The 57,671-nt window shown below is 33.5% G+C and carries 47 protein-coding genes (1 of these 47 running past the window's edge); 15 read left to right on the top strand and 32 right to left on the bottom strand.

The window, feature by feature from the left end; translation table 11 throughout:
- Positions 1 to 777: 777 nt before the first annotated feature.
- Positions 778 to 1,320, bottom strand: coding sequence for a hypothetical protein (locus RT228_RS08330; protein WP_006257173.1), 543 nt, complete (start codon positions 1,318 to 1,320; stop codon positions 778 to 780).
- A 49-nt stretch (positions 1,321 to 1,369) separates the two neighbouring features.
- Entirely contained in the window at positions 1,370 to 2,365 is a 996-nt protein-coding gene (locus RT228_RS08335; RefSeq protein WP_006257174.1) for an LLM class flavin-dependent oxidoreductase, read from the bottom strand.
- Positions 2,366 to 2,542: 177 nt separating this feature from the next.
- Here RT228_RS08335 and RT228_RS08340 point away from each other — a divergent pair, with 177 nt between their 5' ends.
- Positions 2,543 to 2,884 (top strand): cupin domain-containing protein, encoded by a 342-nt coding sequence (locus tag RT228_RS08340; protein ID WP_006257175.1) that lies wholly within the window; start codon positions 2,543 to 2,545, stop codon positions 2,882 to 2,884.
- A gap of 111 nt (positions 2,885 to 2,995) precedes the next feature.
- Positions 2,996 to 3,937, top strand: coding sequence for an MBL fold metallo-hydrolase (locus RT228_RS08345; protein ID WP_006257176.1), 942 nt, complete (start codon positions 2,996 to 2,998; stop codon positions 3,935 to 3,937).
- 55 nt (positions 3,938 to 3,992) lie between these two features.
- Here the strand turns inward: RT228_RS08345 and brnQ are convergent, their stop codons facing one another.
- Positions 3,993 to 5,318, bottom strand: coding sequence for a branched-chain amino acid transport system II carrier protein (gene brnQ, locus RT228_RS08350; protein WP_313138586.1), 1,326 nt, complete (start codon positions 5,316 to 5,318; stop codon positions 3,993 to 3,995).
- Positions 5,319 to 5,582: 264 nt separating this feature from the next.
- Between brnQ and RT228_RS08355 the strand changes: the two genes are divergently transcribed.
- Positions 5,583 to 6,110, top strand: a complete 528-nt coding sequence (locus RT228_RS08355; protein WP_006257178.1) for a GNAT family N-acetyltransferase — start codon at positions 5,583 to 5,585, stop codon at positions 6,108 to 6,110.
- Here the strand turns inward: RT228_RS08355 and RT228_RS08360 are convergent.
- Positions 6,096 to 6,410, bottom strand: a complete 315-nt coding sequence (locus tag RT228_RS08360; protein ID WP_006257179.1) for a winged helix-turn-helix transcriptional regulator — start codon at positions 6,408 to 6,410, stop codon at positions 6,096 to 6,098. The genes RT228_RS08355 and RT228_RS08360 overlap by 15 nt on opposite strands.
- Before the next feature lie 525 nt (positions 6,411 to 6,935).
- On the opposite strand from RT228_RS08360, the gene RT228_RS08365 reads away from it, so the two are divergent.
- A complete protein-coding gene (locus RT228_RS08365) occupies positions 6,936 to 7,811 on the top strand; it encodes a helix-turn-helix domain-containing protein (protein WP_006257180.1) in 876 nt (291 codons plus the stop codon).
- A 223-nt stretch (positions 7,812 to 8,034) separates the two neighbouring features.
- Here the strand turns inward: RT228_RS08365 and RT228_RS08370 are convergent, their stop codons facing one another.
- The 10 genes from RT228_RS08370 to RT228_RS08415 all read right to left on the bottom strand — a co-directional run bounded on the left by RT228_RS08370 (position 8,035) and on the right by RT228_RS08415 (position 24,245).
- A complete protein-coding gene (locus tag RT228_RS08370) occupies positions 8,035 to 8,469 on the bottom strand; it encodes an FKBP-type peptidyl-prolyl cis-trans isomerase (protein WP_006257181.1) in 435 nt (144 codons plus the stop codon).
- 47 nt (positions 8,470 to 8,516) lie between these two features.
- Positions 8,517 to 10,262 (bottom strand): nuclease-related domain-containing DEAD/DEAH box helicase, encoded by a 1,746-nt coding sequence (locus RT228_RS08375; RefSeq protein WP_006257182.1) that lies wholly within the window; start codon positions 10,260 to 10,262, stop codon positions 8,517 to 8,519.
- Positions 10,263 to 10,505: 243 nt separating this feature from the next.
- Positions 10,506 to 11,651, bottom strand: coding sequence for a cytochrome-c peroxidase (locus tag RT228_RS08380; RefSeq protein ID WP_006257183.1), 1,146 nt, complete (start codon positions 11,649 to 11,651; stop codon positions 10,506 to 10,508).
- A gap of 28 nt (positions 11,652 to 11,679) precedes the next feature.
- Positions 11,680 to 13,209: a DUF6850 family outer membrane beta-barrel protein gene (locus RT228_RS08385; protein ID WP_006257184.1), complete on the bottom strand. Its 1,530-nt coding sequence runs from the start codon at positions 13,207 to 13,209 to the stop codon at positions 11,680 to 11,682.
- A 12-nt stretch (positions 13,210 to 13,221) separates the two neighbouring features.
- Positions 13,222 to 14,454, bottom strand: a complete 1,233-nt coding sequence (locus tag RT228_RS08390; protein ID WP_006257185.1) for a DUF4876 domain-containing protein — start codon at positions 14,452 to 14,454, stop codon at positions 13,222 to 13,224.
- A gap of 4 nt (positions 14,455 to 14,458) precedes the next feature.
- Positions 14,459 to 17,200, bottom strand: a complete 2,742-nt coding sequence (locus RT228_RS08395) for a TonB-dependent receptor plug domain-containing protein (protein ID WP_058699315.1) — start codon at positions 17,198 to 17,200, stop codon at positions 14,459 to 14,461.
- A gap of 305 nt (positions 17,201 to 17,505) precedes the next feature.
- Complete coding sequence (locus RT228_RS08400; protein ID WP_006257187.1) at positions 17,506 to 18,636, bottom strand: cytochrome-c peroxidase; 1,131 nt, start codon at positions 18,634 to 18,636, stop codon at positions 17,506 to 17,508.
- Positions 18,637 to 18,652: 16 nt separating this feature from the next.
- Positions 18,653 to 20,170 carry a DUF6850 family outer membrane beta-barrel protein gene (locus RT228_RS08405; protein WP_006257188.1) on the bottom strand — a complete coding sequence of 506 codons (1,518 nt, stop codon included), beginning with the start codon at positions 20,168 to 20,170 and terminating at the stop codon, positions 18,653 to 18,655.
- Positions 20,171 to 20,180: 10 nt separating this feature from the next.
- The gene (locus tag RT228_RS08410; RefSeq protein ID WP_006257189.1) at positions 20,181 to 21,404 is read right to left on the bottom strand and encodes a DUF4876 domain-containing protein; all 1,224 of its coding nucleotides are present in this window, start codon (positions 21,402 to 21,404) and stop codon (positions 20,181 to 20,183) included.
- Positions 21,405 to 21,416: 12 nt separating this feature from the next.
- Positions 21,417 to 24,245 carry a TonB-dependent receptor plug domain-containing protein gene (locus RT228_RS08415; protein ID WP_006257190.1) on the bottom strand — a complete coding sequence of 943 codons (2,829 nt, stop codon included), beginning with the start codon at positions 24,243 to 24,245 and terminating at the stop codon, positions 21,417 to 21,419.
- 270 nt (positions 24,246 to 24,515) lie between these two features.
- Between RT228_RS08415 and RT228_RS08420 the strand changes: the two genes are divergently transcribed.
- Both RT228_RS08420 and RT228_RS08425 read left to right on the top strand, forming a co-directional pair.
- Entirely contained in the window at positions 24,516 to 25,520 is a 1,005-nt protein-coding gene (locus RT228_RS08420) for a GlxA family transcriptional regulator (RefSeq protein ID WP_006257191.1), read from the top strand.
- 102 nt (positions 25,521 to 25,622) lie between these two features.
- Positions 25,623 to 26,234 (top strand): DJ-1/PfpI family protein, encoded by a 612-nt coding sequence (locus RT228_RS08425; RefSeq protein WP_006257192.1) that lies wholly within the window; start codon positions 25,623 to 25,625, stop codon positions 26,232 to 26,234.
- 233 nt (positions 26,235 to 26,467) lie between these two features.
- Here RT228_RS08425 and RT228_RS08430 read toward each other — a convergent pair whose 3' ends face one another.
- Positions 26,468 to 26,959 carry a hypothetical protein gene (locus RT228_RS08430; RefSeq protein ID WP_006257193.1) on the bottom strand — a complete coding sequence of 164 codons (492 nt, stop codon included), beginning with the start codon at positions 26,957 to 26,959 and terminating at the stop codon, positions 26,468 to 26,470.
- A 450-nt stretch (positions 26,960 to 27,409) separates the two neighbouring features.
- The gene (locus tag RT228_RS08435) at positions 27,410 to 28,645 is read right to left on the bottom strand and encodes an ABC transporter permease (protein WP_006257194.1); all 1,236 of its coding nucleotides are present in this window, start codon (positions 28,643 to 28,645) and stop codon (positions 27,410 to 27,412) included.
- A gap of 7 nt (positions 28,646 to 28,652) precedes the next feature.
- Here RT228_RS08435 and RT228_RS08440 point away from each other — a divergent pair, with 7 nt between their 5' ends.
- From RT228_RS08440 to RT228_RS08470, 7 genes are all read left to right on the top strand, one after another.
- Complete coding sequence (locus RT228_RS08440; protein WP_006257195.1) at positions 28,653 to 29,870, top strand: exo-beta-N-acetylmuramidase NamZ domain-containing protein; 1,218 nt, start codon at positions 28,653 to 28,655, stop codon at positions 29,868 to 29,870.
- 22 nt (positions 29,871 to 29,892) lie between these two features.
- On the top strand, positions 29,893 to 31,440 hold the full coding sequence (locus tag RT228_RS08445) for a histidine kinase (RefSeq protein ID WP_230486137.1): 1,548 nt from the start codon (positions 29,893 to 29,895) through the stop codon (positions 31,438 to 31,440).
- Between the two features lie 105 nt (positions 31,441 to 31,545).
- Positions 31,546 to 34,137 carry a zinc-dependent metalloprotease gene (locus tag RT228_RS08450; protein ID WP_006257197.1) on the top strand — a complete coding sequence of 864 codons (2,592 nt, stop codon included), beginning with the start codon at positions 31,546 to 31,548 and terminating at the stop codon, positions 34,135 to 34,137.
- 33 nt (positions 34,138 to 34,170) lie between these two features.
- Positions 34,171 to 37,533, top strand: coding sequence for a SusC/RagA family TonB-linked outer membrane protein (locus tag RT228_RS08455; protein ID WP_006257198.1), 3,363 nt, complete (start codon positions 34,171 to 34,173; stop codon positions 37,531 to 37,533).
- Positions 37,534 to 37,545: 12 nt separating this feature from the next.
- Positions 37,546 to 38,874, top strand: a complete 1,329-nt coding sequence (locus RT228_RS08460; RefSeq protein ID WP_006257199.1) for a RagB/SusD family nutrient uptake outer membrane protein — start codon at positions 37,546 to 37,548, stop codon at positions 38,872 to 38,874.
- A 138-nt stretch (positions 38,875 to 39,012) separates the two neighbouring features.
- Positions 39,013 to 39,774 (top strand): LytR/AlgR family response regulator transcription factor, encoded by a 762-nt coding sequence (locus tag RT228_RS08465; protein ID WP_006257201.1) that lies wholly within the window; start codon positions 39,013 to 39,015, stop codon positions 39,772 to 39,774.
- Positions 39,775 to 39,884: 110 nt separating this feature from the next.
- Entirely contained in the window at positions 39,885 to 40,091 is a 207-nt protein-coding gene (locus tag RT228_RS08470) for a hypothetical protein (RefSeq protein WP_006257202.1), read from the top strand.
- A gap of 3 nt (positions 40,092 to 40,094) precedes the next feature.
- Here RT228_RS08470 and RT228_RS08475 read toward each other — a convergent pair whose 3' ends face one another.
- Positions 40,095 to 40,592, bottom strand: a complete 498-nt coding sequence (locus RT228_RS08475; protein ID WP_006257203.1) for a YkgJ family cysteine cluster protein — start codon at positions 40,590 to 40,592, stop codon at positions 40,095 to 40,097.
- Between the two features lie 63 nt (positions 40,593 to 40,655).
- Here RT228_RS08475 and RT228_RS08480 point away from each other — a divergent pair, with 63 nt between their 5' ends.
- Entirely contained in the window at positions 40,656 to 41,366 is a 711-nt protein-coding gene (locus RT228_RS08480; protein ID WP_006257204.1) for a class I SAM-dependent methyltransferase, read from the top strand.
- A gap of 47 nt (positions 41,367 to 41,413) precedes the next feature.
- Here RT228_RS08480 and RT228_RS08485 read toward each other — a convergent pair whose 3' ends face one another.
- The 8 genes from RT228_RS08485 to RT228_RS08520 all read right to left on the bottom strand — a co-directional run bounded on the left by RT228_RS08485 (position 41,414) and on the right by RT228_RS08520 (position 48,574).
- Positions 41,414 to 41,818, bottom strand: a complete 405-nt coding sequence (locus RT228_RS08485) for a DUF2059 domain-containing protein (RefSeq protein WP_006257205.1) — start codon at positions 41,816 to 41,818, stop codon at positions 41,414 to 41,416.
- Positions 41,819 to 41,857: 39 nt separating this feature from the next.
- Positions 41,858 to 42,490 carry a 7-carboxy-7-deazaguanine synthase QueE gene (locus tag RT228_RS08490; RefSeq protein ID WP_006257206.1) on the bottom strand — a complete coding sequence of 211 codons (633 nt, stop codon included), beginning with the start codon at positions 42,488 to 42,490 and terminating at the stop codon, positions 41,858 to 41,860.
- Positions 42,491 to 42,606: 116 nt separating this feature from the next.
- Positions 42,607 to 44,262 carry a tetratricopeptide repeat protein gene (locus RT228_RS08495; RefSeq protein ID WP_313138587.1) on the bottom strand — a complete coding sequence of 552 codons (1,656 nt, stop codon included), beginning with the start codon at positions 44,260 to 44,262 and terminating at the stop codon, positions 42,607 to 42,609.
- A gap of 34 nt (positions 44,263 to 44,296) precedes the next feature.
- The gene (locus tag RT228_RS08500; protein ID WP_006260571.1) at positions 44,297 to 45,253 is read right to left on the bottom strand and encodes a PstS family phosphate ABC transporter substrate-binding protein; all 957 of its coding nucleotides are present in this window, start codon (positions 45,251 to 45,253) and stop codon (positions 44,297 to 44,299) included.
- A gap of 334 nt (positions 45,254 to 45,587) precedes the next feature.
- Positions 45,588 to 46,442 carry an energy transducer TonB gene (locus RT228_RS08505; protein ID WP_006257209.1) on the bottom strand — a complete coding sequence of 285 codons (855 nt, stop codon included), beginning with the start codon at positions 46,440 to 46,442 and terminating at the stop codon, positions 45,588 to 45,590.
- A gap of 23 nt (positions 46,443 to 46,465) precedes the next feature.
- Entirely contained in the window at positions 46,466 to 47,005 is a 540-nt protein-coding gene (locus tag RT228_RS08510; protein WP_006257210.1) for an ExbD/TolR family protein, read from the bottom strand.
- 18 nt (positions 47,006 to 47,023) lie between these two features.
- A complete protein-coding gene (locus RT228_RS08515; RefSeq protein WP_006257211.1) occupies positions 47,024 to 47,653 on the bottom strand; it encodes an ExbD/TolR family protein in 630 nt (209 codons plus the stop codon).
- A gap of 81 nt (positions 47,654 to 47,734) precedes the next feature.
- Entirely contained in the window at positions 47,735 to 48,574 is an 840-nt protein-coding gene (locus RT228_RS08520) for a MotA/TolQ/ExbB proton channel family protein (RefSeq protein ID WP_006257212.1), read from the bottom strand.
- Between the two features lie 339 nt (positions 48,575 to 48,913).
- Here RT228_RS08520 and RT228_RS08525 point away from each other — a divergent pair, with 339 nt between their 5' ends.
- Positions 48,914 to 50,446, top strand: a complete 1,533-nt coding sequence (locus RT228_RS08525) for a helicase HerA-like domain-containing protein (RefSeq protein WP_006257213.1) — start codon at positions 48,914 to 48,916, stop codon at positions 50,444 to 50,446.
- Between the two features lie 44 nt (positions 50,447 to 50,490).
- Here the strand turns inward: RT228_RS08525 and RT228_RS08530 are convergent, their stop codons facing one another.
- The 7 genes from RT228_RS08530 to RT228_RS08560 form a co-directional block, all read right to left on the bottom strand.
- Positions 50,491 to 51,825: an FAD-dependent oxidoreductase gene (locus RT228_RS08530; RefSeq protein WP_006257214.1), complete on the bottom strand. Its 1,335-nt coding sequence runs from the start codon at positions 51,823 to 51,825 to the stop codon at positions 50,491 to 50,493.
- A 305-nt stretch (positions 51,826 to 52,130) separates the two neighbouring features.
- Positions 52,131 to 53,216 (bottom strand): agmatinase family protein, encoded by a 1,086-nt coding sequence (locus RT228_RS08535; RefSeq protein WP_006257215.1) that lies wholly within the window; start codon positions 53,214 to 53,216, stop codon positions 52,131 to 52,133.
- A gap of 129 nt (positions 53,217 to 53,345) precedes the next feature.
- Positions 53,346 to 54,623 (bottom strand): kynureninase, encoded by a 1,278-nt coding sequence (kynU, locus tag RT228_RS08540; RefSeq protein ID WP_006257216.1) that lies wholly within the window; start codon positions 54,621 to 54,623, stop codon positions 53,346 to 53,348.
- Positions 54,624 to 54,776: 153 nt separating this feature from the next.
- Positions 54,777 to 55,826, bottom strand: coding sequence for a tRNA preQ1(34) S-adenosylmethionine ribosyltransferase-isomerase QueA (gene queA / locus RT228_RS08545; RefSeq protein WP_006257217.1), 1,050 nt, complete (start codon positions 55,824 to 55,826; stop codon positions 54,777 to 54,779).
- A gap of 134 nt (positions 55,827 to 55,960) precedes the next feature.
- Positions 55,961 to 57,187, bottom strand: coding sequence for a 3-phosphoshikimate 1-carboxyvinyltransferase (locus RT228_RS08550; RefSeq protein WP_006257218.1), 1,227 nt, complete (start codon positions 57,185 to 57,187; stop codon positions 55,961 to 55,963).
- Between the two features lie 7 nt (positions 57,188 to 57,194).
- Positions 57,195 to 57,521 (bottom strand): nucleotide pyrophosphohydrolase, encoded by a 327-nt coding sequence (locus tag RT228_RS08555; RefSeq protein ID WP_006257219.1) that lies wholly within the window; start codon positions 57,519 to 57,521, stop codon positions 57,195 to 57,197.
- Positions 57,522 to 57,523: 2 nt separating this feature from the next.
- Positions 57,524 to 57,671 carry the 3' portion of a hypothetical protein gene (locus RT228_RS08560; protein ID WP_006257220.1) on the bottom strand. 56 nt of this gene lie beyond the right edge of the window, so only the last 148 of its 204 coding nucleotides appear in the window; the start codon falls outside the window, past its right edge; its stop codon occupies positions 57,524 to 57,526.

Below are 57,671 nucleotides of genomic sequence, written 5' to 3' on the forward strand. Positions count from 1 at the left end.
GTTTATGATCGTCTGCCTCTAGAGTCGTTATTACTTCTCTAATGCGGATGCAAAAATAGTATCTTTTCCCTTACTTCCAAACTTATCTTTGTCTTTTTTTAAAGGTTTTTAAAAAGTATTTCATAACTCATTATTATACCACCTTTTACGATCGAAAGTTTTTTTATCTTTTTTTAAAGGTTATAGCGTTATGGCGTCTCTATACTATATATACGTAAAGAGCAGTACTTAATATTGTACTCTATTATATATATGTAATAATTGAGAATATGCCTTCTTATGCCCTTTCTGTCTACTTCTAAATGTTACTTTATCCTATATAAAGGTGTTTTATCTACTTTTTTGTAGTTGATCTACTTATATAGGTATGCTTTTTTAGAAGAAAAGTCCCTTATTATATGGCTATTATCTTGTTTCGAAGAAAAACAGATGTACTTTTTTTATTCTCACATTGAGTAATTATCATCGTAAACAATTGTCTATCAAAAAGTAAAGTAAATTACCAGTATTATCTTTCTAAAGCCAAAACACTTCTGTATCCCAGTAATAGCAAGCCTTTATGCCTACTTCTTCAACACCGCTTCAACATTTCTCCAAGATTGCTCTATCTGAGCACCTCTTTCTTGAAGCAATATTGAAGAGGTCTTGTCGCACTCTTGAAGAGGGGGCTTAAAATATAGTAACAAAAAAGCCCTAGACTATATGATCTAGGGCTGCGGGTAATACATTCTTTAATGAAAAAAGCTCTTACCTACTGACAAGAGCCTTACTCTATAATTATTTCTTTTCTTTAAAGGATTCAAGCATTGAAGTCATCACGCTCTCATATTTCTTCTTTTTAACCATAGTAGTCCAGCTCACTATTTGATAGTATCTATCTTTTCCTTCTATACAAGCTAGTTTATAATGAACGAGAGTCCCATTTAAATCTCCATCATAACTAGTCAAATAAGCAGGTAGTCCATTCACACTAGTCTGTTCTAGTTCTGTATCTTGTTTTAAATTCAAACTAGAAGCGATAGAAGAATTCGCTAATTCAGCATAAACTTTAAAGTTAGGAGCTGGATTGCCATAAACCTCTTCAACAATCTCTTTAAACTCTACCTTATTATCTTCCACTATCACTACATAGAAATCATCCTTTTTGTTTTCCATTTGAAGGACGGCATCTTTATTCAGATTTTTAGCAAGAGAGAGTTCACTAGGAACCTCAATCGTCCCCAAATCACCAATATTTACTTCTTTTGGCACTGTAGACTCACTACAAGAAATCAAAAAGAAAGTAAATAAGCTCATCATTATAACAATACTTCTTATCATCGTTATTCTGTTATTTTAAATATTATAGGATTGTAAAGGAACAAAACTTTTATTTGTTTTTCATAATCTCTGAAAACAATTCAACACTTCTTATGCGTTCCTCTACTCCATAGATCGGAGTAGTGATCATAATCTCATCAACCTCAATCGTATTAAAGAAATCTGTTAAACCGCTTTTTATTCCTTCTTTGTCTCCTATAAAAGAGAAAAATGTTTTTTGCTTTACAATGAACTCTTCATAGTCTGTCCAATTGCCCTCCATAGATTCACAAGGTCTCTGAAGAGGTTTTCTATCATTTCTAATAATTCCTAAAAACATTTTATAAAATGATGTAGCTAGTTGTTCAGCTTTTTCATTCGTATCTGCAACTATTGCATTCACACAAGGCATAAAATAGGGTTTATCTAATTGTGCAGATGGTACAAAATTCTTTCTATAAATATTAGCTGCTTGTAATAAATGATCTGGAGCAAAATGACTTGCAAATGCATACGGCAAACCTAACTCAGCTGCTAAATATGCACTATCTGTACTAGATCCTAGTATCCACATCGGTATATCACATCCTTCTCCAGGAAATGCTCTTACCTTAGCTCCTTCATTTACTTTAAAAAAACGCTTTAGCTCCTCTATCTGTTGTGGGAAAAAATTAGCTGCATGTACGTCATTACGTCTCAAAGCAAGGGCTGTAGCCTGATCGGTACCTGGTGCCCTACCTAATCCAAGATCTATTCTACCTGGATATAACGCCTCCAAGGTTCCAAACTGTTCAGCAATAACTAAAGATGGATGGTTTGGTAACATCACCCCTCCTGAACCTATTCTCAATGTAGATGTCCCTCCTGCCAAATATCCAATCAAAACAGATGTGGCGGAAGAAGCTATATGTGGCATATTATGATGTTCTGCCAACCATAGTCTATTAAAGCCAACTTTTTCAATATGTTGTGCTACTTTTAAAACATTCTGTAAAGTTTCAGTCGTTGTTTTATCCTCACCTATAATCGCAAGATCTAAGAATGAGAATGGTATATTATGATTCATATAAAAATTCAATTAAAATGATATGACACAAGATAACATTAATAAACAGAATGCTATTCGCTGTTATAAAAAATTAACACCATGAGTTATATTAACTTATTAATAAGCTTATAAACAATAATTTATACCAATAAAAAATCGTAAATTTATAACACTAATCATTACTTAAATAATATGATGCACATACAGAACTTATTAGAGCAGATAGAGTATGGTGAGAAGAAACCAGCTATCAAAATACTAGTGGATAACGACTTTTCTAAAGAAATCAGAATTGTATTCAAAAAAGGACAAGAGATGAAAGAACATAAGACATCCTTCCCTATAGTCGTGGAAATCGTAAAAGGAGCGATAACATTCGGGGTGGAAGGAAAGCCTTATGACTTAAAAGAGGGACACTTAATCGCGCTAGAACCTAATATCCCACATGACCTAACAGCTCTAGAGGATAGCATAGTACGACTAACCTTACATAAATCTGATCAGGTCACAAGAGTGATGAATGTCATCAAGGACTAAGTATAGTTATCTTCTACAAGTATTACTACGCCAATACCTGCTAAAATATATTGCTTATTAGATAACAAAGAATCCTTATAAGTACAGTAAATTTGCACAAATCAGAAAAAAATGAAAAAAATAATATCTAGCATACTGTTACTATCAAGTACATTCTGTCTGGCACAAAATCTAGAAATTATCCCATTAGGAGTCTATGGCGGTGGAGATGAAAGCAACTTATCGTCTTATCTTATCGGAGTAGAAAACACAAATAGCTATATCGCTCTAGATGCTGGTACTATACATAGTGGTATCAATAAAGCAATCGAAGAAAAAACATTCTCAGCAGATAATGGTACGATACTACGCGACTATATCAAAGGGTATTTTATATCACATGGGCATCTAGACCATCTATCAGGACTGATTATAAACTCTCCTGAGGATTCTTCTAAGCCTATATATGCGTTACCATTTGTCATTGATATTTTTAAGAATAACTATTTCACTAATGCTTCATGGGCTAACTTCGGTAATGAAGGAGAAAAACCTATACTAGGTAAATACAAATATACAAGAGTAAAACCAGCACAATCCTTCAATATAGAGAACACTTCTCTATCTGCTGAAGTATTTGAACTTAGTCATGTAAATCCACAGTTAAGCTCAGCTATATTAGTAAGAAATAATGATGAGTATGTACTCTACTTCGGAGATACAGGAGCTGATAGAGTAGAGAAAACGACTAAACTTAACTATATCTGGGAGTACATAGCACCTCTAATCATTAATAAGAACCTTAAGACTATATTAATAGAAGTATCTTTTCCAAATAGCCAACCTGAAGATAAACTATTCGGACACTTAACACCCAAACTGTTAAATGAGGAATTAGGTAATCTAGCAAATCATGTAGGTAAAGAAAACTTAAAAGATTTAAATATAGTTATTACACATCTAAAACCTAGTGGGACAGCTATAAATACTATCAAAGAAGAATTAGCTAATCAAAACGAATTTAAAATCAACTATATCTTCCCTGTACAAGGGCAAAAAATAAAGTTACAATAACCAAAAAAGCCGTCTGCGTAGACGGCTTTTTTGGTTATATACTATATCCTTATCATTAATTTGATTTTTGTTTAAAGAACATCTTGTCTACAATAAACACAAGAAAGAATGCTACTAACGATGGAATCAACCAAGGTACGTCATAACTACTCAATGGCAATGACTTAATAAATTCTGCAGATGACTGAGAATACTCTATAAAGTCATATTTAAAAGCAATAAAAGAGCTAAACTGAATCAATGCTACAACTGTAGTAGTTAAGATTGCTCCAACGAAAGGAGCTTTTCTAGTCACAGATTTACCAAAAGCCACCATATAAATGATCAATGTCAATGTAATAGGATATATGATTCCTAAAAATGGGGCTGCATAATCAATAATACTATCCACTCCTTTGACTGCTAATACTGCAGAAGAAATACAAGTAACTACAACCACAAACTGATAACTAAGTTTTACTTTCGTTAATTGGCTGAAGAAGGTACCAGTAGCACACACTAACGCAATCGCAGTGGTCAAACAAGCTAAAGCTATACATAATGATAATGCCAGAGTCCCTTGACTACCTAATACTCCATTAGAGATATGCAACAATAACTCTGTTCTCTTTAAATCATCTGTAATAGGGTAACCTGAGGTTGCTCCTAAGTATACTAATCCACCATATATGAATAATAAACATGAGATAGCAACAACACCTGACATATAAGTAACCTTTGTTTTCTCTTTAGAACTCACATAGCCAGCAGCCTTCACTGCAGAGATGATAATACCAGCATAAATCACTGATGCTAATACATCCATAGTCTGATATCCCTCAGCAAATCCAAGTCTAAATGGATCTGGATAAGAAGTATTAACTAACTTAGAAGTATCTAAAGGATTGACTATACCAATCACTACCATCGCTACCAAAAGAACTAACAACATAGGTGTCAAATACTTACCTATAATATTAACTACCTTAGACGGAGATATCGAAAGTAACAACGTAATCCCAAAGAAAATAACAGAAGACCATACTGCACTAAAATCAGGAAAGACAGATAATACCCCTATCTCAAAGGTTGTTGCTGCTGTACGAGGAATAGCAACCAATGGTCCTATACTAAGAATAATAGCTGTAGCTAATACCCATCCTAATGTACTATTGATCCGTTTACCTAAGTCTGTAAATTCGTCTCCAGAAATCAATACAGCAACAATTCCTAAAAAGGGTGCTAGTATTGCGGTGATAGAAAACCCTGTAACAGCCGAGGTCCAAGAACCTTCTGTAAACAATCCAATAATAGGAGGCAAAATTATATTTCCAGCACCAAAAAACATGGCAAACAATGCAAAACCAATAGTTACTGCATCAAAGATGGATTTTTTATTCATTCATTAAATTTTAGGTAGTTAACATTTGTTTTATTCTATAGTAAAATCAGTAAAATTTCTTAAAATTTGTACTTAAAAATAACATTCAATATCTTTAGTTTTACTTAAGAGGAGCACAATATATAAAATAATAATCGGCTTAGATATATACATACCAATATTTTACACCATATTCATTTAGATTCAGTGATAATTTAACACCTTCTAGAATATGTTAAAAAAAACAACACCAATAACCGAATTAGAAACAAAAAAAACTAAAAAATGATTCTTTTTACTACCAATAACTTAAAAATAGAAACAATTCAATTAGGAGAAGACTTAAATGACCTATTAAAGATTCATAACTGTCCTGACACAATGAAATGGATTCCATCTAGGGCAAATCACTGGGATTCTGATGCTTTAAGAAATAAATATGCAAAAAACGATCTCCTCTATTCTCAAGGATTAGGAATCTATAAAATTTCTTTAACTCATAACTCACGAACTAATATAATAGGAGAAATACTCCTCCTTAAATACACAGACCAAGAAGAAAAAATAGAGATAGGGTACATTATATATAAGGATTATTGGCAAAAAGGTTATGGTACAGAATTACTACATGGTATAGAACTCTTCATTCAACAAAAATATGCTTCGAAAATCCTTATCGCGCAACTCTATGAGAGTAATATATCCTCACGTAAGCTATTAGAAAAAATGAATTATTCACTTATAGATAGACAAGAACTGGATAACAACACCTACAAGTTACTCTACCAGAAAGAAATCTTATCTACTCTGTAGGGCATGATACAAATTATCAAATACTGGTATCACTAGTCTAGCTCTCTCTGTAAGAGAGTACTCAATATGCAATGGCTTTTGATTAATTATACTCTTAATTAAGAAGCCATCCTCTTCCAACTCTTTTAAAGCTACAGAGACAGATTGTTTATTAGCACCTTCTAATAAACGCATATAATCTCTAAACCTCCTAGGCTGCTCTTCTGTAATATGAATGATATGAACTTTCCATTTGCCACCAAGCGTTTTTATTAGTTCTTCTGCTGGGCACTTAGTAGTTTTCTCATCGTTGTTAACCATAATTCATATTTATTTAGTTACAAAGCTACACAATTCCCTTTATAATGGAAAAACTAGTGTAATTGATATTCTTTTAATACTACAGAATATTAAAATATAACATCACTTCCAACAATTTCTCATTTCAGACTAAGCAAATGGTCAAAAAAGTCTCATTTTTTGCTTTATTATTTTATCATATAAATTACAAAATAATATGTTTCAAATATTAAATTATAATCAATCATATGTAATAAATCGTAAAAATAAAATACTCATATATATAAATCAAATGAATAAATAACAATTTTAAAACACAATAAATATAATAATCAATTCATTTTAAGTAAAAAAGACAATAAAAAACACTTTTTACACAACATTGATATATTTCATATTATTAATTTTACACTAACAAAACATCAACATATTATTAACATAAAATTTAAATATGATTAGCCATTTAAAAAACACGACTTAGTATAAACCTAATACACAAAACTCACACTCCCCAACCGAGTTTGCGTATTAAAAATCACCTACATCATGACAAGCACAGCATCAAAGATCGTAATTCCAACTAAAATAGTGGAATTTAAGAATCCACCTAAAGATGATTTTATCATTTTTCAACAAGGGGACGAAACAAAGAAAATATCTCCATATAACAAAAGGAGTTATTACAAACTTTCTTATTTAAAATCAAAGAGTAAATTCTTTGATGGAAATAAAGTGATTGAGTTAGAAGGTCCATCATTATTCTTTTCTAACCCGGTATCTCATTATACATTCGAACCAGTATCAGAAAAACCGGAAGGATACTACTGTTTATTTAACAGCAGCTTCTTAGGCTATAAAAGTCACTTATTAAAAAGCATTCTTGCCCACTTACACGAGAATCCTATTTACCTTTTAACGCCACAACAAGATGAGTTTATTTCTTATGTATTTAAGAGAATTGAAGAAGAAAACAATCAAAAGTATGCGCAGAAATACGAATTAATGCGTAACTATATTGAAATCATAATACATCAAAGCAATAAACTAAATGCTACTTATACTGTAGACCAGAGTGTAAATGCACCACAAAGATTGTGTTCAAAATTCTTAGAATTATTAGAAAAGCAATTTCCGATTGAAAAAACAAATACAGTAATCAAATTGAAAACGCCTAATGATTTTGCAAAAGTGCTGAATGTACACGTAAATCATCTCAATCATACTTTAAAGAAAACAATAGGAAAATGTACTAGTGACTGTATCCAAGAGAGACTATTAATAGAGTCACAAAAATTACTAAAGTCTAAACCATGGAGTGTAGCTGAAATAGGCTATTGTTTAGGATTTGAATACCCAACGTATTTTTCTAGCTTTTTTAAGAAATATACTTTACTTACTCCTAATCAATATCGCAAAAATTAAATAATGATACAAAGATGTTTGAATTGTTTTACAATCAATTGAATAACTCAACTTAACTTTGTGGAAGAACATAGAAAACAACTTTACTAAAAATTACAATTGCAGAAAACTGCAAAAACACATTGCTTATCTTCAAGCTAAAAAAATGAAGAATAGTAGCCCTAAATCTTTTTTATTGTTAAAAAAGCCACCTTTTAGAAGGTGGCTTTTTGTTTTGTCACTATTAAAGTTTATTTACTAATTCTACTTCAAATACAAGAGTGCTATAGGGACCAATCTCTTTACTAATATGCTCTTCTCTATAAGCGTATTCTGGAGGTGTGACCATTCTAAACTTAGTGCCTATTGGCAATAATGGAACAACCTGTTGATAGGCTAGAATTAATTTGCTCAGGTTGAAAGAAGCGGTCTTCCCTCTAGCAATAGAACTATCAAAAACTTCTCCATTGATATTAGTACCATGATAATGACATTCTATGCGATCAGAAAGTTCTACTTTGTCCCCTTCACCTAATGCTATAATCTCATAAGCTACACCTGAGGGCAATAAGATCACTCCGTCCTTCTTTACATATTCTTCTAAACACTTAGCTCCTTCTTCTTTATTCTTCTGTTCTAACTGCTCTTTCCTTTTTTTTAATAACTCTGCGACACTCATAAGTATTACTCTATTTTAAACTTACCTGCAAAAATAATAGATAATTTCTATCCTTCATGCTCTTTATAAGTATGTAATTGCCAAATACTAAGGTTATCCATAGCACGTGTACATCCCACATACCATTCATAAGGAGTTAGTTTATTCGGTTTATCCACTACAAGAATAACATTCTTACGTTCTAATCCTTTAAACTTAACTGCTGTAGTATACTGGAGTTTCTTAGGCTTTAATGTAAGATTCTCAACTGTAAGCTCCTCCATTCCTAATTCTAGAATTAAATCAGCAACGTTATTACGTCTCTGCCACACTTTACTTTGTACCAACACAATTACATCCTCAGCGTTTAATGAAGAACTAGGGTCATTAATACTGCGTATCACTTCTTCCATTGCTTCTTTAATCGTCACTTGGTCATAGAATGAACGCAATTCAATTTCATCATACTCTTTCTGATGCACACTCACCTCATCCCAATCATCAGGATGCGTTTGAATATGTTCTGAAATCTGACGAATCTGTGACTTCTGTGCACTTCGTCGTATTTTGTGTAATTTAAAATGAGTAAAATACTCTTTCAAGAAATAAGCATAATCAGAAACATCACGTCCAAAAAGAGAGAAGCTTTGGTCTAGATCATAAAGAAGCATAATATTCCCTTGTTTCATTCCATTATGATTACCACATAACTTATGCATCATTAAGTGAAGATTACGATCAAACAAATCTTGTGCTTCGTCTACAATCATATAATCATAATTAGGAAGCTTATCTATTTCTTCTAAATGAGTAATCGTCTTTCTAATATAGTCTGCAAATTTCTCTGGTTCTATATATAAAAGATCACGCTCAGTAACACCAGGTAAATACTTCATCACAAACTGTGTGAATGTAATGCAGTCTATACGAACATTACTCGCCTTAAACCTCTGTGCATTATAAGCACATAACAAAGAGTTCCAGCACAAATAAATACCGTGTCTTCCCACCTGCATCTCACTATACGCCATCGCCATAGTAGTCTTACCTGTACCTGGCGCTCCTTCTATCATTAAACGCGGGTTTTCAGAAAGAGAGTACAGTATCTCTAAGTTTCGTTCTTTTAGCCATTCTAACGAATTTCTAGATTGGAAGACATTGGTATCCTGAATCATTGGACTGAATGTATTCACAATATTATCCAATTCTGCTTTCGATAGATTATTAAATCTAATAGGGTGTGTATTCTCTAATTTCTGCTTAGAATAATCATAGATATGTAATAGAAATTTCTCTATATTCTTATATCTATTGCGTCGAGTGTAGTCACTAAATATAAGATTCTTATCATAAATAGTATTCTCAATAGCAATTTTAGTAGTTGGAAAGGCCACTGCTTCACAGAATAATATATGCTTAAAGCTAGGGAACACTTTATTCATCAAAGTGTATTTATATCCCTTCACTTGTTCAAAAGGGTTTTGGTTTAGCCACTTCTTACGCTTACCATCCTTAAAACAGAAACGTCCTTGGTCAACAAAAATATTCCCCCCTTTTACTTCTAAGACAATAATTCCAAATTTAGAAACAATGATAAAGTCAAGCTCAGCGTCCGCTTTAGCCCTTTTTATCTTAGAGTTATCATGAAAAGGAAGTTTCATACTATACCATACATACCAATCATGAGGGCTTTTAGACAGGGATTCTACAATATCTCCATATATTAAAAACTCTCCATAAGGAACCTTGTTCCCATTTATAAAAAGTTGCTCGAGCTCATCTAGAGGGTACTCCGGATAAATCTTTAAAGCCATGACTCTACATTTTTTTGATGAACATCTAAATTACGCCTTTTACCTCAACTCTACTCTATATTCTACAATTAAAAAAGGATAAACTAAAAATAGCTTATCCTTCTATAACATTTACATTTAAATTATGAAAAACTCCCTCTTCATCTTCATTATTCTATTGCAAAAATAGACCTAGAGAATGTCATAAGATATCATTCAAAAAATAAACGACTATTTATTTCTAAATAGTCGTTTATAAATATATTATTCTGTTGGAAACTCAGGTCTTCTCATCTTAAATCTACTTCCTGATAGAGATTCTAAGAATGCTACTATCGCTTTTGTTTCTTCTTTCGTTAACTCTAAAGGTTTCATTAAAGGATCTGTTACAGGATATAAAGGATCTTTCGCTTTTTGTTCTGCTGTAGGATCTATCATGTGCATACCACTATTATACATATTTACGATTCCTTCTAGATCGTCAAATAATCCATTATGCATCCAAGGTCTAGTGTTTAAAAGATCTCTTAAACCAGGAGTTTTAAACTTCCCTACATCATTAGGATCTTTCGTTACTTCATATCTACCTAGATCTTCAAACTTGCGTTTATAGTAAGTCAATCCAATATTGTGAAAAGACTCATCTGTCAAGTACTGCCCATGATGACAATTCATACATCTCCCTTTCGTTCTAAACAAATGCATACCATAAATTTCTTGGTCATTAAGCGCTTTATATTTACCGTCTATAAAAGCATCTACTCGGCTAGGCTGACTCTTAATTGTCTTTTGAAACGTAGCTATAGCACCTACAATACGGTCATAGGTAATCTTCTCATCACCGAAAGCTTCTTTAAAATAAGGTTTATACCCTTGTACTTTACTCAATTTGGCGGGTAAATCTACTACGTCCATTGCCATTTCGTTATGAGCAGATAATGGTCCATTAGCCTGTTCTTCTAAACTATTAGCTCTACCGTCCCAAAAATAAGAAGTACGCTCTGCAGTATTATATAACGAAGGGGTATTACGTGCTCCTTTTAAGTGATCATGTCCAAGTCCCACCATACGTCTATCTGTCCATCCTAATTCAGGATCATGACATGAACTACACGATATCTGATTAGACTTTGACAATTTAGGATCAAAGAATAACATACGACCTAAAATTACTTCAGGTTTCGCTTGTTCTGTAAAATAGTCGTTATCACGTTTAATACTTCCCATCTCACTCCATTCCACACCTTCATCTATAGTTGGTGCCGGCCATTGTGAAATAGGCTGCTTATAGCTTTCTATTATTTTTTGATACTCAGGGTTGTCGCTTCCTAAGAATCCTACAAACTTTGGACTAAAACTAAATAATCCAAAAGCTAAGAATCCAGATAATAAAATAACTACCTTTTTCATTGTTTATTTGTTGTTAGTTAATAACTGCTTAGAAAATAACTCCTAGAGACATTCCTATATAGTTATTTGTTTTGTTTATATTATACTTTGTCTGTTCATACTGAATCTGAGCAAACATGGCTGGTATATTACTAACCTTCACATCATATCTGGCTGTAATACCATAAGTCTGATAATTAGCAGTCTGAATCGCTAAATCATGTTGTACCCATTCTGTCATAGCAGGGCTCTTATACGATGTTACCAAATTCACAGTATCCTCCTTAAGATTACGCACTCTAAAATAAGGGCTTACTGTTATGATATTAGATTGATTCAATTGTCGCATATAATCAACTTCTAATCCATAATGTAAATATGTGAATCGCTGTCTAGCCTGAGTATCTCTTCTCTTTTCTTCTGTCTGTTCTACTGTGAAAGAAGGTGAAACTACTAATCTACTAACATCTGTACTATATTGATAAAATAAAGACGTATACACATCACTTCTTACAAACTTATACAGATCTTGCTCTCCTATCTTTCTCTCTAACTTTTCTGTTTTAGAATAAAAAGACTCAATTCCTCTTGATTCACTTAGTAAGTAATTAACTTTTGCTCCTAAACGATGTTCATCTAGATCAATATATTTAATTCCTCCTATTGTATATTTTTTAGTTTTAAGTACAGACATTTCTTTTGAAGGACTACTTCCAAAGTTCTTCTCAATATCAAACTGCCCAAACGAACCTTGTATCAAAAAGTCCTTACCTTTATTCTTAGCTATAGTTCCTCCTACCTCATATCCTGTTCCCTCATAAATCATCTTCATATCTACAGCAGAACTAAAGTAATAATTATAAGCTCCTAAACCTGTCAGGTGATACGCTATGGGCTTCCCTAATAGACTGACAAACTTAATTGTACTATTCTGAGTATATTTATTCCAATTTGCATACACTCCTAATTCGTAGTCCTTATAAACATTATAGTTTACTCCAATGCGCAAATTTAAATCTGAAGAGGTATTCTTAGGTCTTGGATCTATTTCTCTATAACCACTTTTGGCCTGATAACTAACTTCTCCTCCTACTGTCCACTTATCAAATTGTCTAGCCATCCCCCCTGCAAACTGATAAATTTCTTGCTTCATGGTACCTCCTATAGAATCACCTAACACATAAGGTCCTAGGATATGTCTGTCAAGATTCTCATTCCACTTCATATTCTTTTGCTTCTGAGTATTATAAGAAGCGCTTCCCCATAGGACAGTATTATTCTTTAATCGTTGATAAGAAGAGGTATTAACCTTAAAGGCATCTAAGCCATCTCCATCCTGTACCAAATAAGCATCCTTACTGTCTGATAGATAATTCAGACTTAATTCAGAAAAAGACAAAGGACTATACGATGTCATGAAAGCACGATTAGCAAAAAAGTCTTGTCCGAATACGATATTCATATCCCGTTGAGCTAGTCTACTTTCGTATAAATTAGAATCTGTTCTATCCTGAGCTTGAACCTCAACACAAAATAATACACTAATTATCGCAACTATATTTATATATGTATTTTTCAATGTACTCTTATTTTATTTATGATGTATTCCGTCTTTTAGAGACATCTCTGACTGAGGAACAAAATCAACTGAAGAATTATTAGTATCCTTATACACATTGCGACCTTGCTCATTAGGTCCTAAGACTTTTCTTCTGATAGTCTTTCCATAACGCGCTTTATCAGATTCTGATGTTGCACAGTATGAATAGCCGCTATCTAAAGAAGGAGCAGTCACTAGACGTTCAAACTTATCAGGAATACTTCCATTAACAGCATCAATAACCCACGTATTAGGCATTTTATATCTGCTGAACTTCTGTTCTTTCCCTGCAGCTGTCAAATAACTATAATCAAACTTATAATTGGCTAACCAAGTATCTGCATTCTCTCCTTCAGGAAAACGAGCTACGATATATCCTGTCTGTCCACGGTCATGCATAGCGAACATACTAAAGTTTAACTTCGTATAGATCATCATCACATTAGGTACATTAGGATTATCTGGTTGTACATTCTTAGGGTTTTCAGTAATAGGAAATTCAAAATCAGCATTAGATAAATCAGCCCCTGGTACATTGGCTAAGTTATGATTCTGAGCATTATCTGCTATTACAATAAAGTCTCCTGGCTCTACTGGGTACTGTGTACCGTTACCTGGTAACATCATTACAGATTGTAAAACGAAAGCTTCGTTTAATACATCTGGTGTTTCTTTGTTATCTCTAGTCGTCAAAAACTCAGATTGAGCGATCAATAATCCATCTGCATAAAGTACTCTATCAGTATTATTAACTAGTTTAAAGTATTTACCTGTTTGGTATGCTTTTAATTCTGTCGTTTGTAATCCAGCAAAGAATATTTCTTCAAAGATAAAGTCATCGTTAAGTTGTTTGACAAATAAATTAATTGTCATATTTACTATCTGATCTGTCACATCTAGCATTTCGCTTTTACTTCCTAGTCCTACTTCTTCTTTATCTTCTAATACACCTATTCCTTCTGCTGACATTCTATAAGCCCCCACAGGTAGAGCTACAGAGAAATAAAGAGAACCTACTGCTTTCTCCACTATTCTTAAACCTGTATTAACTTCAACAAACTCTACTTCTAATTCTTTTATTTCTTTAATACCTTCTACTTTAAATGCCATAGAAACAGTCGAATTCTGATTACTTCCAAGCGCATTATCATCTGTCAAACACGAGCTCATTAACAAGCTCATTGTCATCATCAATCCGTATAAAAATATATGCTTTAATCTCATTATCTTAAATATTGAAGTTTATTTCCATTCCAAAGTAAGGTCCGCTATCATCTTTTCTATTTACATTCACTCCATTATATGTATATGAAGAATAGTGTGTGAATAATCGATTAACGAACATCGATGCCTTTACTGATTTATATATTCTCTTTGATATTTTAAAATTAGCATTAAATGTAAATGGTCTTCTCTCCTCCATACCATCTGTCTTAGAAACAGGTCTAACTAGATGTTGTAGTAATGGATCATTTGCACTTTCTTCCGTATAAGGATGAACTACATTATCTATTCCCATATATGCATAAGGAGCAGCAACTCTATTTAGATTTAGGTTTCTTCTAAACACATCTCCCTGTAAAGAGGCAGATATATTCATATCTAAGCTAGGCAAATAAGTATCTACAACCACATTGTACACTAGAGATGATCTTCTATTCCCATTGTCATCTGCATAAATACCTGTGTATAAATACTGTTGTCCATTTACAGAGATACCCGGTCTCCAAAGAATAGAAGCGCTATTAGAATATGTCGTTTTAAACCATGCTCCATTTAAAGTAATACGAGTATTAATCCCTTCAAAACGAGGTGAAGAATATCCAAACTCTATTCCTTCTTTTAATGTTGAGCTTCCATTTTCAGTATGTGTATACTGCATCATGTCCTGTCTGTATGAATATGGCGATTGATCTAAATCTGGCTTGCCTAACTCATCATTCCACACTATATCTTTAGACTCGTATCGCTTATACTCAAACCCCATAAACTGAGTCATATCTCTAAACCCTGTTGTCATCTTCTCATCGAAGTAAGTGATATAAAACTTGTGTTTTTTATATTCTAAATCTAAACGAATCTCTTTCTTCGTATTCTTCGCGCCTATCAAACTATGGTTAGCCAAAGGCATTCTGTAAGTATAGAACTGTGCGTATGCATTATCTGTCTTAGGATCTAGGTAACTTACTTGCACCATATCGAAGTAACGATCTTGTGGATATAGAAGAGCTAAAGTAGGTTGTTTATACAGTTCTCCATATCCTACTGTAATATCAGTCTTTAGATATTCCTGTCCCATCTTTAGCTTAGGAAGTCCCCATTGGAAGTTGACACGTGGCTCTGCAAATACCCTATCACTAATGCTAAACTCTTTTCCAACACCTAATAATTTAGACATTCTAACTCCTGCATATAATTGTAAGTGATGTTGACCTAAGTCATATTCCATACGATCACCTATATAAGCAGCTAATATCTGAGAAGCTGGTACTTCGTTAAAAGGACGAGGACGTTTCATAGTCCCTACAGAAGGAGGTAATAAAGGATCGAATAACTCTCCTCTACCGTTGTTCTTTGAGTATCTAAAGTCCATCCCTACTTCTCCATGATGTTTAATCCCAAAAGTAGAAAAACCTAATTCTGACTGTAACTTTGTGTTGATATTTAAAGGACGGCCTTCTGTCTTAGATGTTGCTATGTATGATGTTGGTAAAAATACACCTTCGTTTTCTCCTGTTTCATTTCCAACAGGAATAGCTACACGTCCATTCTGCTGTATAAAGATAGTCTCCTTAATATCTTCTATTCCTTGAGATACATAAGCATTCAAGGTTATATTCTTGAATAAAGCTTCTTTGCCAAAGTCAAGTTTTAGATTGTTACCTAATGAAAAGTACTGCTTTTTATTCTTATAACTATCTGTTCTATCATAACCTGTATCTGGATCAAACTTATCGTTATCAACAGTACCACTATAATCAAAATTTGCTTTCCAACTCAGATCATATCCTCCTACTACAAATGTTCTATCTGATCTCAATGATGATGATACTCTCTTATAGTTCTGAAGGACATCTGTAGGATCGTTCTTAGCATCCAAGAAATCTACACTTGCATTCAGTTTCCATCCTGTCTTAGTATCTATTCCTTTCCCTACATAATACAGTTTGCTAAAACCATCTACTTTAAAACGAGCTTGTAGTGGTGTATACCCTATCTTTCTATTTATCTTAATCAGACCTGAACTCAAATCTCCATAGGCAGCCGTAGGTATACCGCGAATAACCTCAACACTTTCGATATCATTAGTTGCCAAACTACGCATATCCACTCCTATATGAGAAGTCTTAGCTCCTCCTACAGATACCTGCATATCCGCATTAGTATTAATAATATTATCATCTACCATAAACTGTACCCCTAGAGCTCCAGTAGCGTATTTCTCTCCTGGATTATTCTCTCTAATTAAAGCAGCATTTGCTACCGTAAGTTTAGGATCCTTTGCTTGCCCTCCTGGTAATAATTCCATTAAATCAGCAAAGCTTGATGGTTGTAAATGCTCCATCGCTTGACGATTAATCACAGAAGTAGAAGTAAGCCCTTTACTCTCTGTAGCAGTAATGACCATTTCTTCTAATATATTAGAAGTAGCTGTCAATGTAATAGGTAATGTCTGACTTTGAAGTAAATTAACTACAGTAGAAGAACTTCCATAACCAATATGAAAGACCTCAACAGTATAAGTATCAGCTTTCAAATCAAAAATAGCAATACCTTGATCATCACTAACTTTTAACTGTGACTCTTTTGTTCCAGTTACCTGAATACTAGCATTATTAATATTTTTATTTTGAGCATCTTGCAATACGATCTTCAATTGCAACTTAGAAGATTGTGCAAAAACAGAAGAACAGAACAAGACTGTGAAAGTAACAAGTAGAACTTGAATAACTTGATATAAGCGTGTCATTGAATAACTTAATTAATCGGATGCCAAAAGTAGTCAACAAAACCTATATCTTCCAAGTTATTTAGACTTGATTCAAATTAATTCTATATATCTATTTAAGAATGAATGTAAATAAGTTTAAATCTTTATTTTATACAATAATTAAACACAATCATCAAATAAAACATAATATTACATACAATTCATCAGCACATTATAAGTTACTTCGATATAAATAGTATACTTTATACTACTAATAATATAAAAAGGCTTCTTTAGAACTAACTCTAAAGAAGCCTTTTACATTTAATTAAAGTAAATAAGCGTTACTTCGTTGGAAATATAGGACGCTCCATTTTATAGTAACTTCCTGACATTGATTCTAAAAATGCTACAATAGCTTTTATTTCTTTTTCATTTAATTTTAATGGTTTCATCAGTGGATCTGTTAGAGGAAAGAGCGGATCTAATGCTTTCTCTTCCTCTGTAGGATCTATCATGTGCATCCCACTATTATACAGATTCACTATTCCTTCTAAGTCATCCATTAACCCATTATGCATCCATGGCTTAGTCACTAATAGGTCTCTTAAAGAAGGAGTTTTAAATTTCCCTACATCTTCTGCTTTTTTGGTATGTAAGTACAGTCCTAAATCTTCGTACTCTCTCTTATAATATGTCAACCCTATATTGTGAAAAGACTCATCAGTAAGATATTTCCCATGATGACAATTCATACATCCTGCCTTAGTTCTAAATAAGTGCATTCCATATATCTCTTGTTCTGTTAGGTACTGATACTCCCCTTGTATAAACTTATCGAAACGACTAGGCTGACTTTTGATTGTCTTTTGAAAAGTAGCTATTGCACCCACTATTCTTTCATAAGTCACTTTATCATCTCCGTAAGTTTCTTTAAACAAGGGGTTGTACTCTTTATACTTGCTTAACTTCGCAGGTAGTGATTTGACATCCATATCCATTTCGTGATGAGCAGATAAAGGTCCCATCGCTTGCTCTTCTAACGTTAATGCTCTACCATCCCAAAAGAAAGAACTACGCTCAGCAATATTGTATAAAGAAGGAGTATTCCTAGCTCCTAATAAATGATCATTCCCCAGTGATACCTGTCTATGGTCTGTCCATCCCATTTCAGGATCGTGACAAGAGCTACAAGATATCTGATTAGACTTTGATAACTTAGGGTCAAAGAACAGTGCCTTACCTAATACCACTTCTGGCAAATCTTGTGTCTCATAGTATAATGTATCTACCTCTATTGCCCCAAACTCTTTCCATTCTACACTCTTATCTATTATCGGACTAGGCCAATAGCTTATAGGTCTTTTATATTGATCCGTAATCTCTGTGTATTCAGAAACTGATCTTACTTCGAAATTAGTGTATCCTATGAATAGTAATACCGCCCCAATAATAACACCTACCTTTTTTTTCATCTATCTTCTCTCTCTTTTAAAACGTAATCCCTAAACTCATCATCACACTACTGTTGTTTTGAAACTGCTTATAGTTTTGGAAATAATACTCTCCACCTACAAATACATCTATTACTTTCGGCAAAGCAAAATCATAACGAACCTTAAAGCTTCCTTCCCAATACTCTGCTATCTGAACAGCATAATTATTCAACAGCATTTGATTTATAGCATTGCTATTTCCATAATTAAAAGCAGCCTTTTCTTTAGCAGTTTGTCTTACCTTCCAATTAGACGCTACTGTCAATAGACTTCTATCTTTAAATGTGTACATCCATTGTAAATCTGCCCCTATATAGGTATACTGAATATCTGTTTTAGAATAAGGTTTTTTATAGCGTTCTACCTCTTGAGTTATTCCTATATAAGGTAAGATACTATACACACTATTTAAAGTTTCATACTTAAATACTCCACTTAATCTAAGATTCTTATTCTCGTATTTATATTGTTCTTCTTGTCCTATCTTTAAATAGTTTGTAGCACTCACATTGACAAACAAATTCTCTGTACCCTTTCTCGTCTTCATGTTCCCATCTAAGCGAACACCTAACTGAGTAGCCTGTATATCAAATAACTTCCCTACAGAGAAGAAATGTTCTATATCTTTAACTTTAGAAGCTTGCAAATCATCAAAATCAGACAATAACTTCTCAAAGCTAAACATATTCATTCCTACTGTAGCAAACCACTTCTTCTGATAAGTATCATATACTTGTAGAGAACCGCCATACCTCCAACCATCATAATAAGCCTCTCTTCTTTTTCCTTTCAATAGATTATTGAAGTTTCCCATTCCACTCATCTCATATATCACAGGAAATCCAGTAGGACTATAAAAGTCCATCTTGTGTTTCTGTGTATATTTCTCTATTGAGGTATTTACCCCTATAGTAAAGAGCTCCTCAAATACTCTACTCACCCCTATATTCCCTCCTAATCGAGCAGAGAGATTCTTAGGTCTAGGATCTATATTACGGTATTCCATCTTCGCTTTATAAAAACCAGAGATACCGATATTGTACTTTCCTAATCGTTGGGCATAACCACCAGCGATATGATAATCTTCATACTTAATATCTCCTCCTACGCTATCAGCTACCACATACGGAAATATTAAGTCGTAATCTGCACTCTCATTCCACATTACATCTCTACGCTTACCCTGTTGATAAGTAGCACTGCCCCACACAGCACTATGCTTATCTAATTTATGGTAAGCATTCGCTTGAAAAGACAAATCATCTCTGTTTTTGCCCTCTTGAGCTAAAGTTGTTTCATTCTTACTATTCTGCTTTGCGATTTCGAAAGAAGTTAAACTGTACTTTCTATAGTCTAAATAGTGAGATGGATTGACATAAATAGGTTCTTCAAAATGACGTATTACATCTTGCTTCTCCTTTACTTTTATTGCCAATGAATCTGACTGCTGTCCATATCCCCATACAGTACTCAACAATGACAACAGACATAACCCAAAATGAAAGTGCTTCATACTACACTAATTAATATTTAAATAATGACGGTCTTACTGCTGGTGCAAAGTCAACTGTCGAATTATTAGTATCTTTTAGAACATTGTTCCCTGCTGCATTTTTACCTATTACATGTCTTCTTACAGCCTTACCATATCTTCCTTCATCTCCTACATGTTGTGTGATATAAGTATATCCCATATCTACTGATGGAGATGTCACATTCCACATATACTCATCTGCAATACCTAAGTTTACAGCATCTACTATCCATGAGTTTGGAATTTTAATAGCAGAATCTACACTTGGATATACTTCTCCTCCGAATATCATTTCGTACTCATAATCATATATATTATCTACTACTAACTTCTCCGTTGTCATTCCCTCAGGCATTTTTACTAAAGCATAAGCATAACTTCCTTGAATATTAATCACTAATTCATCGTGAATCGTAATCATTTTAGCAGCTTTTAACCCTACTGCATCATGTACTCCATCTCTAAAATTCTGAAACTCTGCGTTAGTCAAATCAATTGAGTTGCTGTTAAATTCTTTATGGTTAATAGCATTCTCTGCAAAGATTACCGATTTGCCTGGCTCTACTGGGTGGTCTTTTCCTTTACCTGGGAACTGTAAAATAGCTCCAGCAGACAATGCCTCACTCATAATATTAGGTGTATAATCTTGCTTATCGTTTGTCATAAACTTAGATTGTACAAATAACATTCCGTCTAAATACAATACCTCATCAGAGTTATTTGTTATTTTGAAGTATTGGTCATCTGTATACTGAAGTCCTTGTGGTGTCTTAGTCCCTGCGAAAAATACCTCTTCTATTACAAAACCTGTACTACTTGTTTTAAATACGATATCGATAGCCTTAGTCATTTCTCTACCCGAGATCACTACACCTTTAATAAAGTTACCTACTTTACTCTCCTCTACTACACCATTTACCTTATGTGTGATTACACCTTCTACTGTGATATCATAAGTACCTGTAGGAAGTGCTTTCTGTATTTTCTTATCTCCTTCATATACTAACTCTGTTTTCTTATTAGAGTTTAGTTCTGTCAACTTGATAGTCATCTGTTTTATCTCTTCTATCTTCGCACCTTGAGGATCATTAATCCAGAATGTTACGAAAGTCTGCTCATCCCCTGTCATATTGCTATTGTCATCAGAAGAACAAGCATTAAAACCTAATACCACTAGTAGTAAGCATAATGATTGTAAAAGTCGTTTTATCATTTTTATAAGTATTTATAGATTAAAATTTATTTCCATTCCGAAGTAAGGGTCTCTTAGTCCCTTTCTATTTACCTTAGTCCCATTCACAGAATATGGAGCATAGTAGGTAAATAACTTATTAGCGAACATAGACACTGTGATCTGCTTGTTTCTAAAACTCTTAGATAGCTTTAAGTTCACATCCATCAGCATAGGTGTTCTCCTAGATTTATCTGCATTGCTATGTTGTGGGATTACTAATTGTTCTAATAATGTTCCCTTTGCCTCTTCTGCATCATAAGGTCGTAATTCTCCATCTACTCCTACATAGTAGCTAGGCATTCCATTCATCGGTTCATTCTTTGCTAAGTAGTACCAGTTAAACTGAAATGAAGTAGAGAATTGTAAATCTAGTTTAGGGATATAGGTATCTAATAATAGATTACTATTTAGCTGTTCGTATTTGCTCTTAGGTTCCATTTCATCGTATAGTCCTAGGTACGGATAAGGCTTACCATTCACATTTGCATTAGAGTTACCACGTCTATAAGTTGGCAAACTATTGCCCTGTTTAGTTCTAAACCATGCCCCATTAATTGTAACACGAGTATTAATAACAGGAATTCTATTAGAAGTATACTGAAACTCTATTCCTTCCTTATCTGTTCTACTACCATTACGAGAGAAATTGTATAAGAAGTTTTCATTAAATTGTTCAAAAGGAAGATCCTCTTTATTCGGTACACTTGTGATATGATCATGATCTATACTAGAAGTATCATATCTCTTATAATCAAAGATTCCATACTGGTTCATCGTTCTAAACCCGTTGCTCATTCTTTCTTTAAACACCGTAAAAGTCAGCTGATGAAAACCCCAATTCAAATCTAACCTAGCCTCTAGCTTATTGTTTAAGGCAGGAGTCAATGCTTTGTTCTGTGGGTCAAAAACGCTCGTTTTATAATTAACTGTACGATAATCAGGATTACTGTGAAAATAGTTTAACTGCTGAACGTCTCTATAATATTTCTCAGGATAAAGAAGATTTAGGTCAGGGAATAATCTCTGCTGTCCCCATCCTAACGTTAAGTCTACTTTTGCTTCCTTATTCGCTACTACAAAAGAGGGCAATGTCCATTGTACATTCACACGTGGATCGATATACATCTTTCCACTCATAGTGAAATCATTAGACAAGTTTTGCATAATAGATCCTCTCGCACCTAATGCTAATGTTAGACCGTGTTGTCCAAATTTCGCAGAAGAAATATGCTCTGCAAACAAAGCCGTCGTTACATAAGCAGGAATATCCTTATATGCTCTATTTCTATAAGTAGATTTAGGATCTAAAGGCTTATAGATATCATAGACCTGACCTCTACCGTTATTCTTACTATACTGCCAATCAATACCAGCACGTATATCTGTAGAAATAGCAGACATCTTATAACGAAATGCACTCACTACCTTAGCGAAGATATCTAGTGGCTTACCATCTACTACACTCTCTGCAATATAATTAGCCGTAGGAAAAAAACCATCGTACTCACCATCCACAGTAGAAAGTGGTAGTGCTGTAGCTGCCTCTAGCTGTACAAACTTTGTCTGGTTAATCTTATCGAAACGTTGATTAAACGTAGTCTGTAATTCTATACTTCTAAAGAAAGATTCATTTCTACTCTCATAAGTCACTATATTACTCAGACTATAGAACTGATTATCCACTTTATATTTATTCGCACCTGTCAGGTCAATATCTGGATCAGACTTAGCGTCATCTATAGACCCTGTATAACTTAGGTTAGATAGCCAAGAGAACAATCCTCCATTGTTTAAATTCTTATCCTTACTCACACGTACAGTACCTGTCACACGCTTATAACTCTCTAAATCATTGCGAGGTTCTGGTTTAGCATTTAGATAATCTAACCCTACATTTACCTTAAAGCTACTATCCTTAGATTCAAAACCTTTATTAACCGCAAATAGTTTACTATATCCATCTGCTTTAAAACGTGCTTGCCATTTAGAATATCCACTCTTCTTCGTGATCTTTACTACACCAGAAGTAAGGTTACCATATTCTACAGAAGGGATTCCTCTTATGATTTCTACTTTCTCTATTTGGTCTGTTGATATTGTACGCATATCAACACCTGAGCTAATATTGATATTCTTATTAACACCTGACGAAACATTATCCATATAGCCATAAGTATACTGAAGGTTTGCACCCGAGTTCAATTGTGCTCCATCTACTACAAATAAAGTCCCAAGAGAAGAAGTGTCATATTGTTTATTTCCAACACCCCTTATATTAGAGCTTACTCTACCTACTTCTCTCAGCTGTATTTTATTGACACCGCCTAGGTACGGATCTTGTGCTCTACCCCCTGGTACTAATTCCATTAAGTCAGCAAAACTAGAAGGCTGTAGATGTTGCATAGCTCTTCTATTAATCACAGAAGTACTCGTAAGTCCCGTTCCTTCCTTAGCTGTAATCACGACTTCTTCTAATTGATTCGTTTCAGCTTTTAAGACAACTGTAAGGTTATTGTGCGTTAAGGTATTTAGCTTTTGACTATAAAAAGAATAACTGATGTGCTGTACTTCTAAAAGATAGTTATCAGGTACTAGTTTAAAAGTTACTTCACCTGCCTCATTGGTAAGTTCTAAGACAGACTCCTTATCACTTTTTAGCATCACCACCGCTGTAGGAATAGCCATTCCATACTCATTCTGCACTTTGATAGAGATAGGAGAACGAGTATTCTGCCCATAACTGAGAAAGTGAATGAATAACGATAAGATAATAATAGTTAGTTGGGTTGGTCGTGTGATAATAGTAAAGTGTTTGAGCATCACGACTGTATTATGTTTTATGGGACAAATGTATAATCTAAAATCATTCTAAACAATATTATTTAGAAGTAATTTAAATAACAAAACTCAAAATACAGTCAAACAAGCTTTTAACTGACAAAAATTAACATTTAAACTCAAATCAATCTAAATAAAACAATGACTCATTCCTTAATATATCTTCAATTATGGCAGAAAAAGTACGTTATGTGTCATTTATACATCATAAAGCCTTCTTACCTTTGTCTTATCATTAAACATGATAGCAGTATGAATACCCCACTACATCATATCGGATTTCTATTATTACCTCAAGTACAGCTACTGGACTTCGCAGGGCCGAGTGATGTATTCAATACTGCTAATCAAATCATGGTTCGCACAGCTACATCCGCACTTACTCAATATCAAATCCACTTAATCTCTGGAACAGTAGACAAAAGTGTACTTACTAGTGCAGGCATTAGTGTACAGTGTGATTATACCATTTATGACCAGCATATTCCTTTAGATACATTACTCATCGCTGGATCTAAAGCAGACCTAACGCATGAGTATGATCCAGCTGTGTTACATTGGATAAAGGGAATACAACCTACTGTAAAGCGTATAGGTTCTATCTGTATAGGAGCTTTTTTACTAGCCAAAACAGGATTACTAACCAATAAAAAAGTAACTACACACTGGCAATATGCTAAAGTGCTCCAGGAGACTTACCCTTCTATTCGACTGACCTATGATCACTTTTATATCAAAGATGACAATATCTATACTTCTGGAGGAATTACTTCTGGTATAGACTTAGCTCTAGCCTTAATAGAAGAGGACAATGGATATACCCTAGCCTCTGATGTATCACGATATCTAGTAGTGAATCTAAAAAGAACAAACACACAAGAACTCTATAGTACATTAATACCCGCTGATATAGAACTAACTCCTTTAGTTAGAAAAGTAAAACAGTATATCACAGATCATCTAACTCAGCAAGCAGTGACTATTGCAGAACTTGCGGATCATGTCTATATGAGTGAACGCAACTTTTCTAGGGTATTTAAGAAAGAAACAGGAATGACTCCAGGGGCTTTTAATGACTGTGTGAGAATAGAATATGCTAAGCGTCTATTAGAATCTACAACATACTCTATAGTAGAAATAGCTACTCAAATAGGATATACTTCTGATCATGTATTTAGGAAAGTATTTGTCAAACTAGTCAAAGTCACTCCTACTCATTATAGAAGTGTGTTCCAATCTACGAGAATTAACCTTTAGCATTTAGTTTCCCAACTAAATAATCACGAATAACCTAAGACAATACCGATATCGAAGCCAGTCTTCGACAGATCCTCTATTGCCTTTTATCAACAATAAAATATGACAACAACAAACCGCCCCCTTAATGTAGCCTTTATTATTTTTGATCAAGTAGAAGTACTTGATCTAAATGGTCCATTAGATGTATTCGTCAAAGCTAATGTACTTAAACCCAACAGTTATAATCATTACTTAGTCTCTGCTACGAAAGAAGTGGTCAAAACAGAAGCGAACACTACACTAATAGTACCTCAATACAGCTTCGAAGATTGTCCTACACCTGATATCATATTGTTACCAGGAGCTAACCCTGACATCGTCATGAACTATCTACAAGACGAGTATTTTCAGAATACCTATACATCTTGGATAGTGAATCAACATCAGCAAGGTGCTCTGTTATTTACAGTCTGTACAGGTAGTCTACTGATGAGTAATACGGATGTATTCGATGGCTTAGAGATAACGACACACTTCATGGCACTAGAGGCTCTTAAACAAGCTACCCCTAAAGCCAAGATAGTAACTGGTGTGCGCTATGTAGATCAAGATACTGTATTGACTACTGCAGGTATCACAGCAGGTATAGATGGTGCTCTATACTTAGTCAGCAAACAGCTTGGTGAAGAAATGGGACAAACTATTACCCAATTATTTGAATACAAATCATAAAACCAAAAGGCGACTTAATTACTAAGTCGCCTTTTATAGCTTATCAAAAAAACGAATCCAGTCATGAACAATAAAACAATCATGATAACAGTCGAATTAAAATGACTGCCTTACAGTTTCTAATTTTCTTCTAGAATATACCCATTAATTTTAGCAGTATTGATTTGTACATCTAAGACATAATTCTGTAAATCAATAATCTACTCAACAATAGATTCCCTTCTACAATCTTTCTAACAATTAAACTTATTCTTAAAGAACTGTTTAAACAACTTCGCTTCTTCTTTTTGAGAAATAGGTAATTCATAGCCTCCAGTGAAATTCACTATTTTTGTATTAACCTCTGGTACTTCAAATTCTATAGTACTCTTATCATTAAAAGAAAAAGAGAACACAACACCTAACATGATCAATTTAGCTTTTTTTAAATTCATATTCGTAACAAAGATAGGATCTCCATAGGTAGTTAATTCAGAGTCTATAGGTACGATGATAATCTCTCCTGTTCCCTTGTTAAAAGCGATCATATAGCTATAATAGGTAGTACGACTCGCTACTATATAATTAGAATGCTTACTAGTCTTACCATACACTATTGTATACTCTTCTACATCGTCTCGATTAAGTGCTTGTCTTAAAAAAGACTTCATCTTTAATTTCGTTTCTATATTATCTTCTTCATATCCAATAAAAAACTTTTTAATCATGTCCATGATTCCACTCATAGGTTTTCTTTTCTTTTAAATTCATATCTATCTTATGTAAATCCCTTATAGAACAACCTTAATTCTAGTAACAAACCGAATTACCAAACTCTAAAAAAACCAACATAAAACTTATTTTTTAACAAAAAAAACAATCATTTTCTAAAATAAAAACGAAAACAAAAAAATAAAACACTTCTCCTTCTTAACACAAACTCTTTATAGACATACTATTACTCTTTCACTACCTACCTTACTATCTTCTTTTTAATGACTTCTAAGTACAACTAATATATATCCATAGTATCTCCGTTATTTAAGTCAAAAAAACGGACTCACTACGGACTCATAACGGACTCACTACGGACTTACCCCAAAACAAAATGCACTCACTCCAAAAGCAAAATAGTCTCTAATACTTCTGCAATAGAAGTACTAGAGGCTATGTATATATTTTAAAAATCCTTCTTATTAATCGTAACGAATCGCTTTTATAGGGCTAATCTTAGTAATCATATACGATGGGATAAGTAATACTAAAAATGCAATGACTACTACTCCTAAATTTAATAAAAGCACATCGCTAAATCGAATCAAGACAGGGGCTTCTCTCACATAATATGCTGTAGAGTCTAACTTAATCAAACCAAAATACTGTTGTATATACAATAATCCTAATCCTATAAGATTACCATAAAGTAATCCTTTTACTATTAGGTAAGTCGCATTGTATAAAAACACTTTTCTAATCGTCCAGTTATCAGCACCCATGGCTTTTAATATTCCGATCATCTGTGTACGTTCTAGTATTAATACTAATAAAGCTACTATCATATTAATAGACGCTACCGCAATCATAATAATAATGATAATCTTTATATTAAAGTCAAACATATCTATCCAACCAAATACATTGCTATACTTGTCTACAATAGTCTTACTGTCTACAGTAGAAGGTAAATTCACATAGAACTCTTGCCCTTTTTGTTCAATCTGATCAAAGCTATTTAAAACTACCTCAAATCCTCCTACCTCATTTGCCTTCCATCTATTCAGGCGCTGTACATGCTTTATATCACCTATTACAATATTTGCATCGAACTGCTGTAATGCCGAATTATATATCCCTACGATCTCAAACTGGCGAACATTTGGAATCTTATTTCCCCATTCTTTCATAAAGTAAGTCGTGATTTTATCCCCTACTTTAAAGTGCATTCTATCTGCTATATATTGAGACAGTAGTACTTCATTACTCATTCCATCAGCCGACTTCGGCAATCTCCCTTCTACTAGATAATCCTTGATCTCGTTTAAATCATAAAGAGAGTCTACTCCTTTATAAATAATTCCCTCAAAAGAATCCTCTGTTCTTATAATACCAGCCTTAGAGGCATAAGACTGTATTTTCTTTACTCCTTCTATATTCTTAATATCATCAGACTGTGCTACACTTACATCTATCGGCTTAAGTGTAATATCTGTAACATTACTATCATAATTAGTTATTACGATATGACCGCTAAAAGCTGAAATTTTATCTCTAATTTTGTATTTCAATCCTAAACCTGTTGCAACAGAGATAAGCATCATAATCATGCCTAATGCAATAGCTGTAATTGCAATTTTAATAATTGGTGCGGATACACTACTTTTATAGTTCTTAGTAGTAACAAGTCGTTTAGTTATAAAATATTCTAATTTCAAAATAAATATGATATCGAATTCAAGTTTCAAAAATACATTATTATTCTTAGTCTGTCTATTAGCACTAAGTGTTAATTTTAATACTTATGCAAAAAACAGCTCTAATACACATGATAATAACAATACTATCTCAGTAGGAGCCGAACGATTATCTGCTTACTTTGAATTAGTAAAAGGCAAAAATGTAGGAGTACTGACTAACCAAACAGGAGTGATTAAGAATGCTGATGGTTCTTATACCTCTACAGTGGACTTCTTGTTAGAAAACAAAGTGAATGTAAAGAAAATCTACGCTCCTGAGCACGGCTTTAGAGGTACAGCTGATGCTGGTGAACTTGTAAAAGATGGCAAGGATATGAAGACAGGCTTACCTATCATTTCTCTATATGGAAATAATAAAAAGCCTTCTGCTGATCAATTAAAAAACATTGACATTATGTTATTTGATTTACAGGATGTAGGAGCGAGATTCTATACTTATATTTCTTCTCTACACTATCTAATGGAAGCGTGTGCAGAACAGAATATCCCAGTTATCGTATTAGACAGACCTAATCCTAATATCGCGATTATAGATGGTCCTACACTAGATATGAAGAATAAAAGCTTCGTAGGGATGCACCCTATTCCTGCGATGCATGGAATGACAATAGGAGAATATGCTAAAATGATCAATGGAGAGAAATGGTTAGCGAATGGAGTACAGTGTGACCTGACTGTAATCTCTGTAGATAACTATACTAGACAGATGAGCTACTCACTACCCGTAGCACCTTCACCTAATCTACCTAATGATCAGGCTATAAATCTATATGCTAGTTTATGCTTCTTCGAGGGGACTAATGTTAGCTCTGGTAGAGGGACAGACTTACAGTTTCAGGTATATGGTTCGCCTTTCTTAACAAAAATGCCTTACCAATTCACTCCTAAGCCTAACGCTGGTGCTAAAGACCCTATGAACAATGGTAAGCTGTGCTATGGAGAGAATTTGTCTAAAGAGCATAAGGTGTCTAAAATAGAACTAAAATGGTTGTTAAAAGCATACAATAGCTCTACGAATAAAGATAAATTCTTTACTAACTTCTTTATAAAACTAGCGGGTACTGCTGACTTAAAAGCGCAAATCACAGCTGGTAAAACAGAGAAAGAAATTCGTCAATCATGGCAAAGTGGGCTAGACAGATTTAAGATTACACGTCAGCCTTATTTACTATATCACAACTAACTTATAAACTTCAACAAAAACATTGAAGAACAAAATATTTATATCGCGTAAAACCTTTATGGCTATCGGAATCGTTATTCTAATGATTACGATAGGTGCTATATATATGTTGAGTTCTTCTATTAATCAGAGTAATGAGGACACTTATAAGTATATCACTTCTAAAAACTTTTATCAGAAGTTACGTTCGTTAGAACTAGAGTTTAATAAAATAGATCGCCATCTAAACTCTCTAGACTATATCACTAAAAACACTCCAGTAGGTCAACTTTCTCTAAAGTATGAGACGCTTAATCAGATGTATAACCTAGATGGTGTAGTCTCTCTAAACTGGTACTTCAGAGTAAATCAGAACAATGAGATTATAGAGGCTCATATAGGAAGGGATAGAGAGATAGATAAGGATAATATATTCAATAAAATAATCTTAGCGAACCCTGATCATTCTCATAAGAACACTTTTGTAGAACAAAATGGTTTTCAGTATTGGCTGATGTATCACAGTACGCCTATCGCCAATAACGAACGACTCATCTACGGTATCGTAGTAGATATGGCACTATACCATAAATACCTAACGAATATAGATGTGACGACACCGAACTACGCTTATATATTCACTAAAGACGGGTTGTGTATTTACCATCCAGAAGATAGTCTGATGGGTAAAAATGTATTTGAGCTTAGTAACTTCTCTGCTCAAGATACCGTCCGAAAAACAGATCCTGCTGATCCTCCTATCGTTAACTCTGAGTACTTAAACTTAGAAGTATTCCGATTTATCAGTCCTTTTAAATCCGAAAACTTCTCTGGTTATATTACAGTCAACTTTCCAAAGTTTAACGTAGATGATAATATCAAACCGATCAGACGCAATACGATTCTTATCTTTCTGACAACTGTAACTATTCTATTCTCTCTGTTTTATATCTTCAGTATGGCGAATAAGAAAGCCTATCTAGAGAAAGAGTTATTAGCTGTAGAAAATGAAAAGATTAGCAAAGAGAAAGCTTTAATTCAATTGCAACAATTAAAGAATCAGATCAATCCTCATTTCTTATTTAATTCGCTGAACTCTCTCTATATGCTCATAGAGCTAGAGCCTAAAACAGCACAGAAGTTTACATTAAATTTAAGTAAAACTTACCGTTACTTAATAACACCTCCTGCAGAAAACATTGTAGACATAGAGAATGAAGTAGAGTTTATAGAAAAGTATATTACGCTACAGAAAACTAGATTTACGAAAGAATTACACTTTGATTTACTCGATCAAAGAACAGAGAAATTACATCAAAAAATCCCGTTTTTAGGATTACAAATCTGTGTAGAAAATGCGCTTAAACACAATATAGCTACTACAGAACATCCTTTATTTATAGAGATATTAATCCATGATGATGAAGTAATTATCACGAATAATTATCAACCTAAAAAGACTACTTCAGAGAGTGAGCTTTTTGGTCTAAAATACTTAGATTCAATCTATAACTATTATAATGTTCTAGGATACGAGACAAAATGTGAAGAAGGTAAATTTATTTGCATTTTGCCTTTGATCAAATGTTAAAGTTATCCACTCACTCCCCTATTCCATCCATTCACTCCCAAAAATTTTAAGCATAGAGGTAAGTCAGTTAGTTTTATAGTGACTTAATAATAACTTAACATAACAATGGATAAAAACACGGTTAAACTAAGTATCAGTGCTTTAATATTTTCTTACTGCCTGGCACAGGTACCACCAGCCTATGCTGCTAAGAAAAAGAATACCCCAAAAACTGAAAAAACAGTAGCCACAGAAAAAGACTCAACAGATAGTAAAAAAAATAACTATGCTGACCTAATCAAAAAGGGAGTCTATACTAAAGGGATGTTTAATACGATTCAGGTAAAAACAGATATCTATTTTGAAATCCCAGACAGCTTACTAAACCGTCAATTTTTAATTGTTAATAAATTATCTCAGGTTCCTTTAGAAGTGAATGATGCTGGTGCAAATACTGGTATGAACTATGAGAATAAACTGATTACGTTTCACAAAGATACCATTGCAAAAAAAGTATGGGTTAAAACAATCACCCCAAGAGTTTCTTCTCCAGCTGATGATGCAATTACTAAATCAGTAAAAACAAACTTTATAGAATCAGTACTAGAAGTATTCGACATTGAAGCTCAAAGTCCAGACTCTACAGCTACTGTAATTAAAGTAAATAAAGTTTTTGACGGAAATCAAAAGAGTTTTAATGATGTATTAAATGGACTAGGTCTTCCTACGTCTATTAAGACAAACTTATCTTATATAGAGGGAGTAAAGACATTCCCTGAGAATATCGTAGTTAAATCTCTATTAACAACAAGTGTTAATGAAGGTTCTGGAGACTTACCTGTTTCTTTAGGAGTAACGAGTAATATCGTATTACTATCAGAGAAACCTATGCAACCACGTATAGCTGATAAAAGAGTAGGTTACTTCACAGAGAAACATTGGTTCTTCAGTGATGCGCAACACAAAATGAAAGAACAAGAGTTCATCACGAAGTGGCGCATGGAACCAAAAGAAGAAGATGTAGAAAAATATTTAAGAGGTGAACTAGTAGAGCCTAAAAAACCAATCGTATACTATATAGACCCTGCTACTCCACCCCAATGGAGAGCTAAAATTATAGCAGGGGTACACGATTGGCAAGTAGCATTCGAAAAAGCTGGTTTTAAGAATGCAATTATTGCTAAAGAACCTACTGAAGAAGATAAAGATTTTGATATCGATGATGTACGCTATTCTGTAATAACGTATGCTGCATCTCCTAAATCTAATGCTATGGGACCATCTGTAATAGATCCTCGTAGTGGAGAGATTATCGAATCAGATATCATCTGGTGGCATAATGTAATGACTTCTGTACATAGCTGGATGCGTATACAGACAGGTCCTATTGATCCTAAGGCTAGAGCAAATAAGTTCACTGATGAGCATATGGGAGAAGCTATTCGCTTCGTATCATCTCATGAGGTAGGACACACTTTTGGTCTAAAACACAATATGGGTTCTTCTTATGCATTCCCAGTGGATTCTCTACGTTCAAAAGAATTCACTGATAAAATGGGAGGTACTGCTCCATCTATTATGGATTATGCTCGTTATAATTATGTAGCACAACCAGAGGATGGTGTAACTGCTATCACTCCGCAGATCGGTCTATATGACAAATATGCTATCGAGTGGGGTTACCGTTGGTATCCAAATCAAGAAGAAGAAAAAACTGCACTTCGCAAAATGATAGAAGATCATCAGGATGATCCTATGTATTTCTATGGAGAGCAACAAAGTTCACTAAACATCGTAGATCCTCGTTCTCAATCAGAAGATCTAGGAGATGATGCTATGAAAGCTAGTGAATACGGATTAAAGAATTTAAAAATAGTAGTAGATAATATTATTCCTTGGACATACGAAGAAGGAGAGGATTACTATGAAGCTGGTAAGTTATACATGGGAGCTATAGGACAATGGCAAATGTATAATCAACATGTGTTAAACAATATCGGAGGGGTTTATTTAAACCATGCAGTATACGGAAACAACAAAAAAGCATACGAGCCTGTCCCTTACGAGAAACAAAAAAGAGCAGTAGAGTATTTGGCTAAAAATGCTTTACATATTCCAACATGGTTGTTCTTTAATGAAGTAGTAGAAAACACATATAGCTTAAAAGACTCTCCTGTAGGTCCATTCGAATACTCACCATATTCGTTAGCTAGAGAACTACAATATTCTACACTGTACTACACCCTAATGGATGAGCGTTTATTACGTCTATTAGAAAATGAAGTACAACAAGTAGAATTAGGTAAAGAGAAAAACTTTACGATAAATGATTTGTTTTCAATGCTTAATAGTGAGATTTTTGCACCCACAAAAAAAGGAAAGAGTTTATCTATCCTAGAGCGTATGACTCAAAAGAACTATGTGGATGCTCTAATCATAGATGTAAACAAGCTATTCGAAAAGACTAGTAAAAAAGGTTTACTAACTGCGCACTCTCTTCAGTTCCCTACTCTATGTAATCATGTAGAAGAGGATAACAAGTTGAGAAACATTAATTACACTGTAATGAAGCGAGTATCAGAAGTTACTTCTTACAAGAAAAGTGAATTAATGAACATCAAAAACATTCTGAATAAAAAGAAAAAAAACGGAGATAAAGCTACTCGTGCACACTATGCTGATCTAATCAATAGAATAAACGAAGCTTTAAATCTATAGAAATAAACTAACCCCAATTTTATTAAAGGAAACATGAAAAAACTTTTTCTCCTTTTCTCACTCCTTACTATTTCTCTTGCCTTCGCGCAAGAGAAAAGAGTGATCACTGGTCTTGTCCAAGATAGCGTGGACAAGCTAGGATTACCTGGTGCCTCAGTAATTGTAGAGACACAGACAGTGTCTAATGCTACATCACAAGCAGGTATCGTAGAAAGTACTAGTATTGGTACTATGACTGATTTTGATGGTAACTTTACCTTAGAAGTACCACAGGATACTAAAAGCATTCGTATCAGTTTTATCGGATATGAATCTAAATTAATCACTTTAAATACTAAAGGTCATTATGTAGTGACTTTAGGTGCTGACCCTGATATTTTAAATGAAGTGGTTATCACAGGATACCAAACAATCGAAAAAAGAAAGCTTACATCATCAGTAGCTCAGGTGAGTATGGCTGAAATCAACCAAACTGGTGTAGCTAGTGTGGATCAGATGTTAGCTGGACAAGTAGCGGGTATGGCAGTAGTGAACCAAACTGGTGCTCCTGGTGCTCCTGCTAAGATTAGAATACGTGGTACGGCTTCTTTATCTGGAGCTCAAGATCCATTATGGGTACTAGATGGTATGCCACTAGAAGGTAACGATGTACCGAACTTTAATGATAAAGATAATATCGATCAACTTCAAAATTTCTCTATTGCAGGATTAAATCCAGACGATATACAAGACATTACGATTCTAAAAGATGCTTCTGCTACAGCTATCTACGGAGCTAGGGCAGCTAATGGAGTAATCTTAATCACAACTAAGAAAGGGAAAAAAGGTGATATGAAAGTAAACTTTACAGCTAATACTTTTGTAAACCAGAGACCTGACTTTAAGAAATTAAACTTAATGAACTCGGATCAGAAAGTTGATTTTGAGTTAATGTTAGCTGGTAGATCTGATATATTTAATGATCGATCTAATCAAGGTGAAGTAATGCGTATCTTAAATGGAAGTAATGAATTAGATATGTATAGAAACGGTGGCTTTGATGCATTATCATCTGCTACTCAAGCTTCTATTAACAACCTTAGAAAAACAAATACAGACTGGGGTAAAGAAATCTTCCGACCTACATTCAATAAACAATATGGTTTAAGCCTTTCTGGTGGTAATGATGTAAATGATTACTACTTCTCATTAGGATACTTTAATGAAGAAGGAACAACTATCGGTACAGGATTTGAACGTTTTAACATTACCTTAAAAGATAACTATCAAGTAACTGATAAACTTAAAGTAGGAATATCTTTATTTGGAACACATTCTAAAAAAAATAATTTCGTAACAGATGCTGATGCTGCTATTAACCCTATTAACTACTCAAGAAATGCAAATCCATACTTAGCTCCTTACAATGCAGATGGTAGTTATATGTACGATAAAGATATCTCAGGATATGAAGATAGATACGTACCTTTTAACTTTGCAGAAGAAAGAACGAATACAAGTTATGAGTTAGTTAATAAATCTTTTAAAGCTGTATTTGATTTAGAATACCAAATCTTGAATGATTTAAAATTAACCTCTCAATTAGGTTTACAACTTGACAAAAGTGATACAGAAAAGTATTTAGGAAAAGAGACATACTCTACACGTAAGTTTAAAGAAGCTACTAGATATTATGATAGAGCTACTAAAACATATAAGTATTTCTTACCTGATGGAGGTATTATAGAAAACTTTAATGATGATATGTTCCAATACAACTGGAAAACACAGGCTACTTATAACGCAATCTTCAACGATATGCATGAAGTAGATGTAATGGCAGGTATGGAGATTAGAAAATCTGATCAAACAATCATTAAGTCAAAAGGTTTTGGTTATGATGCTAATACCTTAACTACTAAACCTATTATCTTCCCAGAGGGAAGTACAGAATCAAAAGAAAAAAAATATGAGACTTATAAAAAGACTGTAAACGAAAATGCTTATGCATCATTCTTTGCAACTGCTTCATATACATACAACAGAAAATATACTGTCTTTGGAAGTGTAAGAGCCGATGGTTCTAACTTATTCGGTGTTGACCCTAAATACAGATACGTACCACTATGGGCTGTCTCTGGATCTTGGGATGTAACAAGAGAAAGTTTTATGGAAAACTTAGATTTCGTAAGTAATCTACGTTTACGTGCTTCTTATGGATTACAAGGAAATATAGACAAAACAACTTCTCCATTCTTGATTGGAGAATACAATACATCAACAATATTACCAGGATATCCAGGGCAAACAATACAGGTAACTGCTGCACCTAATGGTACTTTGCGTTGGGAGAAAACAACAAATACTAACCTAGGTTTTGATTTAGGTTTGTTCAACAATAGAATTTCTATTGGATTTGATGCCTACAACAGAAAAAGTACAGACCTAATAGGTCTTAAAGCATTACCTCTTGAGACAGGGTTTGAATTTACAAATATGAACTGGGCCCAAGTAACGAATAAAGGGTATGAGATTGCTATTACAACTAGAAATATCTCTACACCTGATTTCTCTTGGACTACAACGTTCAACTTCGCTCGCAATAAAAGTAAGGTAGATAAAATTCAAATATTCGATAACGAGACTTTACCATCAAGAGAAGGATTACCTGTAAATTCAGTATTCCATATTAAAACAGCTGGTTTTGATGAAAAAGGGAACTTATTATTCTGGAAAGAAGGTGAAAAAGTAACAGGAAAAGAATTCTTTAAATTATATGATCCTATGGCTGATTTCATGCCTGGTTATATGGTTGATACCAATCTGACACCTGAAGAGTACCGTAACTTATATTCTTATGCAGGTGATAAAGATCCTAAATTCACTGGAGGTCTTATTAATACAGTAAGAGTTAAGAACTTTGATTTAACAGTATCTGCTGCTTTTAACATAAAGCAAACGGTACAAAAAACACCTTCTTACAATGCAGCTAAAGTTGACCCAGGAAGAAATTATACAACTGATTTATTAGATATATGGTCTCCTAATAACCCTAACGGATCATTGCCTGGTTTACTTGCTAATGATAATCAAGGAAATTATAATACAGATAATGACAATTGGATGTTAGCAAAATGGTTTGATGGTGGAGATAGTGGAAACTCTTATAAATACTTAGATATCTGGACTAAAGAAATTAGTTATGTTCGTATTAGCAGTATTCGTTTAGGATACTCACTACCAAAAGACCTATTAAGAAAATTAAATGTTGATAATATCAGATTTACAGTTGAAGGTCGTAATTTATTTGTATTTGGAACAAATTATGATGGTTATTTCGATCCAGAAACGTATGGTAATATCTATACACAACCAATCCAAAAGTCATTCACTCTAGGATTAAATGTAACTTTCTAACATTGTATCATAATGAAAAAAACAATATTAATAATAAGTAGTTTATTCTTAAGTCTATCCTTTGTTAGTTGTGATGACTTCTTAGATATACAGCCAAGTGGAAAAATTATTCCTGAAACAGTTGAAGATTATCACAAGTTAATGTTCACTGCTTATGTAAACTACCCAAATCATAAATCTTTAAGTAATTTCCGTACAGATGAAGTAAAGATTACAATAGATGAAGAATCTTCAAAAATTTTGTCTGTAAAAGATGTTTACACTTATCAAGATGTAAATCCATCTAAACAAACTCTTAGTTTTGGATATACTCAATTTTACAAAACCATTTTCTATACAAATGATTTGATTAATAATGGAGTAAATACCATGCAAGTAGGAGATCAAAAAGAACAATTATTAGGAGAAGCTTATGGGTTAAGAGCTTTAGCATACTTTGACTTGACTAATCTATATGCTAAACCTTATGACAAAGCAACTGCTGCAACAGAACCTGGTATTGTCTTACAATTAACACACGAAATAGAAAATAAAAAGAAGAAATCAACAATAGCTGAAGTTTATACTCAAATACATTCTGATATAAACAATGCAAAAAAACACCTAAAAGTAACTTCTTTTGAAATAGGAGAAAATCATCGCTTCACATTAGCTGCAATATACGCTTTAGAAGCAAAAGTAAATCTTTATGAAAAAGAATACGAAGCAGCTCTTGTAAGTGTAGATAAAGCTTTACAATACAAAAGTGAATTACAAAATCTAAATAAAGATATTAATACATCTGTAGCAAGCTTTAAATCTGTCGAATCAATCTTAGCTTTAGAAGAAGGTTTAACTGAAGGTATACAAGAAATTGCTTTAGTCTCTGATGAATTATATAATATTTATGATAGAGAAAGTGATTTGCGTTTTAATACTTCATTTCAACTAGTAAAAGGAGAATACATTAGTAAGAAAACAGGAAATGGAGAGATGAAAGCATCATTCCGTACTTCTGAGTTATACATGATTAAAGCGGAAGCATTAGGTCACTTAAACAGATTAGCAGAAGCTAAAAGTACAATAGAAAAATTGATAGTTAGCAGATATAAGCCAGAAGCTGCTGCAAAGGTAATACAGCAACTTTCTGGTTTAGATCAAAAAGGTTTTATCTCTTTTATACTTGACGAAAGAAATAAAGAGTTCGCTTTAGAAGGTCACAGATGGTTTGACTTAAGACGTTTAAACCAAAAGAAAATAGTACACAAATTTGGTAATGACACGTTTATTCTAACAGAAAATGATTTGAGATATACGTTGCCATTCCCAAAAGAAGCAAGAGAAAACAACCCAAATCTATAGTCTTCGCCAGACTCATAACCAAAAAAGCCACTCGATATCGAGTGGCTTTTTTAATACCTATCCGTCTTTCTTATAGCCTAGAGCTCTACTTGCTAAGTATAAATTATATTTTATACTTTTGTACAAATTTATCACCACATGAAAATTGCTATAGTAGAAGACGAAAGCTTAGCTTCAAATTACTTACATTCTTTGCTTTTAAGACAAGAACACCTTTCTATAGATGATATAGTTATTCTATCATCTGTAAAGGAAGCTACTGCCTTCTTTTTAGCAAATAAAGTTGATTTGATTTTCATGGATATCCATTTAGGTGATGGAAAGAGTTTGGAAATATTCGAACATATAGAGATAAAAACACCTATTATCTTTATTACTGCTTATGATTCTTATGCTATACAAGTGTTTAAGCAATTCACGATTGACTACATACTAAAACCGTTTACTAGTGAAGAATTAGATGATGCTCTGATTAAGTTTAAAGAGATTAGTAAACAATTCGAGATTGCTCCAACGTTAGATAGTTTAGCTAAAATAGAAAATGGGAATGATTCTTCAATCAAAGAACGTTTTCTAGTAAATAATGGACATAAATTAAAATCTATAGAAAAAGATCAAATAGCGTACTTTGTTGCTTCTGGTAAACATTTATTCCTGTATACTTTTGACAACAATTCATACATCTATGATGATACGATAAAAGATATCATTAGCAAACTAGATAGTAAAACCTTCTTCAAAGTAAATAGAAAGTATATCATTAATATAAAATCAGTAGCTGATATTATTAAACATAATAGTCAAAAAATAGAACTTAAGATTACTCCAAACCCTGAAGACGAGTCTCCTATTTTAGTAAGTAAAAACCAAATACTAGATCTTAAAACTTGGTTGAGTTAATTATTCCTATACTCATTATTATAAAGGCTAAATTTTCTAATACTTTTAAGATAATTCAGTACTTATAATTGTTATATTTGAGATAACACAATAACATAAACTAAAAAAATATGGATTTAGGTGAGCGCTTAATCAACTTTGTTGATACGATATTAGATATGTTTAACGCTATAAAAGGTTATTTAGAAAATGCTGTAGCTTTTTTTGAAAAACTAAAAAACAAAATCTTAGAACTTCTAGAGTATTTTACTGAACAGGTAGAAGACATCACAGAAGAAAACTTGAAAGCATTAGAAGAAGAGCACTTCTTCATCTAATACTTATTTTAATATAATTCGTCTCTTCATCTCCTCTACTACTTCATAAGCAGCAGGACATATCGCTACATTTTTAAGTGTAAGATTAGATATCTGATTAAACTTCTTTCTATCTGTGTGAGGATATTCACGACATGCTTTAGGTCGAACTTCATATATCATACAGTAATTTTCATTATCTAAAAATGTACAAGGGAGACTCTGTAAGACATAATCACGATCCTCATCGATATATAGGTATTTATCTATAAATTGCTGAGGTTTCATTTTTAAATGCTTAGCGATACGTTCTATATCCGCATTCGTAAAAAGAGGTCCAGTTGTTTTACAACAATTAGCACAACTCAAACAATCTGTTTTCTTAAACACATTGTCATGTATTTCTTGCATTTGATAATCTAGATCTTTAGGTGCTTTCTTTTTTAGTTTATCAAAATACTTTTTATTTTCATTATGCTTATCTTTGGCCAACTTGGGAAGTTGTGAAAGTGTTTTATCCATTTGTATTCTTTTGGATACAAAATTACAACAACTCTACTTTAATTTTAAAAGAAAGATTAAATAATGAAAGACCTTTTAGGAAAAGCTATTTTAGATTTTCAGACAAATAATCATCCACAAAATGTAATCACCGAAACAGATATCTCTGAAGCAGAAGAAATGGATATTGCTTATCTATTTAGAAGTTATAAAGAGATGCCAAAGATCGAACAGAAGGCTCTTAATCTAGCTAAAGGAAGAATACTTGACGTAGGATGTGGGGCTGGTACTCACTCTTTTTATCTACAAGAAAAAGGAGCTGATGTAAAAGCTATAGATATTTCTCCTAACTCTATAGAAGCTTGTAAACTAAGAGGAATCAAAAATACATCAGTTCAAAATTTACTAGATTTAACAAACGAAAAATTCGATACCATTCTACTATTAATGAACGGTACAGGTATCTTCGGAAGATTAATAAATACAACTAAGTATCTACAGCATTTAAAATCTTTATTAAACCCTGGTGGGCAAATACTAATTGATAGTTCTGATTTAATCTATATGTTTGATGAAGACGAAGATGGAGGTAAATGGATACCAATGGAAAATAAAGATTATTATGGAGAATTAACCTTTACTGTTGAATACAAAGGAGAAATTGATGATCCCCTTGAATGGCTTTATCTTGATTATAACACACTCCAAAACGCTGCTCATAGCAATGGGCTAGAATGCGAACTTATTACAGAAGGTGATAACTATGATTATCTAGCAAGACTAAGTATTCAATAAATCGAACAATAAAAAAAGCTCTATGTTTTCACACAGAGCTTTTTTTATTATTCTTGCATATACTTCATCATAATACCTTGTAGTCCTACTGCCCACTCCTCACCAACTTTTTGACCTTTTTCAAAAAGCACTTCACTCTTATCACTAAGTTTTTTACCTACTGGAGACTCATAAAACTGTATAAGTTGCTTAACATCCTCATGACTAAATTCTGTCATATACATCTCTGCCATCTTATCTACTAAAACAACCATGCTTGCTTTTAATTCTTTTTCAAAATCTGCACGTTTAGTTTCCTCTACATTTAATGACAATTCTTTAGTTAACAATTCAAACGTCTTTAATTGTCCGCTCAAATCCATATACTTTTTAGTATCAGCTTTAAATGCATCTTGTGCAAAAGAAAACTGAGCTACTAATACCATTGCAAAAGCAAGTATTATTTTTCTCATAGTTTTTATTTTTAAACCTTCTTGTAAATTTAAAGCTATTTAAGGAATATCCAAATATTTATGTGTTTGAACAGAAATTTTCCACTTAGGGTTTTTCTTTACATAATCAACAATAAGAGGATTCATCTCAGCGCGTTTACTCCACTCCACTTGTAATAACAACAGTGCATCTTTATTAACTCTTGCTGCTTGCTCTTCTGCAAAAATGAAGTCATGCTTATTGTATATCACTACTTTTAATTCATTTGCTGCGTCATACACACTTTGAGTTGGTAATTTATTCTTTTTAGGAGATAAACATATCCAATCAAAATCACCTGTTAAATCATAAGCACCAGACGTTTCAATATTCGTTTGTAGACCCGCTTTCTTTAATTCGGCTGTAATTACATCTAAGTTATACATCAAAGGCTCTCCTCCTGTTATAACAGCTAAATTAGCTTCTTTACCAGCACGTGACACTATCTGTTGAACATCAGTTAAAGGATGTAATTCAGCGTCCCAACTCTCTTTTACATCACACCAATGACATCCAACATCACACCCACCTAATCTAATAAAATACGCTGCATGACCAGAATAAAATCCTTCACCTTGAATAGTATAAAACTCTTCCATTAGAGGTAATATTCTCCCTTCATCTAATGCTTCTTTATCGTAATCTTTCGTCATTTTACTTTTTACATTAAGACAGCAAAGATAAACGATAATAACATTCTAATAAGCAATAACAAAAAAAACTCAACTGTAAAATAACAATTGAGTTTTCTTGATATTTAATATTCTAATTATTGTAATGCTTTAATAGTGTTTTTTGCAAACTCATTTTGAGGATCTAATTCTAATACTTTATTAAAGAACTTAATAGATTCTGTATTCTCTTCTTGATTTGCATGATAAGTTGCTAATGAAGTATATGCTTCTATTACTCTGTCTTTATTATCGGCTTTATCTAAATCACCTGCTTCTGTAAGCTGTTTTATAAAGCCAGAATACGCTTCATATACTTTTTTATAAGCCTCATCGCCTTTAATAAGACGGTTAGTTCTAGCTTTAAAGAAATAAGCTTCAGCTAACTTTACATCACCTTCAATAGCTATTGCAAAAAATTTATCAGCTTCTTTCAAAGATTGTTCATTATTCCCACTCTCATCATCTCTTCCTAATACATAATAACAATATCCTGCGTAATAATTATCGTACACATAGTTACTTTGTCCTTTAATACCTCCTGAAATCACAAATACATCAATAGCTTCTTTTAGGTTATTCTTTCTGAATAATTCTAGGCCTAATGCATGGAATTCTTCTGCTACTTCTGGATCTACTTTGATAGCTTGTTTTAAACTTTCTATGCCTTTAGCATAATATCCATTGTTCTCCTTAGCGATATTCAAGTAACTAACACCTAAATATAGATGATCTCTACCAATAGTTTTTTTCGCTTTTGAAATATACTTTTCTAAACCTTCTACAGCTACAGCATAATTAGCATTATGGTATCCAGCATAACCTAAGTATCTAAAAATACGATTATTCACTCCTTCTTCATTCTTAAGAGAATTAGCTAAGCTTTCTAATTTTGTGTACTCTCCTGTTACCAAAAGAAAATCAGCATACTTCATTCTTGCCTCAAGAGAGTTATCTGATGCACTGATATACTTTTGAAAATACTCTTCAGCTTTGACCATATTTTCCTCTTTTTTAGAACTATCCTGAACAGACCATAAATAGTAACTATCAGCAATTTCTCTTAATGCAGGAGCATACTTTGGATTAACAGCTAAAATCTCTTCACATGCTTTTATAGCCTCAGCAAAACCACGTCCTCTTTTAGTGATAATAGCCAATTGTAATTTAGCATCTAACAATGACTCATCGTATGATATTGCATTTCTAAATGCAGAGAAAGCCTCATTAAAGTTATTCTCAGCCAAATAAGCCTTACCTAAAATATTATATGCGTTTGCATTAGTGTAATCTGCGTTAATAACATCCTGAGCTATTGCAATTGCTTCTTTTGGTAATTTATTCTCTGAAGAAATATAAGCTGAAGCAACTAATAACTTTTCATCATAGTCCTTTTTTCGAATACTATTTAAAGCCTTATCTAAATTTTCTTTAGCTACAGGCACATTATTTTCTTCCAAGGCTAACTGTCCTAATCCAATGTAATTAAGAAAACCTTTACTCTTAATTGCTATACCCTTCTCAAAATAAGAGCGAGCAGATTCTACTTCATCTTCTAGTAAGAACACATCCCCTAAATAATAGTAGTTCTTACCATCATTAGGTTTACTTTCAACTAAAGACTTTAAAATAGCCTTTGCTTTATCATATTGTTCATCCTGAATAGCCTTCTTCGCTGTTTCTAAGTCTTGAGCAAAGCTTGTAGCACTGATTAGAGCTATTGCAAGTAATGATTTTAGATTTCTTTTATTCATAATCTAGATATATAATTTGATTTAACGATTTTTCTTATATTTCTTTTCTCACGTTTAATTCTCTAGGAGGAACTTTAAATGGTACTAGATTTGATTTTAAAACAATTCTCTGTCCTTTATATCCAGCGATATAAGAAGCATATCCAACACCCAAACCAGACTTCCCTTGAATATCTACCACATAAAGATCCCTAATTAATGGATAGGTACCTTCCGCGATATTATTTTGTGATGGCTTATAATACTTACCATCCTTAACATTCTTAACTGATAGTACTTTTAATTGAGCTAGTTTCTCTTCTAATTCTACAGTTGGCTGAGTAAGCCAATTCAATCCAATAACACCTATCGCATCAGAATTCTTACTAACATAATCAATCACACTTTCAGTATCACCACCAAAGTATGCATAGTCCTTCGCGAACTCTTTTACATTAGCCTTTTCTTTGAAAGTTGAAACTATACTAGAGTTAACATTATCAAATACAAGTATATGATTACCTCTTTGTTCAGAATTAGGTTTTTGCAAATTACTTAACACCTGCTCATAATCAATAATACTGTCATTAAAAACCTTACTTGTTACAAAAACTATTGCATCTGTTGCAAAATGAGTCATCTTAGGTTTTACTCTACCTTTAAAGTGTTCAACTTCTTTATCTGTAAGTTTACGAGGTAATACAGCTACACGAATAGAATCATTCATTAGCATATTCAATACTTCACCTTCTGATTTTCTAACCAAATCAACCTTTACTCTGTTATACTCATACATAAATATTTCATTCACTTCATTCGCTATTGGATAAACTGATTCATCAACAAGAATACGTGTATAACCAGAAACTGGTGTTTCATCTAATGCTTTATAATCTATCTCAACATTACTTTGAGTAGATTGTACTTCTTTCTTTTTACACTGTATGAAAACAACTGAAAATGCAGTAAAAGCCAAAACATAGCTTAAAACTCTAAAACTTCTTTTTATCATTTAATAAGTAGTATCTAAAAAATCTTATTCCATAAAGATAGAAAAAACAAATAACTTCCATTGTTAAGATTTGAACAAAAAAGAAAGCCGCTAAAAGCGGCTTCATATTTTAAGAATCATTCTTGATTCCAAAGTCTTATAAATCTAAATACTCCATACACAATTAATAGTCCTCCAAAAAGCATTCTATGTGTGTATTCAAGGGCTATAGGCATATTATCCCAAAACAAAAACATGCAACCTAATCCTAAATAAAGTAAAAAGAAGCATAGTCCGAAAACAAACAGAAATCGCTGTACTAGCGATTTCTGTTGAAATTTATTTTTAAACATACCTATTGTACTTGGATAGTAATTGGTAATGTAAATTGTGATCTAACACTTCTATTGTTTTGAATAGCAGGTTTCCATTTTGGCATAGATTTAAGTACACGTACTGCTTCTTTACCAGCACCGTAACCTGGGTCACGAGCAACTTTAATATCTGTTAATGAACCATCTATCTCAACAATAAACTGAACGATAACCTGGATTCTCTTCACTCCTGAGTCGATATCTGGTGTTCTGAATCTACTGATAAATTGCTTGTTGAAAGCTGCCATACCACCAGGATATTCTGCTCTAACTTGTACTGCTACGAATACCTTATTAGGGTCTCCATCTCCAGATACTTCTTGCTTTTTATCTTTATCAGCTTCACCTGTACCTTCTCCCGTTTTGATTTCTCCTTTTTCCTTATCCCCTTTAGCGTCTTTCACTCCAGGATCTGCATCCTTAAGATCTTCTTGAGTAGTTAACTTTTCTGTTACTTCCTCTTTCTTCGCTACTTCTGGTTCAACGAATTTTTTAGTATCATTCACGTTCTTCACTTCCTCTACTGGTGGTGGAGGTGGTGGTGGAACATCTTCTGGTGGTGGAGGTAATTCCTCTACCGGCGGTGGAAGATCGATCTCTTTAATTTCTAAAGGCACATCGTATTTCTCCACATTTTTAACTCCAAAAGTACCTTTTGCCATGTCTATCAACATTGGAGAAGCTATTGCTATTCCAAAAAGAGCCATACCAGCAAACAAAGCTACTGTAGTAACCTTTGGGTTTTCTGATCTTAATTGATAAGCTCCGTAAGATTTGTTACGTCCTTCGAAAACAATATCAATCCAATCTTTTTTAAAGATATTTAATTTTGACATTTCTTTTATTATTTAGACGTTAACTATTTCTCACCTAAGAACTCTAAATCCTTATCAGAGATATCAACGATAGCATAAGTTTTAGTACCTGTAATTGCCATTTCGTCTAAGATATCTACTAGATTACGATAATTTGATTTCTCACTAGCTTTGATAATTACAATTAAGCCATCTTCAGGATTTTGAGAATAAGCCAAAGCTTTTTTGGTATTCTCCATAATTACTTTTCTTATCCCGTTTTGACCGTATGAACTATCTGTAGGTCCCACTAATGGTTCATGAGGCATTCCCATATACCATTTTATTTTATTATCCGCACCGATTAAGACAGTCATCGTACGATTCTCATCTACTTTCGTTTTATCTTCTTTCTTTGCTTCTTCAGACTTGTCTGGCATAGCTAAGTTCATCGACTGCGGTTTATTCATTGATGTAGTCAACATAAAGAAAGTAATCAATAAGAAAGCAAGATCCACCATCGCAGTTAAATCCACTCCAGCATTCTGCTTTTTACTTCTTACTTTTTTATCCTTGTCGCCTCCACCTGTATTTAATTCAGCCATTTACAGTTTGTTTAATGATTAAAAATCCTCATTTCTTAGACCTGTCACCAAGTAGAATTTGTTTAGACGTTGCTCCTGCATAACATCCATAACACTTTTCACTTTTGGATAGTTTACAGTTGCATCTGCTTTGATCGCTACTTCAAGAACTTTATTGTTCAAGTCTTTAGCTACAACACGAGCTGTCTGAACCCAATCCTTTAATTGGTTATTTACAGAATCTGTAGGAATCCCAGGTTGGTTTGAAGTAACTTTATTTCTAACATCTGGCGGAAGATTTAAGAAACTTTTCAAATCTTGCATTGGTGTACCAACACCTTCTAAGAATGAAAAAGTCTTTTTCTCTTCATCATTAAATTCTATATTGTAGCGCTCTCCCATTTTTTCAAGAGTTGCGATACGATCCTCTCTACCTAAAACCCCAAAGAAAACCTTTTCTGATCCTTCTTCACCTCCGATAGTAACTGTAGCTAAATTAACCTCTGGTAATTTAGTTTGTACTGTTGAAGATGGAGTATCCACAGGTAATGGTTCTGGCATTTTAGCAGTAGAAGTCAATACGAAGAAAGTCAAAAGTAGGAATGACACGTCACACATTGCGGTCATATCCACTCTCATACTTTTCTTTTTCATTTTACCTTTTGCCATTGATAGTGTTTTTTATAAACTAAACCTGTATTGATTCTAAGTCTACACAGGCTTAGTATTATTATTATTTACTTATTCTAATTACTTTACTAAACCTTTGAATCTTCTGTAAGATTGAGTAATAGCAAATCCTGCTTCGTCAATTGAATAAGTTAATCTATCAATTTTAGTTGTAAATGAGTTATACATAACAATAGCTAATGTAGAAGTACCAATACCTGTTGCAGTACATACTAACGCCTCAGAAATACCTGTTGCTAATGCTGCTGAGTCAGGAGTACCAGAAGTTGCTAAAGCTGAGAACGCTTTAATCATCCCTGTTACTGTACCTAATAATCCTACTAACGTACCAATAGATACTAATGTAGCTAATACGATCATGTTTCTTTCTAACATTGGCATCTCTAATGTAGTAGCCTCTTCGATTTCTTTTTGAATTGCTTCAGTAGCTTCTTCGCTATTGAATCCTTCTTTTTTCATTTCTTCATACTTGATTAATCCAGCCTTTACTACGTTAGCTACTGACCCTTGTTGAGCGTCACATGCATCCATAGCCTCGCTGATTCTTCCAGCATTGATGTTTCCTTGTAAGTCTTGTACGAATTTACCTACGTTACCTTTTCCTGATGCTTTAGAAATTACAAAGAATCTCTCGATTGAGAAAACTACAGTCATTGTTAATAATCCAATTAACGCCGCTACTACAATTCCTCCTTTATAAACCATTCCCATGAAGTTTCCTGGTAGTGGATGTCCGTTTTCTGGATCACCGTTTTCAAAGTTAGCTGGGTTACCCATTACAAATTTCCAGATAATGTAACCAAATACAATACAAAATACTACTGCTAGTGATGCAATTACTCTGCTTGCTCCTGAACTAGATCCTTTTTTCTCAACTGATTCGTTTGATACTTTTGTCATCTTTTTAAAAATTTAATTCTTTTTTTTTCAATTATTACTTATTACTTATTTTCTCTTTTAAAACTAATGAGAGTCGCAAATTTATGTTTTTAGATCAAATAAAAAAATTTATAATGATTTTTTTCAACTCTTTCTTTCTTGATTTAACACAGAGGAAATTTAACACCCCGTATTAAAAGGAAATGTTAAGCTAAGGTAAAGATAACAACTCTAAATGAAATAAACTAAAGCATTTTTTACATTACCTTCAAATTTAACATTTCAAATTTATATATAATTTATTTTGCGAATACATTATCTTTGTTAAAGTTTAAAGATGTTTTTTACAAAATGACAACTATGAATAAAGAAAACTTCAGCACTAATCTCCAACAAGGCTATTCTTTTAAAGGAGATTATATTACTATAGGTGCAGCAAAATTAGAAGGTGAGATTCTAGCCGATCACTTTATCAATATTCCACTCAAAACCATTAATAGACATGGACTTATAGCGGGGGCAACGGGTACTGGTAAAACCAAAACAATACAAGTATTATCTGAACAACTTTCTGCTAAAGGTATACCTGTTTTAATGATGGACATTAAAGGTGACTTTAGTGGTATAGCGATGAGTGGTGTAGAAAATGACTTTATAAAAGACAGACATTCTAGGATGAACTTGCCTTTTACCCCTTCTGGATTCCCTGTGGAGCTATTATCAATTTCGCAACAAAATGGCGTAAGACTTAGAGCTACCATAACTGAATTTGGTCCAATCTTATTCAGTAGAATACTAGATTTAAATGAAACTCAGTCTGGTATCGTCTCTCTTGTGTTTAAATACTGTGATGACAAACAACTTCCTTTACTTGATTTAAAAGACTTTAAAAAGACACTTCAATACTTAACTAACGAAGGAAAAGAAGAAATAGAAGCAGAATATGGTCGTATTTCTGCAGCTTCAACTGGGGCTATTATTCGAAAGATAATAGAATTAGAACAGCAAGGAGCAGATATATTCTTTGCAGAACCTTCTTTTGATATACAGGATTTAATGCGTATTGACGAGAATGGGTATGGATATGTAAACATTCTTCGTCTAACAGACATACAAGATAAGCCTAAACTTTTCTCTACTTTTATGCTAAACCTACTGGCGCAAGTCTATTCTCAGATGCCAGAACAAGGGGATAGTGGACAACCAGAACTAGTAATCTTCATAGATGAAGCGCACTTAATATTTAACGAAGCAAGTAAAACACTATTAAATCAGATTGAAACCATCGTTAAGTTAATTCGTTCTAAAGGAATAGGAATTTACTTTATCACACAGAATCCTACTGATATTCCGAATGGTGTACTAGCACAACTAGGTCTAAAAATACAACATGCACTACGCGCATTCACAGAAAAAGATCGCAAAGCAATAAAAACTGCTGCAGAAAACTTCCCTTCTACAGAATATTATAAGACGGATGAGATTATTACTTCTATGGGAACAGGAGAAGCTTTAGTAACTGCTCTAAACGAAAAAGGTATCCCCACCCCACTTGCAGTATGTACTATGCGTGCACCTATGAGTAGAATGGATATCTTATCTGATCAAGAAATAAATGACCTCATAACCAAATCTTCTCTTGCTAAAAAGTACAATGAGTATTTTGATAGAGAAAGTGCTTATGAGATACTAACTGCTAAACTAGAGGCTCTAAAACAAGAAGAGCAAAAAGTAAAAGAAACAAAAACAAGTACTACTAAAACACAACAAGGAAATAGTGATGTTACAAAAGGAATTATTAAAGTTGTAACTAGTGCTACTTTTATAAGAGGCGCTTTTGGTATCTTAAATAAAATATTATCTGGAGGAAACTCTAAGGGTAAACGCAAATAAATAAAAAAGGGTATATGCAATTGTATATACCCTTCTTCTTTATATTATAGAAGAGACTTTATCTTATTCATTACTTCATCACTATCCCATTTATCTTCGATATTGTCCATCAACATCACTTGATCCATTATATGAGTTTGCCTATCTCCTTCTGCTAAAGCAGAAACATAGCTTTCTGTACTAAAAGTTACTCTATCATATAAAGGCAACCATAACTCAGGGTATACCTCAGCAAACTTGCCTTCAATTTTCTTACGTAACAAGAACATATCATCTGCTGTATCTTCACTCATCTCCTTAAAATTTCGATAAGACAGTTCTGCTATAGCATCTCCATTAGGTTTTCTTTCTTCTTGATATTTTTTCAAGATACCCAGCCAACTATCATTTTCTCCTTGGCTTATTATTTGGTTAAGAACATACACATCTTCTAATCCAGCATTTAATCCTTGCCCATAAAAAGGCACTACTGCATGCGCGGCATCACCGATAAGAGCTATCTTATCTTCAGACACCCAAGGAAAGCACTTCATTGTTACCAATGAATTCACTGGGTTCTCTTTAAATTGTTCTAAATAATTTGGAATCAAAGCATCTACATCCTTAAAGTAAACACTAAAGAACTTTCTAATCTCCTCATCCGTTTGAACAGTATTAAAAGAGACTTCCCCTTCATAAGGCATAAATAATGTACAAGTAAAAGAACCATCAACATTCGCCAAAGCAATAAACATAAAGTCTTTTCTTGGCCAAATATGAAATGCGTTCTTAGATAACTGATGTTCTCCATTAGGCATTGCCTCTATACGAAGTTCCTTATATCCTAAATGTAGATATGATTGTTGGTACTCAAATCTACTTTGTTTTTGCATTTTAGCTCTAACCCTAGAATACGCTCCATCAGCACCAAAGATCAAGTCCGTTTTAATTTCATTCCACTGATCACTTTCTTTTTCTGCTGTATATAGAATTCCTTTTTTCAAATTAACATCCCATATCGGAGTATCAAACTTAAATAATACACCTTCTTTCTCTGCAATAGAAATCAACTCCTTATTTAGTCCTCCTCTGGATATTGCCCATATAGAGTTTCCTTTTATACTATAAGGCTGGTATTTAATATCCCCCTCTTCTGTATGAATTGCTCTTTCGGACATGGGAATACCAAGTTCTCTTACTTCATCTTCTATACCCAATTCTTTTAATATCCTCCATCCCCTATCTGATAAAGCTAGATTAATAGATCTTCCTCTAAAGTCTATATTTCGAATATCCTCACTCTTATCGTATACTGTAACCGTATAGCCTTTCTTTTTTAAGCTGATTGCCAACACTACACCAACCAATCCACTACCAACTATCGAGATATCTTTTACCATTACGCTAACTAATTTATTTTTAACAAATTAAAATACAGATCCTTTGATTACTTATATTTTAACTCTAATATTCTCTGTACATTTAAGCAACAACACAACTAACAGATTCCCTATGAAAGATTTAATTTGGATCCTAGTGATACTTCTTTTAACAGGGTGGTATCTCTTTTACATCGTATTTAATATAGAACATATCTTAGTCTCTATATTACTATTTGCTGCTACTATACTTTCTTTGTATAATATATTCTTTTGTGACAAACCTATAAAAAAATAAAGAGTCTCGTGAGACTCTTTATTTTTGTTTATTTCTTAAACTCTATTTTTTGTCCTACTGCTAAGCCTTGTGATTTTGCAAATGCTCCACACATATGGAACAATAATCTAGCCCCTACATTTCCATCCCAATCATCTTCTCCTGGCGCTACCTCTACTAAATCCATTCCTATAATTAACTTATTAGATTCTGATAAACGAGTAATCATATAAGTTGCTTGCTCATAAGTTAATCCTCCTGGTACTGGTGTTCCTGTATTTGGACAATACCAAGCTAATAAAGCATCAATATCAAAACTAATCGCTACTTTCTCAGGTAATGAAGCGATGATTTGATCACATTTATCTTTCCAACTCATCCCTTCAAATTCGTCTTTCTTCAAATCTGCATCAGTATGCACCAACACTCTTCCATCTGCTTCTACTACTGTTGCAACTTCTTGTTCACAGAAATCACGAATACCTACTTGCACAATTGTCTTTACTTGAGGTAATTTTAATGTATTGAACATAATAGATGCGTGAGAGTAAGTAAACCCTTCATAAGCATCTCTTAAATCCATATGTGCATCAAAGTGTAAAATACCAAAAGCATCGTGATGTTTTGCTAAAGCATTGTAATATCCAAATGGAGTACTGTGATCTCCTCCTAATAATACTACGCGTTTTCCTTTTGCCATCCAGTAAGATACTTTCTCTTCTACTTCTTTGTGAAACTTATCACATACTGCATTAATTGTATCTAAATCTTTTTGTAATTCTGGTAAGTCTGCAATATTCTCACCATTCTCAAGTGCTTCAATGATTGGCTGAGCCATTTCTTTATATTTTGCACTTTCTACAGCCCAATGTTCTGGAGCCTCATCTATATAGATACCTAGCTTCCATAAATCAGGATATTGTTGGTGTAATAAGTCTACTTGATAAGAGGCTTCTAATATAGCTTCTGGTCCTTCTGATGCTCCTGCTCCGTAACTTACTGTTACTTCCCATGGTGCTGGTACCACTATAATCTCACTCTCCTCAGCTGTAAAAGGTAATCCATATATCGTCGCATCTGCTAATCCTGGCTGAGATGGATCGAAATTATCTATCTTATTTTGTTTAGTTGACATCGTATTTTATTTTTTTGCAAATGTAATTTAATTTAAATGATAGACAAATCAGGCAAATTAAATTCTATTAAATAACTATTCATTCCTTATTTTTCTCTACTACACTAATGCAGTAATCATACTAATAATCTAAAAAAGGCTGTCCGCTTTTTTCAGAATCTCTCCGAAACGATATATATCTTCATAAGAAGTATAAAATGGCACTGGTGCTAACCTAACTACATTAGGCTCTCTCCAATCTACGATTACTCCTTCATTCATTAAATACGAAAACAAATCTTTACCTTTTCCATGAAGAAATACAGAAAGTTGGCTTCCTCTCTCACTTTCTTCCTTAGGTGTAATTAACTCATAATTAGCATTAACAGCTTTAGCTACATCTTCCATTACAAATTCAAGATAAGCAGTAATCTTTCTTTGTTTTACTATCAAAGCCTCCATACCCACTTCATCGAACATCTCTATAGATGCTAAATAGGGAGCTAAGCTAAGAATAGAAGGATTACTAATCTGCCATCCATGAGCACTCTCTACTGCATCAAACTTTTTCTCCATTAAGAAACGACGTTCTTTATTATGTCCCCACCATCCAGCTAATCTTACTAAATCTTTATCTGTATGGTAGCGTTCATGAATGAAACAGCCTGATGCACTACCTGGCCCAGCATTCATATATTTATAACTACACCATGCAGCGAAATCTACATTCCACTCGTGCAACTTCAACTCTATATTACCAGCAGCATGAGCTAAATCCCAACCTACCTTAGCTCCATATTGATGCGCATGGGCTGTGATAGTTTGAATATCGAACACTTGACCTGTATAATAGTTAAGTCCTCCTATTAACACTAAAGCAACTTCTTCTCCTACTTCATCTATCTTTTCTAATATATCCTCTAGTCTAAAGTTATGTTCTCCAGGTCTTTTCTTTAACTCTATAATAGCCTCTTTAGGATCTAACCCATGTAACCTTACTTGAGACTGTATCAGATATTGATCACTCGGAAATGCTTTCTCTTCACATATAATCTTATACTTACTAGCCGTAGGACGATAAAAAGTAGTCATCAGTATGTGAAGATTAACAGTCAATGTATTCATCACCGTAATTTCTGACGACTTCGCTCCTACTATTCTACTCAATGGTTCACTTAAACGTTCGTGGTAATCCCACCAAGGTTTTTCTGCATAGAAATGCCCTTCAACTGCTAAGGCTCCCCAGTCATTCATTACCTCATTCACATAATCTACAGCCTTTTTTGGTTGTAACCCTAATGAGTTTCCGGTAAAGTAAATAACCTGTTTTCCTTTTACTACTGGGAAATTAAACTCATCTCTGTACTTCGCTAGAGGATCTTGTTCATCTAAGCTTTTTGCATAAGTAAGTGTATTCTCAAAAGTCATTATATAGGAGTGTTTTTTATTAAACATTAACTGTAAATTTAATCCTTTTTAAACAAATACACTCCTAAATATATTATAAAAGGGGCTCTCATTAATCCATAAAAAAAGCCTTTGAGAATCTCAAAGGCTTTCTAATTTATTTTGATTGATCTATTACAGAATCAACATTGCATCTCCGTAAGAGTAGAATTTATACTTCTCTTCTACAGCTTCTTTATAAGCTTTCATCATTAAGTCATGTCCACAGAATGCAGAAATCATCATTAATAATGTTGACTTAGGCATGTGGAAGTTAGTTACCATACAATCAGCGATACTGAAATCATAAGGAGGGAAGATAAATTTATTCGTCCATCCCACGAATGGGTTTAACGTTTGACTAGAAGAAACAGAACTTTCTAATGCACGCATACTTGTTGTACCGATAGCACATACTCTGTTCTTTCTTTCTTTAGCTGCGTTTACAATATCACAAGCTTCTTGATTCACAAACATCTCTTCTGAATCCATCTTGTGTTTAGATAAATCTTCTACCTCTACTGGGTTAAAAGTACCTAAACCGATATGTAATGTTACATTAGCAAATTCAACACCTTTTATTTCTAAACGTTTTAATAAGTGTTTAGAGAAGTGTAATCCTGCTGTTGGTGCAGCTACAGCTCCTTCTTCAGTAGCATAGATAGTTTGGTAACGCTCAGCATCTTCTGGCACTACTTCACGATTAATGTACTTAGGAATCGGAGTTTCTCCTAATTCTTGTAATTTAAATCTAAACTCTTCGTAAGAACCATCGTATAAGAAACGTAAAGTTCTTCCTCTAGAAGTTGTATTATCAATTACTTCAGCTACTAATGAATCATCATCTCCGAAGTATAATTTATTACCGATACGTATTTTACGAGCTGGGTCTACTAATACATCCCATAAACGTTGTTCAGCATTTAACTCACGTAACAAGAATACTTCAATTCTCGCACCTGTTTTTTCTTTATTACCGTATAAACGTGCAGGAAATACTTTCGTGTTATTTAACACCATCACATCTCCCTCGTCAAAATAGTCAATTAAATCCTTGAATAATTTGTGCTCTATCGTCCCAGTTTTACGATCTACTACCATTAGGCGTGCCTCATCTCTGTTCTCTGCTGGAAACTCTGCCAATAATTCTTCAGGCAAATCAAAATTAAAGTTTGATAACTTCATTGAATATGTGTTTTGTTAGAAAATAATACTAAACTAATTTGGAAATCTAAGAGTATAGATGTCCAAATTGAGTACAAATATACAACCTCAGAGTAGGGGTTGTCAAGTATTTAGCCATATTTAATTTTACAGCTCTATTTTTTAACAATATTTACACCGATTTCAGCCAAACAATCCCAGTAATTTATAAATGACTTAGTTACAACCTCTGCTTCTAAAATAGTAACCTCTCCTTTCAGAGATAATGGAGCAAAAGCCATAGCCATTCTATGGTCTTGATAAGTTTCAATCTCTATTCCTTCTCTCATCCCTTTAGAAGGGTGAACAACAATAGATTCTTCTGTGATATCAACCACACCACCTAATTTAGTTAGCTCATTCTGTAAAGCCACTAAGCGATCTGTCTCTTTTATTTTTAAAGTATGTAGCCCAGTCATTTCACAACGAATGCCTAAACCAAAACAAGTCACAGCTATAGTCTGTGCCAAATCAGGAGTCTCTATCAAATCTGCTTTAAACTCAAAGTCTGTCTCTCTTACTTTTTCTAATTTTATGGTATAGTCTTCTAAGTATGTAGTCTCTACACCTAGTATAGTATACAGTTGACTTACTTGACTATCTCCTTGTAAGCTATCCTCTTTATAACTCTTCAGTTGCATAGTCGTTCCTATAGGTGACAGTGCTACAAAAGAATAGAAGTAAGAGGCAGATGACCAATCTGATTCTACTGTAAACTGTTCTGTACTAGCCTTGACTAAAGGTTTTACACTAATGATGTTCCCATTAAAAGAGCTCTCCACTCCTAATTGGCTTAATAGCTGTAGAGTCATCTCTATATAAGGACGAGAAGTAATATTACCTACCAAGTGTAATTCTATTCCATTCTTTAACCTAGTCCCTACTAATAATAGTGCTGTGATATACTGACTACTCACATCCGCAGGTAATTCTACCTTACCTCCTATTGCGATTTGGCCTTTTATATGAAGTGGAGGATATCCCTCTTTCTTACTATATGTGATATCAGCCCCTAACTGTCTTAGTGCTTCCACTAGTACACCGATAGGTCTTTCTTGCATACGACTACTCCCTGTCAGAGTAAGCTCACGAGTACTACACAACGAATAATAAGCTGTCAAAAATCGCATAGTAGTCCCCGCGTGATGTATATCTACTACATCACCCGTAGATGCTAATGCACCTTGCATGGCACATACATCATCAGAATCAGATACATTCCCTATCGTTAAAGATGGAAACAACTCTTGCAATATTAATAATCTATTGCTTTCGGATTTACTACCAGAGATAACAAGCGTCTTGTCATGCTCTACTTTACTTTTTAACAGCTTAATATTCACGTATTCTCTATTTTAATTTTTCATTATTGTGGTGACGGTCGTGATCTCTCTTTGTTTTCAAGTCCATCTTTTTATCAAATGCCTCTTGTAGATTCACACCAGTCTGATTCGCTAGACACATCACTACGAATACTACATCTGCTAGCTCCTCACCTAAATCTTTGTTCTTATCACTTTCTTTTTCAGATTGCTCTCCATATCTTCTAGCGATGATACGAGCTACCTCTCCTACTTCTTCTGTAAGCTGAGCCATATTCGTCAATTCGTTAAAATAACGAACACCGTGTTCCTTAATCCAATTATCAACTGCTAACTGTGCATCTTGAATATTCATAATTACTTATTTTTTGTTTTAAAAATTCTTCCTTTTACCCATTTGTCATAAACGAACATCAGTGCGATAAAGATAATATACTTTACCACAAAACTAATTAAACACTGCTCATCACCTGAAAAAGCACAACCGACCTCATCTGTTAAGAAC

Origin of the sequence: Myroides sp. (genome assembly GCF_032073645.1) — a bacterium.
GTDB classification, from domain to species: Bacteria; Bacteroidota; Bacteroidia; order Flavobacteriales; family Flavobacteriaceae; genus Flavobacterium; species Flavobacterium odoratimimum.

Coding starts and splice junctions, on each gene's coding strand:
- RT228_RS08360 (WP_006257179.1), bottom strand. CDS start 6,410: ATGGTTAACAACGATGAGAAAACTACTAAGTGCCCAGCAGAAGAACTA.
- RT228_RS08355 (WP_006257178.1), top strand. CDS start 5,583: ATGATTCTTTTTACTACCAATAACTTAAAAATAGAAACAATTCAATTA.
- RT228_RS08410 (WP_006257189.1), bottom strand. CDS start 21,404: ATGATAAAACGACTTTTACAATCATTATGCTTACTACTAGTGGTATTA.
- RT228_RS08420 (WP_006257191.1), top strand. CDS start 24,516: ATGAATACCCCACTACATCATATCGGATTTCTATTATTACCTCAAGTA.
- RT228_RS08450 (WP_006257197.1), top strand. CDS start 31,546: ATGGATAAAAACACGGTTAAACTAAGTATCAGTGCTTTAATATTTTCT.
- RT228_RS08495 (WP_313138587.1), bottom strand. CDS start 44,262: ATGAATAAAAGAAATCTAAAATCATTACTTGCAATAGCTCTAATCAGT.
- RT228_RS08405 (WP_006257188.1), bottom strand. CDS start 20,170: ATGAAGCACTTTCATTTTGGGTTATGTCTGTTGTCATTGTTGAGTACT.
- RT228_RS08425 (WP_006257192.1), top strand. CDS start 25,623: ATGACAACAACAAACCGCCCCCTTAATGTAGCCTTTATTATTTTTGAT.
- RT228_RS08500 (WP_006260571.1), bottom strand. CDS start 45,253: ATGATAAAAAGAAGTTTTAGAGTTTTAAGCTATGTTTTGGCTTTTACT.
- RT228_RS08465 (WP_006257201.1), top strand. CDS start 39,013: ATGAAAATTGCTATAGTAGAAGACGAAAGCTTAGCTTCAAATTACTTA.
- RT228_RS08555 (WP_006257219.1), bottom strand. CDS start 57,521: ATGAATATTCAAGATGCACAGTTAGCAGTTGATAATTGGATTAAGGAA.
- RT228_RS08380 (WP_006257183.1), bottom strand. CDS start 11,651: ATGAAAAAGGTAGTTATTTTATTATCTGGATTCTTAGCTTTTGGATTA.
- RT228_RS08390 (WP_006257185.1), bottom strand. CDS start 14,454: ATGAGATTAAAGCATATATTTTTATACGGATTGATGATGACAATGAGC.
- RT228_RS08340 (WP_006257175.1), top strand. CDS start 2,543: ATGCACATACAGAACTTATTAGAGCAGATAGAGTATGGTGAGAAGAAA.
- RT228_RS08330 (WP_006257173.1), bottom strand. CDS start 1,320: ATGATAAGAAGTATTGTTATAATGATGAGCTTATTTACTTTCTTTTTG.
- RT228_RS08455 (WP_006257198.1), top strand. CDS start 34,171: ATGAAAAAACTTTTTCTCCTTTTCTCACTCCTTACTATTTCTCTTGCC.
- RT228_RS08440 (WP_006257195.1), top strand. CDS start 28,653: ATGATATCGAATTCAAGTTTCAAAAATACATTATTATTCTTAGTCTGT.
- brnQ (WP_313138586.1), bottom strand. CDS start 5,318: ATGAATAAAAAATCCATCTTTGATGCAGTAACTATTGGTTTTGCATTG.
- RT228_RS08475 (WP_006257203.1), bottom strand. CDS start 40,592: ATGGATAAAACACTTTCACAACTTCCCAAGTTGGCCAAAGATAAGCAT.
- RT228_RS08525 (WP_006257213.1), top strand. CDS start 48,914: ATGAATAAAGAAAACTTCAGCACTAATCTCCAACAAGGCTATTCTTTT.
- RT228_RS08520 (WP_006257212.1), bottom strand. CDS start 48,574: ATGACAAAAGTATCAAACGAATCAGTTGAGAAAAAAGGATCTAGTTCA.
- RT228_RS08535 (WP_006257215.1), bottom strand. CDS start 53,216: ATGTCAACTAAACAAAATAAGATAGATAATTTCGATCCATCTCAGCCA.
- RT228_RS08430 (WP_006257193.1), bottom strand. CDS start 26,959: ATGAGTGGAATCATGGACATGATTAAAAAGTTTTTTATTGGATATGAA.
- RT228_RS08460 (WP_006257199.1), top strand. CDS start 37,546: ATGAAAAAAACAATATTAATAATAAGTAGTTTATTCTTAAGTCTATCC.
- RT228_RS08505 (WP_006257209.1), bottom strand. CDS start 46,442: ATGTCAAAATTAAATATCTTTAAAAAAGATTGGATTGATATTGTTTTC.
- kynU (WP_006257216.1), bottom strand. CDS start 54,623: ATGACTTTTGAGAATACACTTACTTATGCAAAAAGCTTAGATGAACAA.
- RT228_RS08415 (WP_006257190.1), bottom strand. CDS start 24,245: ATGCTCAAACACTTTACTATTATCACACGACCAACCCAACTAACTATT.
- RT228_RS08400 (WP_006257187.1), bottom strand. CDS start 18,636: ATGAAAAAAAAGGTAGGTGTTATTATTGGGGCGGTATTACTATTCATA.
- queA (WP_006257217.1), bottom strand. CDS start 55,826: ATGAAGTTATCAAACTTTAATTTTGATTTGCCTGAAGAATTATTGGCA.
- RT228_RS08375 (WP_006257182.1), bottom strand. CDS start 10,262: ATGGCTTTAAAGATTTATCCGGAGTACCCTCTAGATGAGCTCGAGCAA.
- RT228_RS08490 (WP_006257206.1), bottom strand. CDS start 42,490: ATGACGAAAGATTACGATAAAGAAGCATTAGATGAAGGGAGAATATTA.
- RT228_RS08510 (WP_006257210.1), bottom strand. CDS start 47,005: ATGGCTGAATTAAATACAGGTGGAGGCGACAAGGATAAAAAAGTAAGA.
- RT228_RS08395 (WP_058699315.1), bottom strand. CDS start 17,200: ATGACACGCTTATATCAAGTTATTCAAGTTCTACTTGTTACTTTCACA.
- RT228_RS08370 (WP_006257181.1), bottom strand. CDS start 8,469: ATGAGTGTCGCAGAGTTATTAAAAAAAAGGAAAGAGCAGTTAGAACAG.
- RT228_RS08480 (WP_006257204.1), top strand. CDS start 40,656: ATGAAAGACCTTTTAGGAAAAGCTATTTTAGATTTTCAGACAAATAAT.
- RT228_RS08365 (WP_006257180.1), top strand. CDS start 6,936: ATGACAAGCACAGCATCAAAGATCGTAATTCCAACTAAAATAGTGGAA.
- RT228_RS08335 (WP_006257174.1), bottom strand. CDS start 2,365: ATGAATCATAATATACCATTCTCATTCTTAGATCTTGCGATTATAGGT.
- RT228_RS08345 (WP_006257176.1), top strand. CDS start 2,996: ATGAAAAAAATAATATCTAGCATACTGTTACTATCAAGTACATTCTGT.
- RT228_RS08485 (WP_006257205.1), bottom strand. CDS start 41,818: ATGAGAAAAATAATACTTGCTTTTGCAATGGTATTAGTAGCTCAGTTT.
- RT228_RS08515 (WP_006257211.1), bottom strand. CDS start 47,653: ATGGCAAAAGGTAAAATGAAAAAGAAAAGTATGAGAGTGGATATGACC.
- RT228_RS08470 (WP_006257202.1), top strand. CDS start 39,885: ATGGATTTAGGTGAGCGCTTAATCAACTTTGTTGATACGATATTAGAT.
- RT228_RS08530 (WP_006257214.1), bottom strand. CDS start 51,825: ATGGTAAAAGATATCTCGATAGTTGGTAGTGGATTGGTTGGTGTAGTG.